A 57,671-nucleotide genomic window follows, 5' to 3' on the forward strand; every position below is an offset into this window, starting at 1 on the left:
ATAAGGATGGTTCACAGCTGCTATTCAGGGTTATATCCGACAGTTACGAAAGTAAAAGCTTGATTCTTACCACAAATCTGGAGTTCTCGAAATGGGGCGGTATCTTTACGGATGACCAGATGGCCGCAGCCATGATCGACCGCCTTGTCCATCATGGACATCTCCTGATATTTGAAGGAAAGAGCTACCGGATGGAACATGCCCTCATGCGCCGGGACGCATAATCAATGCCCGCCGAAAGCAGGGAAATTCCCTTGCTGAAAAAAGGGAATTCTGACGCTTTTTTTAGGGAAAAGTGCTTGACAAAAAACAATCATCAATTGCCTTACACACATCCATCGCCACCTTCTCTCCATGACTTTTCATTATAGCCGCCAGTCTTTTCTGATACTGAATATCTGCTGTAAACATGTGCGGAATACACTCATGTCCTCCATGCTGTGCGGGTTTATCAGATTAATCCTGTAATTGGGTATGAAGTCCTGTATGGCTGCGGCCTCCGCCGGACAGTTGTCAAATCCCAGAATCTGGTGAAGGCCATACAAAAATGAAACTTGCTATTTATATATTCGTATTACTGCTTTATATTTTTATATATTTAATAAAAATATAAAAATATTATTGACTAATATCACCCCCATGCATTATACTTATAACAAAGTTTAAGCCGATATTTTCACATATTTTCACACATGAAAGGAGCGGAACGGTATGAGAATCAAATTAAAAGAGGGTATAATAATGGCAATGGCATTATCCTTGTGCATGCCACTCCATGCAGCTGCCGCACAGGGAGGGTATACCGAATCTTTCCAGTAGGAAAACAAGGATACCGAAGCCATCTGCATCATTGCTATGACAGAAAAAGTCTATAACTCGCTAACAAGAATGCCAAGCGTCGTGGATGGCAAAACACAAGTTATGGCTTTCTCTGTTGAAAACCTCAAGAGCAATTCTTATGTAGATGGTTATGACTATGGAAAATCACTCAATCCCGGTACAAGACAAACATACTATGTGGTTTGCACTGCAAGAAGCTCCGGAACCACTGCTGATGTTGGTTTGGCATACTATAATAGCCAGGGAAAATATATTATCAACAGCAAAACATTCTTAAGTGGATATGATAGCTACGGGACAGTTTCCGCGACACCAACATTTAAAAATTACGGATACGTAAAAAATACTGGCTCTGCTAAGCTTACCGCATCATATGTATACAAGGAAACCCCCTAATAATTATCGGCTTAAATTTTATAAGGGAGCATCTCAACTATGAAATTAAAATGCAGCATTGTTATATTAGTCATCCTGGCATCTTTTCTTTTTTTAGTAAGCTGCCAAAATGATAGTGGAACAGCAGAAAAACAACAAACCAAATTAATTGAATCCTATTTTCAAGACTTGAAAAACGGTAATACAGAAGAGGCTTCTAAAAAGGTCCGATTTACAAAAGCAGAAATAAACGCCGGTTTACCAGATATATTCTGTGATGCCATGCAAGGATATGATTATAAAGAATTAACGATTCATGAAATCAAAAAACTGAATGATTCTATTTATCTTGTAAATGCCACAGTCAATACAAACTTTGACAGCGAGAATAAATCTGAATATATCGATGTTGAATTCAATCCTTTTATTGTATTCTATGATAACGAATATAAAATCGCTTTTGTCAAAGAGCAGGTTCCCCAAAGCTTATATGGAGACTTAAAGGCATTGCCAGATAATTATGATGATAATTTGGACTACATCATATTTGAGGATGGTGATGAAACCTTTAACCTAGAATAGCCCATATACGCCTGGCAGACGATACAATGATAACACAACATTTTCTACAATACTACCTGACAGCTATCATCGTCAAAAGCAGATATATGTTTATATTTTTATTAAGATGTATTAAAATATAAACAGGAGGTTGTAATGTATGGGAAAAAAATTATCACCAATGGAATATAAGTTCATGGAATTTATTTGGAAATTCCCCCAGGGAGTATACAGTAACTTAATATACGACGAATTTCCGCAGGCACAAGGCACAAAAGGGGCTATTTTATTTCATATCAAAGAGAAAGGTTATGTCTCAGTCCAGCAGAAAGGAAAGCAGACCCTATATACCCCGCTGATTAGCAAACTGGAGTATGATAAAATGGCAATTAATATGAGATTGAAGGATAAATTCGGAAGCAGCCGGCTGGAAAATCTGATTGCAACATTATGCGGTAAAAAGAGTTTAACAAAGCAGCAGGTAGATAAATTATATCAATTGATTGAAGAACTGAAAGAGGAGGATAATGATTAATTGGCTTGAACTGATATTTGTTATGTCAGTTGTATCCAGTATAATGTTCGGAGCTGTCCTTTTGATTGAACGCTTTTATAAAACTGAATACATTGAATATGTATATTTTATGATGAAAGTAGTTCTAATTATCTTTCTAATCCCCATGTTTATATTGATAACGAAGATTGTCATGGACAGCATGGGGTATACTATCAATGATATTCATGGGGATGATATAATGAGTGTCATTTGTTTTAATCGTTACAATATTGCCATGCTTCCCCATATTCAGGCTGCTGCAATATGTATTTTCGCCATATGGGGATTGGGGGCTATTGGCATTGTACACTGTATCCATTGGTTCAATCCCATTGTATATCTATATAAAATAATCTTTTTTGATTTCAGCGAATACGCTTGTGATAAACGAACAGCAGCAGCTTTTAACTCCAGACAAAAATCGCAATATGCGGGTCTCATCGTCAGCCTGGCCGCCACAAGACCGGAATATGAACAGACGGTCACATTCGTTGACCGAAATTACAAGGTGATTGAAAGGAGGGTTAAAGAGATTATGAAAAAACCAACAAAGGAAAAAAGCGCATTATTAATCGGAACAATGGCACTTTTTATATTACTATGCCCAATGGCCGCATATGCTGCGGCATCCGGAGTAATGGAAGCTCAATCTATAATGGTAAAGAATGAACTTACGAAAAATATTGAAGAGAGCAATAACTTCCTGAGTCAGGAATCATCCGTAAACATGAGAGCAGATGCAGTAAAGGTCATATTAGTTAATCCCAGAGGAATTAACAATATTGACATGTCTCTCGAAGCAGGCAACACATATATGTTTGACACTCTTTCTTTGAAAAAGGGACAGGAAATAACTCTATCAATCGTATCCGATAAGTCTTCCGACCGTTTCTCAGTCAGTATCACTGATAAATCAGGAAAAGGAAAACTCTTCTCATCCAATAAAGGCATGGTATCCGCTACCTATACCGTCCCTCAGAATGGCGATTATAAGATTTATATGAACGGACCAAATAGCGGCAGCGACGATATCCATATCAGCGGAACGATACGGATTGAATAGTTAACGCAAAGCAGCACCTGAATTTAGATATTTTACTTGTCTGCTTGACAAGGGGCATATCATAATTAACAGGTGCTGCATTTTTTTATCTACAAATAAATGATATTACATAATCCTCACATTCTTAAGCGCCCCGGTCTTAGAAAACTGGGTCCACTCACACACATTTACCGCGTGGTCTCCTATCCGCTCCAGATATTTGGCCACCATCAGCAAATCGATTCCCTGGTCCGCCTGGTCCGGCGAGGATTTGAGCAGATGAATCACGTCATCCTTCACCTGGTTGAACAGCGTATCCACCTCGTCATCCCGTTCAACGATTTCCATGGCAGCGTCTAAATCCTGGTTGATGAATGCTTCTATGGCGTCGTGAACCATTGCGTTGGCGGATGCGGCCATAACCGGAAGGTGTTTAACAATGTGGTATGCGTGCTCGCTTTTTATCCTCAGAATCAGCTCAGCAATATCCGAGGCATGGTCCCCTATCCGCTCCAGGTCCGTCACCACCTTAAGGGCAGTGGATACCTGGCGCAGGTCGCTGGCAACCGGCTGCTGGCGCAGTATCAGGGACAGACATCTGGACTCGATGGCGCGCTCCATGTCATTGACGGTCCTGTCGCCCTTAATCACATCCTCAGCCATCATATAATCCTGGTCCTCAAATGCCGTGAAGGTCTGCTCAATGGCACTCTCCACCATATGGGCCATTTCTTTTAAATCCTGTTTTAATGCTTCTAACTCATGTTCGTACGTAACCCTAACGCTCAATCTGATACCTTCCTTCTGCCATCATCCGAAACGGCCTGTAATATAGTCTTCTGTCCTTTTATCCTTCGGCATGGTGAAAAGTTCGTCCGTAGTCGCATACTCCACTACCTCTCCCACCAGGAAAAATGCAGTGTGGTCCGCTATACGCGTGGCCTGCTGCATGTTATGGGTCACAATGGCCACCGTATATTTGCTCTTAAGATCATCCATCAGATCCTCAATCTTCAGGGTGGATATGGGGTCCAGGGCGGATGTGGGTTCATCCATCAGAAGGACCTCCGGCTCCACGGCCAGGGCCCTGGCGATACAGAGGCGCTGCTGCTGTCCGCCGGACAGTCCCAGAGCTGATTTCTTCAGACGGTCAGAGACCTCATCCCACAGGGCCGCCCCCTTAAGGCTGTTCTCCACAATCTCATCCAGCTGGGCCTTATTCTTAATGCCATGGATTCTGGGTCCATAGGCAATGTTGTCATAGATACTCATGGGAAAAGGATTAGGCTGCTGGAATACCATGCCGATTTTCTTTCTCAGCAGGGTGGTATCCACCTGGGAATCATAAATATCCTCATCATCCAGGAGAACGGTCCCATCTATCTTAACGCCCGGCACCAGGTCGTTCATGCGGTTCAGTGTCTTCAGGTAAGTGGACTTGCCGCAGCCTGACGGCCCTATGAAGGCAGTAATCTTATGTTCATACAAATCAAGGTTTATGTTTTTAAGGGCATGATTCTCCCCGTAGTACAGGTTCAGATTCCGGGTTGAAATCTTTGTTTTGCTTTCCACGCTTATTCTCCTTTGCTAATTGAAATGGTCCGACGCATCCCTATGCCCCGGCTTCCACATTGAACCGGTGGGACATGTATTTTGCCAGACCGTTGATTCCCAGTACAATGACTAAAAGGACCAAGGCCACGCCAAAGGCCTCATTATATTTTGCTTTCTGCATAAACAGATAGAGCTGTATGGTGAGGGTTCCTCCGGATTCAAATATCTTGGAAAGCAGATTCTTTGGAAGATAATAACCGCTTCCCGCCGTAAACAGCAGGGCTGCTGACTCTCCCACAATTCTTCCGATGGCCAGGATTACGCCTGTGAGGATTCCCGGCATGGCGCTGGGAAGAAGGATAGTCCGTATCATATACCATTTTGTGGCTCCGATTCCAAGGGCTCCATGGCGGTAGCTGTCCGGCACGGTCTTAAGCGCTTCCTGGGTGGTTCTGGTTATGAGGGGCAGAATCATAATGGTCAGGGTCAGGGCTCCCGTAAGAATGGAGTATCCCAGTCCCAGAACATTTCCAAAAAACACCATTCCAAACAGGCCGAATATAATAGACGGAATGCCGGACAGGGTTTCTGTGGTAAACTCAATCATCCGCACCACCCTACCCGGCTTTGCGTATTCATTCAGATATACGGCAGAGCCAATGCCCAGGGGCGTGGCGATGAGCAGGGTAATGATTACAATGTACAGTGTGTTTATGATATTTCCCAGGATTCCAAAGGTTCCCTTTGTCGCGCTTGAGGCAGTACTTAAAAACGCCCATGTGACATGCGGGATTCCCCGCACAAATACATAACCCATGATGCCTGCCAGAAGAAGGATGGAGAAGCCTGCACAGGTATATATGATGACTGTAAGGAATACATCCAGGCCGCGTACGCGCCTGCCGTATATGCTGTCCTGCACAACGGAGTCCTTATGAACCCGGACTGCAATATCATTTGTCATTCCTGTTTCCTCCCTTCTTTAAAATCCTGGTAAGGCTTATGTTGATAATCATAATGAATGCAAACAGTACCAGGCCAATGGTGAAAAGCACCTGTCTGTGAAGTCCCGCGGCATACCCCATCTCCGATACAATGGCTGTTGTGAGGAAGCGGACGGAGTTAAAGGGAAGGGGCAGATTTACGGAGCTTCCCGACACAAGACTGATGGCCATGGCTTCGCCGATTGCCCTGCCTGTTCCCAGCACAACGGCTGTTATGATGCCGGATTTGGCCGCAGGCACAATTACCTGGAATATGGTCTGTATCTTTGTGGCGCCCAGAGCCAGGGACGCGCTCTTTAAATGGGCCGGCACGGACCTGAGGGAAGATTCGCTGATGTTTATGACCGTGGGGAGAATCATCAGGGCCAGTACCAGCACGGCTGATATCAGATTGGCTCCGCCGGTAAACTGATGTGTTTCAGACCCCTTAAACAGCATCAGTTCCACTTTGTACATCAAAGGATTAAGAATCAGGATTCCCAGCAGGCCGTATATGACAGAGGGGATTCCGGCCAGAAGCTCTACCGCCGGACGGACCATGTCGCTCAGCCGTTTGGGGGCAACCTCTGCAAGGAATATGGCTGTCATGACGCCGATTGGAACTCCAATCAGGATTGCCAGAAAGGTTCCCACTATGGAGGTCAGGATGACAAACAGTATACCGAAGCTGGGGGATGCGGCTGCCGGCTGCCACACGGTCCCAAACAGGATTTCCAGCAGCCCCACTTTAAACAGTGCAGGCGTACCGCTGATAAGCATGTACAGTGTGATGGAGGCAACAGCCAATACGGCGAAAAAGCCGCAGGCAGTAAAGATGCCCTGTGCAGCTTTTTCGACGGTGGACTTGCTGCCATGACTGGATCGTATGGAAAATGTCTCCGCTCTCATGCAGGAAGTCTCCTTTCTCTATTCCGATTATTTGTCAACTGCAATCAGTCCTACGGACTTCACAATCTCTGTGCCTTCATCTGAGTAGATATAATCGAAGAGGGCTTTTACCAGGTCATTCTGCTCGCTTATTTCTCCCTTGGTAGCCATTACAAACGGACGGCTTAAGAAGTAGGAGCCTGCCTTGATGTTTTCCTCTGTAGGCTCAGCGCCTTCCAGCTTCACAGCCTTTACTGTATCGTCCAGTACATCCAGGGAAACATAGCCAATCGCGCCTGGTGTGGAAGCCACCTTTGCCATCACTGCGCCGGTGCTGTCCAGCTCATTGCTGTATTTGCACATATCCTCCAGCTTTAACAGTTCCTCGAAGGCGCTTCTGGTACCGGAACCTGATTCACGTCCAACCACTACGATGGGAGCGTCATTTCCGCCCGCATCCTTCCAGTTGGTGATTTTTCCTTCGTAGATATCAGACAGCTGCTGTTTGGTCAGGTCCTCCACAGTATTGGCCGCATCAACCACCACTGCGATTCCGTCAATGGCAACAATGTTCTCAGCCACGCCGCCTGCCTTCTCCTCATCCTTTAAAGTCCTGGAAGAATTGCCGATATCAGCCGTTCCATTGCTGACAGCCTCTATGCCCGCGCCGGAGCCAACGAATTCAGCTGTCACCGTCACATTTGGATATTTCTCCATAAAGGACTCGCTGAGAGCATTGGCAAACTTCTCCATAGAAGTGGAGCCCACCATGCTGATGGCGCCGCTCAAATCAGCAGACGGAGCATTTTCCGCCTCTGCCGCAGCCTGGTCTTTTGTCTCTCCGGACGCAGCGGAAGCCTCTGTGGCTGTCTCTGCGGTAGTTGCCGGAGCGGCTGTCCCTGCTGCGGTTGTCTCTGTGGCGCTGCTGCCGCATCCTGCCAGGATGCCCATGGCCAGAACTGCCGTGCCTAACAGTGCTGTTAATTTCTTTCCATTCATTCTCATAATACTTTTCCTCCTGAATCATGTCGTTTATTATCATGTTTTTTCTTATCTCTACTACAGTTTGGAGTATACATAAGATTTACATCCGGAGAAATCATGATATGGTATAGTTTCCGTAAAATGTATGTAAAACCGCAGCCGCCGCCCGGTGCCCCTCCGGCACTACGAAAAAGGCGCCCGCCGCCATGGCAGACACCTTTCTCGTCTTTTTTTATATCTGTCTTATTCCTGCTCAGCCCTTACAGACAGCCTCCACAATACGTTCCATCTCTCCCCACTTCTTTTCCATATCCTCCACCAGTCCGAACTGGGTACGGCAGCGATCCAGATTATGCTTCTCCCTGGCAATCTTAAAATAAGTGTCGCCGGACAGATAATCCGTAAGGAACCGGATTCCGCATTCCAGGGTCATGAGCCTGGCTCCCTGAGGAAGCATTTTAACCTCTGCTTCGGTAAGGCTTCCCGCGCACCCTTCCAGAAATCCTCTGGTATAGATTTCAAAGAGAGGAATGGACAGGGACACCTTGCTTAAATCCGTTTCATCCTCCTCTGCGGTATTGGCGCCAAAGCGGATGGAATCTCCGAAATCAAAGATGGAAAGTCCCGGCATAACGGTATCCAGATCAATGATGCAGATGGCCTGACCGGTCTTGTCATCAATCATAATGTTGTTTAATTTGGTATCATTATGAGTCACTCTCAGAGGAAGCTCCCCCTTAGCCAGCATATCCATGGCCAGACCCGCATCCTGCTCCCTGTCCATGACAAACCGAATCTCGTCCTGTACCTCTGACGCCCTGCCGCAGATATCCTCCTCCACCGCTCTCCTAAAAGCCCTGAATCTTCCCGGAGTGTCATGAAAACCCGGGATGGTCTCTGCCAGCTCTCTGGCAGGATAGCGGGCTAAAAGTCTCTGGAAATGCCCGAAGGCCTTTCCGCTCTGGTAAAAGTCCTCCGGCTTCTCCACCAGGTTATAGCAGGTGGCTCCCTCAATGAATAGGTACATCCTCCAGTAATTCCCCTGACTGTCCACATAGAAGGTGGCTCCCTCCCTGGTCTTTATGAGGTTCAGGGTCTCCCGGTCCGGGTCCCCGTTGTTTTTTATGACCTCCTGCCTCAGGAAGGTGGTGACCCCCTCAATATTGCGCATAAGAGATACCGGATCCTGGAAGATATCAGTATTCATCCTCTGAAGAATATAAGGACGGTTCTCACATATGAGACGGAAGGTATCATTGATGTGGCCGTTTCCATAGCGCTCGCAGCTGATTGCTTCCCCATCCGTGGCAAAAGCTGCGGCCGCCTCCTTAAGTATATGTTTATCCATTTCAGCACTCATTACACCTGTTCCTCCCAAAGTTTCTCCGGGTACAATCCCTTATCCTTAAGGTCCCTAATGGCCTTTACCACTGTCTCCTTATCTTTCTTATAGGTAACTCCATACCAGCGATCCACACTCTTTAGCACAGTCACCTCAGCCAGGTCTGCCTTGAGAAGTTCATCCACCACAAAGGGCAGGAAATATTCGCACTTCATAGGATTTACTGGAAGGTTTTTATCCAGGAAAGCCCCGAATCTGTTCTCCAGTTCACCCAGAATGCTCTTTGTAAACCCCCACATGTTCATGGAAACAATAGTGGACTCCGGAAGCTCTGTCCATGTAGCGCCGTCATCCTCCGTATATTCCGCCTGGTTCCCATGCTTTTCAATCCTGGTCCGCTCGTGGATATCCACCAGGCGGCTGTCTGCATCCGTCCGGCACACGCCCCTTGCCACATACCCATTCTCTGTCAGGGTATTGTACAGTTTGTAGCCCACCATGGTGTACTGGTATCTGCCCGTGTCCTCCACAGAGGACAGCTGGTCATAAATCATGTGAAAGGCTTCTTTTCCATAATAATCATCCGCGTTGATTACAGCAAAAGGCCCGTCAATCAAATCCTTGCAGCAAAGCACTGCATGGCCCGTCCCCCACGGCTTCACCCGGCCCTCCGGCACCCGGTATCCCTCCGGAATCTTATCCAGTTCCTGATAAACATAGGCCACATCCATATATTTACTGATGCGGTTTCCAATACGAATCTTAAAATCTTCCTCAATGGCCTTCTTGATAATGAATATGACCTTTTCAAATCCCGCTTCCCTGGCATCAAATATGGAAAAATCAATGATGATATTCCCATAGGGATCCACGGGGTCAATCTGCTTTAATCCTCCGTAACGGCTTCCCATACCCGCCGCCATGATCACTAGTACTGGTTTCTGAGACATGCTTTCCTTCCTCCTCACATGATTATCCTTATTCCTTCACGATTCCTGTTCCTGCATCCACCTTATCCCTTCACGCCGCCTCCGGTTACGCCTGCTATAATCTTCTCTGACAGGAAGATATACAGGATGAAGGTTGGCAGGAACACAATGACAACAGCAGAGAACATACCGGCCCAGTCGCCTGTATATTTCATGGAGTTTATCATGGAATACAAACCCACTGCCACCGGACGTACCTTGTCGGAATTTCCGAATATCAGGGAGATGAAATACTCGTTCCAGATATTGATAAAGTTAAATATGGTAACGGTCACTATTCCCGGCTGGGCCATGGGAAGCATGATTAGCCAAAAGGTCTTAACAGGCGGACAGCCGTCGATGGCAGCCGCTTCCTCAAACGCCCTGGACAGATTGGCAAAAAAGGTGGTTAGGAAAATGGTGGTGTAGGGCACATTGATTCCGATATACAGGAATATCAGAGTCGCCCGGTTGGCTGACACGTTGTTAAGGATGTTGAGACCTGCCACCACGGCGAACAGCGGAAGCACAATCATGACTACCGGTACTCCCATGGACGCCACCAGGGATGACTGTATTAGTTTATTGCACACAAAGTCAAAACGTGACAGCGCATAGGCGGCAGGCGCGCAAATCAGTATCAGCAGGGTACAGGATACCACTGCATAAAACAGGGAATTGAAGAAAATGGTGGAGACATTGGAATTGACCCATGCCTTCACATAGTTTTCTATATGGAATCCGCTCTCCAGCAGCTTATTGCTGAATATTTCCTTGGTGGTGGAAAAGCTGGCCATCAGGACCCAGCCCAGCAGGGCCAGGGTAAATAGGATCCACAGGGTAAGAATCAGGTATCCGGGGGCAAGCTTTAGTTCCTTCTTCCAGCGGACCGGTTCCCTGTACAGTTTTTCTTTTTTCTGAAATAATCCCGACATATGTTCTCCCCCTTTCCTAGAATTCCAGATCTTTGTCCTGAAGCAGGTGGTTGCAGAGCCAGAACACAATGACCACGCATACGCTTAACATCACGCCAACCGCTGCGCCAATCCCGGAATTGCGCTCCGTTACGCTGTTGCCCGCCCCAAATATCTGCATGTACAGATAAACCATGGGGGTAATGGTCTGGGTATCGGCCGTGACCGTTGAGAACAGCTGGGACCATACGAAAAACCCAACGCTGGTAACGCTCCACATGGTGACATTGGTTCTGAACACTCCTTTTAACAGGGGTAATGTAATATAACGGAACTGGTTGAACTTATTGGCCCCGTCCAGAGTGGCTGCCTCAAAGTAATCGCCGCTGATGCGTTCAATGCCGCTGGCAAATATCAGCATGTGATAGCCCACCATGCCGAAACAGTAGGCCAGAAGCAGAGCCATGAACTTGTGGTTATTATCCAGCCACTGTATCTTTGCCAGGGAATCCAGGCCCAAAGCCTGTAAGAAATTTTTAATCAGTCCGTACTTGGGGCTGTAGACATACTGGAGCCACATGGTCGCCAGGGCCACTGCGCTGACGATGTTAGGCAGATAAATCATTGCCCTGAAAAAGCTTTTGAAGCGGATGCCGCTGGTAATGATTACGGCAAACAGCAGAGCCAGGGACATGACGATGATACCGCCGATAAACCATATCCGGCCCAGGTTCCACATGGAGATGCGGAACAAGGTGGTATTCGCCAGCTTCACATAGTTATCAATACCGCTGAAGGTCCATTTTGACATGGGGTCCGTGATTCCCTCAATCTTGAAAAAGCTCATGAGGATAGTCCTGATAATGGGGTAAAGGAATACCAGGACGAACATCACCACTGCCGGTGTCATGAACACAATTATCATTCCCTTATCTTTTTTCACGCCAGTTCCTCCTAACATAAACCTGTTCCGGATACGCTCCGGAGTCCAAAAAGAGGCGGCAGCGTTATACGATGCCACCTCACTGTTGCATATTCCGTGCAAAATGCTGAATGTGTTAATCTGATTACTTTCCTGCAGCCTGAAGGTTGGATACAAATTCATCCGCTGAAATGGCTCCGCTGCAGAGCTTGGTCATGTTCTCTTTGATGATTGGTGTCATATCCACATTGTCCTCTGCGCCGGCAGCCCATGGATAACGGGTTTTTAAGCTTTCCATTACAGGCTTCACATCAGTAAGCTGTACAGGCCACTCTGAGTTGGTGGTGTCAGCCGGGATTCCCAGGGATTCCTCAGCGAGCTTCTTGTCAAACTCGCCCTTGGTAATATAGGTAATCAGCTTAAATGCATCCTCTGCATTCTGTGAGTTCTTGTTGATAGCCAGAACCTGGCCGCCGTAGTTTGCTGCTTCCGGACCGTCCGTACCGCCTTCCACTGCCGGGTAGCTGAAGCATCCCCACTGGAAGTCGTCGCCCGCCATGTTCTTTACTTCGTTTGGAAGCCAGGAACCATTGAGGTACATGGCTGCTGTTCCCATTGCCAGCTCCTGGTTCTGTCCTGCCGGGAATACGTTGGATGCTATGTTCTCTGAAAAATATCCCTTCTGGGCAAAATCCGCATAAGCCTTGGCTGTCTCCATCACAGACGGGTCGTCCCACTTATTGTTCTTTACGATATCCGATGTCTTGTCATAGCCGTTGAGTCTGGACATATGGTATCCGAAGAGACAAAGTATGTATGCGTCGTCACATGTAATGGGTGTATAGCCTGCGTCCTTGATCTTCTGGCATGCTGCGTCTAATTCTGCCCAGGTGGCAGGAACAGCTGTCACGCCGGCTTCCTCAAAGATTGCCTTATTGTAGAAAAACGCAAATACATTAGGCTGATAGGGAATGGACTTAAGGGTCCCCCCTCCTACCTCGCGGCAGGCTTCCATCAGGCTTGCATTGGCAGTTGCTTCATAATCAGATGCCTTAGCCAGTTCTTCCAGATCCATCAGATAGGCGCCCCATGTAGTATTCACACGGTCAATATCCTCGTCAAACAGATCAATGTTGGTTCCTGCGTCCAGGGCCGGCTGTAATCCCTCGCGGATTCCGGTACGTCCCTTGAACTGTACGTCCACGGCCACTCCTGTGTCTGCCGAAAACTTGTCAACTGCTTCCTTGATTACCTGGCCCTGGGGCTCTGTGGACTCCCACATGGACCAGTATACCAGACCTGTGCCATCTCCAGCCGGTGCCGGTGCGTCCGCTGCTGCAGTGGTATCTGCTGCCGCAGCCGCAGTGGTATCAGCTGCAGCCGCAGCCGTGGTATCCGTGGCGCCGGACCCGCCGCCGCATGCTGTCAGTGAACCAACCATGGCTGCCGCCAGTGCCAATGCTATCCATTTTCTGTTTTTCATAAAATACGTCCTCCTTGAATCTTATTGTGTTTTTGCCGATTCACATTAACTACCGATAATCCAATTATAGTAAATGTGCACATTAAGTTCTTTGCACTATAATTTTATTTATTTGCACAAAAAGCCTTTTCCTATGTATAATCCACAAATATAATTCCTGCCCCGGACTCTTGTAAGTCATTTTGTATACTTATTGAAGATACCCATATATAGTCCCTTCCGGATCAGCCGCCTTATAAGTCAAACCATTTTATTTCACATGGCCGCAGCTCCATGGAAACCCCATGTCCATCCCCGTCATAAACCACCGTGGACTGCGCCCGGCTGGTGTTGTTGACCACCGCGTATTTCCCTGCCTCAGGATATCCGTGTACCTCACAGAACAGATTGTCTGAAAACCATTTATTCATTTCCCTTTCTTTGGAGGCAGCATAGTACATGCTCCTTATGAGAAGCCTGGTGTTCTCATGGCTGTAAGGAAGGCCCGCAAGGTACACGCCCCGCCCCCTTCCATATGGATGGGCGCTGAGATGGACCTCATGGTCTGAGTATTCCCCAATCTCCGTGTCCGCTCCCAAAGCATATACATTCTTCATCCCTTCCCCAAAATCCAGAACCAGCCTTCCTGATTCATCCCTTGGAACGTCCTGTGTGATGAAGTGGCTGTCTGCCTGTTTTGTATCATACTTATCCGTGGACAGGGTAAAACCCTGCTCCTTATCCACCCCCAGCACATCTGCCAGCTGGAAATACCGTCCGCCCCGCTGCACGGCGCTGGGCTCGCCCACTCCCACAAAACCGCCGCCTTCCCAGACAAACCGCCTCACTGCCGTGAGAATCTGCCCGTCCAGCCACTCATCCCCGCCGGACCAGGCCGTACCTGCATCCCCTGCATTAATGATCACATCCACGTCCTCAGGTATGCCTGACCTGCGTATATCATCAAAGCTCATAAATGTCACATCTACGCCTGCCCCGCTCAGTGCCTCCAGAATGCCGAAATAAGTGTAGGTCTGCTTATACCACAGGGCATGGGCCACCATGTAGGGCTGCCAGGAGCGCAGCTTTCCCCAGCAGTTCAACACGGCTGCCTTCAGCCCGCAAAAAGGCCTGCTTCCTCCTATATTGCCGTAGATTTCCCTAAATTCTTCCGCAACCTTCTCAATGTAATCCACAAAGCCCGGAAATTTATAGGCCAGACTCAGATATCCGCCATACCCGATGCGGTCAACAGGTTTGCGCATCAGAGCCCTTCGGGCACAAATCCAGTTCTCCACCGCCTCAGGCACAGGATCATTTCCCTCATAAAATGTATCAGGGAAAAAGTAGGGAAGGAAACGGCCTTCCGTATAGCTCACCACCGGAATATCGGATATAAGGCGCAGCGTTGCCCCGCCTCCCACGCTGCCCACCACGGCGTCCAGACCGATTTCCGGGAAATAAGCGCCGTAAGGCTCGGTTCCAATCCAGTTGTCGCCTAAAAACATCATGGCCTTGCGCCCTGCCTGATGGACCAGCTCCACCAGCTCCCTGGCTTTTCCTGCCACAAAGCGCTGGATGAAGTCCATATAATCCCTGTAATGTCTGGTCGGAACCCGGAAGGAGGAATTATAGTACCCATTGTCCACAATATCCTCAGGTCTGAGGGCGTAGCCGTATTCTGCCTGGAATTCCTCCAGCGCCTTCACGCTGACCGTTGCTCCGTATCCAAACCAGTCCACGAATTTCTCCTTTGCGTCGCTTCCGAATACCAGCGTAAAATGGTAGAAAAACGTGGTAAACCGTACAACATCCGTATCCGGATTATCCTTTAACCACTGTACCAGGTACTCCCTTGCAAACAGACCTGAAGCCTCCTGGCGCACGTCAAAGGGAATCTCATGGGGTTTATCCCCCCAGTTATTGGTTATGTGATTGTACATCTGGGTAGGGTCCCATACCGCGTATACCAGGAAGGATACCGTATATTCGTGGAAGGGCGACGCATGCTCCAGCACCACCCGCATGGGGGCAGAATTGCCTTCTGCTTCTTTGGTTTCCGCGGCGTCCCCGGCTCCCGCGGTTTTCCCGGCTCCCGCGGCTTCCCCGGCTTCCCCGGTTCCTTCAAACACTCCCTTAAACTCCCTGCCGTCGCCAAATCCTTCCGGCATGAACGCTCCTGTCAGCTCCCACTGGGAGGCAGGGACCGCCTGGCCCGTGGTGCGGTCCATGACCTCCCACCATTTCTTAGGGTCATGGTAACAGTCAGGAACCACCTGCTGGCCAAAATACCCTTCCATAAAGTCCATCTCCAGATGGTTCTCCACCGCGGTAAAGCGCCGGGACATGAGATATAACTGCTGGCATTCCTCCATATGCTTAACTGCAAATTCATTGTGGCCTCTTGCCACAAAATAGGTGGTATAAATTTCCGCATCCAGAGATTTGACATCCTTGTCCAGCTTTGTCCCGTCGCTGTCACGGATGGCATCAGCGCCCCAGCGCTCCATAAGCTCCCTTGTCTCATTAAAAAAACCGGATTCACTGGGAAGCGTAACCCTTCCTCTTGTCTTAGACATGTCCGTATCCTCCCTTATATCTTCATATTGGGCTGTTTTCCATGAGCCCATGACTCTTGATTCATTTAAATAAATTATAGCGGATAGCTTTTTCTGTAACAAGACAGAGTACGAATTTTTATTTGCACATTCTATCATTTAATTTGTATGATTGTATTCTGCGGGATTGATTTCTGTGGTATAATTCAGAAGATAAGACAGTTTTAGAAAAAGACAGTGCAGGAGGAAGGATTCCATGGCCTATAAAAGTGTAGTTCTGGAAGACAGCATTACCATCAACCGGATTATTTCCGTCCACTATTTCCAGTATATGAGCGACTTCTCCTTTCCCGGGGAAAGCCACGATTTCTGGGAACTGATATGTGTAGACCGCGGAGAAATTGATGCGGTGGCCGGAGACCGGCGTCTGACCTTAAAGAAGGGAAATATTCTGTTTCACAAGCCCAATGAGTTCCACAATGTACTGACCAACGGAAAGGTTTCTCCAAGCCTGGTAGTCATTGGATTCGAATGCCATTCGCCTGCCATAAAGTCATTCGAGGATCAGCTCATGTCGGTCCAGGATACGGAAAAAAAGCTCCTGGCCCAAATCATCGTGGAAGCCAGAAACACATTCGACGGAAGACTGGATGACCCATACCAGGAGGAGCTTATCTTTAACAGTGAACCCCTGACCTTTGGTTCGGCCCAGCTCATCAGCCATTACCTGGAACAGCTGATTATCCATCTTTACAGGAGGTATTTTTCCTACTCCCTGCCAGTGCGTTCTTCCCGCTTCCTGGCTGAGGCCAGCAGCGGGAATGATACCTACAACCGAATCGTCCGCTATATGGAGGAACATCTGGGCGAACGCATGACCATAGACAGAATCTGCCGGGACAACCTGGTGGGGCGCTCCCAGCTGCAAAAGCTGTTCCGGGACATAAAAGGCTGCGGGGTCATAGAATTCTTTTCCATGATGAAAATTGACACTGCCAAACAGATGATACGTGACAACCAGCTTAATTTCACCCAGATTGCAGACCGCCTGGGGTACAATTCCATCCATTATTTTTCCCGGCAGTTCAAGCAGATTACCTCCATGACGCCTTCTGAGTATGCCACCTCCATACGGCTGTTGTCGGAGAAGCCTTAGGATTCCTCTTTGCCTGTCATTCCTCATCAGCGAAAAACGGCCATCCGGAGTATCATTCCTCCCAAATGACCGTTTTTATCTGACTGTTTAAGGCGGCTCACAATAATAGCCGCCTCAGAGAAATCTATTAGAGATCTCCGCCGAACCGTCAGCTCTTCTTAATAAAATCTGTCCCGCACTTCGGGCAATGAACGCTGACCTTCCCGTGTCCCCTGGGTATACGCACCTTCTGCCCGCATCCTGGGCACTTAAAGATGCGGTATTTCCGCCCCTCTGTGAAACGGAATTTGATTTTCCTGGAATATTCCGTCACATAAAACCGCAGGCGCAGATAAGCCTGATTTTCCTGGTAGCGTTTCCCTACATTTTTTGAAAACATCCGGAAGTACAGGCAGATAAAGCCCGCCAGCTCAAGGATATACAGGAATGAGGACAATATCCTTACCCTGACAACAACGTTCAGGAAAACCAGCACGAGCACGGCATACATAATAAACTGGCCCAGCTGGTCCATACCATATCTTCCTATCATGAAACGCTGGAATTTTTCCCTGATTTTATTCATCTGTAAACTATCCTTTCCCAATTGTCCGGCCTGCTGCCAGATGCATCCCTCAGGCAGCTGCGGATTATTCATCCGAAAGTACTATAACCTAATTTTTATGGTAAAGCAATGTACAGACGGGATTTTAATGATTATTTTATAAATACAGGCGCCGGATGTCACAGACGCCGGACCGCGTCCATGGCAAGCTCTGAGCGCCCGCACTCGCTGGCATTCAGTGTAATCTGCCAGCAGAGCCCGCTTCCCTTCATATGTTCCGATGCATAGCTGAGTCCATTGGTGCGCTCATCCAGAAAAGTCCTGTCTATCTGGTTGGGGTCGCCTAAAAGGATGACTTTTGTCCGGTTTGGCGTCATGTTGTATGCTTTATCCACAGGAATCCCTTTTTTCTTAAACTCCTTCACATCCTCCTCCGGTATGAATACCTCGCAGCGTCCCGTGTACTGCTCATCCCTGTCCGACACCTGTTCCGTGATGAAGTCCTCAGCCCGTATCCCTATAATCTGTGCCTTGATGCGCAGCAGAATATATCTTGACATTACATTTCCCATCCCCTATAATCAAAATCGGTCTGCGGACTGCATTCCACGATATAAGTACAATATGGTAAAGAGAAAGGTGGCTAACTGAAATATGATTATTAGATGAATGAACAGCAGCAGATGATTTACACACTCCCTTTCCTGGCTGTATAAAGCCGGGCGGATTTTGTGTGTCTTTGTCATTTCGTTCAGTCATTCAGGGAATCATATTCCATAGGGCCATATTTTTATATAACAGGATGCATCTGTCTATCCATATGCATCCGCCGCAGCGGACTGGCATGTCCCGGCAGGCGCGCGTAAGCTGCTCCTGCCTGTACATTCCCGCTCCTTTGGCACCCTCACAGGCCAGGTTTATATCCCTTCTGAACGAAGTGCGTTTAGGAGGGACTTTTTTATGTTATTAAATGCACTGAATATTAAAAAAGAATATGGAATCCAGACCGTACTGGATATTGAAAAACTGGAAATCCGGGACGGGGACCGGATTGGACTCATCGGACGCAACGGGGCCGGGAAATCCACCCTTTTAGGCGTTCTTTCCGGAAGGATTGCCTGCGACGAGGGCGTGGTGAAAAAGTATTGTCCCATTGCTGAGATTCTCCAGACCGGGGAAACTGAGGATGAACCCGAGGCCAGGCTTTTAAGCCAATTAAAGCTCCGTGACAGCGCTGTAAAAAGCGGGGGCGAGAAGACCAGACGTGCCATCGGGGCGGCATTTTCCAGCCAGGCCCCGCTGCTCTTTGCCGACGAGCCCACCACCAATTTGGATATGGAAGGCGTGGAGCTGTTGGAGAAAATGGTGAGGGAATACAGGGGAGCCGTCCTGATGATATCCCATGACAGGACTCTTTTAGACCGGGTCTGCAATCAGATATGGGAGCTGGACCGGGGAGCCGTGCGCGTCTTTGACGGCAATTACTCTGACTGGGCCGCTCAGAAGGAACGTGAACGGGGCTTCCAGGAATTTGAATACCAGCAGTACCAGAAAGAAAAAAAGCGGCTGGAGCGTGCTGCCGATGCCATGCAGAGAAAGAGCCGGAAAATGGCAAAGCCGCCCAAACGCATGGGCAGCAGCGAGTGGATGCTCTACAAAGGCGTTGCGGCTGTCCAGCAGGGTCATGTCCAAAGTAATAAATCCTCTGTCATGAGCCGGCTGGAGCACCTGGATAAAAAGGACCGCCCGGACGAGCTGCCCCAGGTGTCCATGAAGCTGCCGGACGCCGGGCGGATACGGGCCAGAAATGCGGCCTCCATCCGGCATCTTACCGTGAGTTACGGGAATCGCACTGTCCTGGACGACGTGAGCCTGGATATAGAGGCAGGGAGGCGGACCTTTATCACCGGCAATAACGGGGCCGGAAAGTCCACTTTAATCAAAGCCCTGATGGACAGGGCCCCCGAAACCTTCATCACCTCCGAAGCAAGGGTCGCCTATTTTTCCCAGGACATGGACACCCTGGACCCGAAAAAAACCGTGCTGGAAAATGTGGCGGAGGATGCCGCCTATCCCCAGCACATCTGCCGGGCCGTCCTGTCCAATCTCTATATGACTAAGGAAGATATGTTTAAACCGGTCAGCGTATTATCCGGAGGAGAAAAGGTCAAGACCGCCCTGGCCAAGGTTCTGGTATCGGGCTGCAACTTCATGATACTGGACGAACCCACCAACCATATGGATGTGTATACCATGGAGGGCCTGGAACATCTGCTGGAAAGCTACGACGGGACGCTGCTGGCCATCAGCCACGACCGTACCTTCATAAGCCATACAGGGGATGTGGTCTGCCGGCTTGAAAAAGGAAACATACACAATATCCAATGACACATATCAATGATGCGCTGTCATTTTACAGCGAATTAAGGTCACGTTTCATGAAGCTGCTGGCAGAGGAAGGGAAAGCATTGCACTGATAGGATACCAGCCTGCCATGCTGGAACAGCTTGCAAAGGTGCCGCCTCTCTTATGGGCCTGCCAAGACTGTGCTTTAAATTTGCGGTCCTTCTTGCAAAATACGTCTGCCTGATGCTATAGTATAGAAAGATTTCATCAGGACGATTATCAATTGAAGGAGGATTACTATGGCATCACTGCCAAGGATTGGCGAAACCATAAGCGGTTTCACTGCCGCCGAACTTGGAACCATACACATGCTGGGCGCCAGGACCGTTCTGTTTAACCATGAATCAAGCGGCGCCCAGCTTTTATATATTCAGAACGACGACCGGGAACTGGGTTTTAACCTGATTTACCGGACGCCGCAGGTGGATGAACGGGATAACTCCCATATATTGGAACATCTCATTCTGTCCTCCTGTAAAAAGTATCCCAGCAGGGATATCTTCTTTGACATGGACAGCAAGAGCTATACTACCTTTATGAACGGCCTTACGGACAATACCTTCACCTGCTATCCGGTGTGCAGCCAGAGCCAGGAACAGCTTTTAAAACTGATGGATGTTTTCCTGTGCTGCATGGAGGAGCCGGATGCCCTGAAGGACAAAAATTTTTATCTGAGGGAGGCCCTACGGTATGAGCTCTCATCCGCCAAAGGCCCCCTTACCATGCAGGGCACGGTGCTCAGCGAGGACTGGGGCCATCTGACCGACATCCTGGAAAATGCAGACAGCGCCATGTCCCATACACTTTACGAGGGCGCACGCACTGCCAACCTGCTGGGGCGGGCTCATCTGCATTACAGGGAGCTGTCCTATGAGCAGGCCAGGGAAACCTTTGAGCGATGCTACAGCTACTCCAACTGCCTGATTACCCTATATGGAAATATGGATTACTGGACCGTACTGAGTTTTCTGGACAGGGAACACCTTTCCAAGGCCGCGTCACAAGGCCGCAGCCTTCTTGGGGAGTTTGAGGAACCGGTGAAACCAGGCTTTCGGACCTGCGCGGCTCAGAGTCCCGCTTATCAGGGCAGCCCCTCGGAACACGCCTCTGTCATAGACTACGGCATAGACCTGTCAGCCTGCACAAAGGAGGAACTCATATACTGGGACCTCTTTGCGGATATCCTGGATAACGATACCTCTCCCTGGCACAGATATGCCAGGGAAATGGGACTCAACCATGTGATGGAAGTCTATCTGGATATTCTGCTGCCCCACCCCTCCCTAAAATTCCGCCTGCGCAACGGGGATTCCTGTCTGAAGGAGGCATTTTTGGACTCCATCAGGAAGGCCCTGGAGGATATCAGCCGTGATGGTCTGTCCCCAAAGCTGTACCGGGCTTCCATGAAGGAAAACCGCCTCTCCGACTCCCTTACCCGGGAAGCCCCCCATCTGGGCTTTAACCTGTCTGAGGAAATCGGACGTTACTGGAGCACCACAGGCCGGACCGATTATTTTCAGCTCTATGAGGAAGCCTTCCGGCGCTTTGAGGAAGATTCCGACCAGGCCATCATAAAGAAGCTGGCTGCCTCTGCCCTTCATCCCTCCGCCAGCGCCCTGGTCGTGACCGAACCTGTTCCTGGTCTGGCTGAGCAGATGGAGGAGGAAAAGGAACAGTACCTTAAGGAAAAGCTGGCATCCATGACTGCGGCTGAGCAAAAACAGCTGATAGAGGAAACAGCTGCCTTCCATGCCTGGAATTCCAGGGAGCGGAGTAATATGGACTTTCTCATACGGCCGGAGGAGCTTCCTGAGCCAGCTGAAGCATGCCCCTTTACAAAAAGACAGTGGGGAACCATCACATGCTACACATCTCCCTCCCCCTCACGGGGCGTGGGCAGTTACCAGCTCTATTTTGACATCAGCCGGATTGAGAAGGACGACCTTAACTACCTTACGCTCTATCAGATGCTTCTCACGGAACTGGATACAAAGCGGTTTACGGTGGAACAGCAGAAGAACCTGGAGCAGGAATACCTTCACGACTGTACCTTTGACGAGCTGTACCCCGGAGGCGAGGCAGGCCCTCTAAACCATCCCATGATGAGCGTATTCTGGTACGGACTGACCGAAGACTTTGAAGCCGGACTGGATTTTCTCCTGGATGTAATGGACGGCGGAGATTACAGTGACACGGATACCATCATACAGGTCCTGGAAAAATATCTGCCTGACTACGACCTGTCCAGGGCGGACAATGCCTCTGCCCTGGCCTTCAGCCTGTCCGAAGGCTATACAAGACAGGAATGCAGGTTCCGCAATATGCTAAACAGCCAGGAGAATTATTATTTCCTGAAGGATGTCCTGAAACGGCTGAAGGAAGAGCCTGATTTTGGGACCGCGGCAGCTGCCAGGCTTGAAACCATTTCCCATACTATATTAAACCGCCGGGGCCTGGTATTCCTGGCAGCCGCTTCACCGGATGTATTAGAAAATCTGGAACAGACTGCCGTGGATATACTTGGGAGACTTCCCGGTTTTAAGGAAGGGCACAGCTCTCCCGCTCCGGCCATCTGGATTCCGGACCAGAAACAAAGACTGGCCGTGTGCGTGGAAGCCTCCTGCCAGGAGACACGGCTCATGGGAGACTTCCATGGAAATCCAGACTTTAAGGGGCGTTATCTGCCCTTTCTCATGGCTGCGGCGGATAAATACCTAAAGCCTGCCATCCGCTACCAGGGCGGCGCCTATGACAGCGGCATTGACTTTTACATTCCTGCCGGCTATTTCTCCCTGTGGAGTACCGCGGATCCGGAAGTCAGGAGTACGCTAAAGCTGTTCCTGGCAACCGGCGCACAGCTCATGGAACTGCCGCTGACCCACGAGGAACTGGACGGCTACATCCTGAACGCCTATGCCCAGGCCCTTCCGCCCTCCGGAACCTTAAGCACCCGCATGCGGCACATGCGCAGGGACATGGTGAACATGGATACCCGCAGAATAAACGAAATGATTTCAGATATCAGGAATGCGGCCCTCTGCCACCAGCAGGACGCGGCCCGGGTCATTGATGAGATTTTGCGGCGTAGCGCCATTGTCACAGTGGGAAATGAGAAATGTATCATGAGGGATAAGGATGTGTTTGATCAGGTTTGGATTTATCATACGGATTATGTGTAAATGGCTGGAATGGGAAAAGGGGCTATCGCACTAAGTTAAAGCGACAGCCCCACCTTGTTTTCGGTTATCTCATTTCATTTTTGATCTCATGACTTCACCAGAAATCCTCCGTCCACAGGGATAACTGCGCCGTTTAAATAGTCGCTGGCGGAAGAAGCCAAAAACAGTATGGGACCCTTTAAGTCCTCGGGTGTGCCCCACCGGCCTGCGGCGATCCGTTTCGTGCACTCGTCCTTGCGCTCCTGGCTCATGCTGGCGCACATCTCCGTGTCCATGTAGCCCGGGGCGATCACATTGCAGCAGATGCTGTGATCCGCGCAGTCGGAGGCAATACTCTTGGAGAGCTGAGTCACAGCTCCTTTGGCCGCAGAGTACGCCGGCACGGTAGTTCCGCCGAAGAAGGAATTCATAGAACCGATATTGATGATCTTCCCCACGGTGTCCTTGTCCCGCATGACCTGAATGGCCCGCTGGCACATAAACCACACATGATTCAAGTCCACGTTAATCACCATGTTCCACATCTCCTCCGGAAACTCCCAGGGCTCATAGCGTCTCTGGATGCCTGCGGCCGGAATCATGACATCCAGCTTTCCCCCCAGCAGCTCCATGGCCTCATCGAACATCCGGTCCAGCTCTGCTTTTTGGGACAAGTCGCCGGCTACGCCGTAGGCCTTATAGCACTTCCCGCAGTATTCCTCCACTGCCTGATGCAGCTTCTCCTTCTGGAGATCCATCAAAACCACCTCGGCACCGTTTTCCAAAAGCCCTTCCGCCATACCTCTGGACAGGCCCTGAGCCCCGCCGGTCACAATGCACTTCTTTCCCTTAACACTGAATTTTTCTTTATAGTCGTAAGCCATTTTCCTTACTCTCCTCGTCAATTATAATCTATATTCTCACGGCGTCTGGAGCGAGCCGTCCCGGTTCCTGGTCTGGGTCCAGGTGGTCACCGTGTTCTCGCAGGGATACTTAGCTGCCTCCCGCTCATTGATGTCCACCCCCAGACCAGGCCTTTCGTTGGGATACACGTAGCCGTCCCTAAATTCCGGAAGCCCAGGAAATACCTCCAAAAGCGCACCTTTCGGCCCCTTTAAATCCTGGATCACAAAGTTGGGCGGCTCAATACCGGACCACTCCTGAACCCCGAAATTCACAGCCGCCAGGTCGATATGGACATTGGCCGCGTGTGCGATGGGTGACATATCCCCCGGACCGTGCCAGGCTGTCCGGACTCCGTACTGCTCCGCGAACATCTGGAGCTTGCGCGCAGGCGTGATGCCTCCGATCTGGCTTATATGCACCCGGACGTAGTCGATCAACCGCCCGCTGATCAAATCCCGCCAGTCAATAGATCGGTTGAACAGCTCCCCCTGGGCGATGGGTACCTCGCTATGGTGCCGGATTTCCCGCAACCACTGGGTCTGCTCCACGCAGACCGGATCCTCCAAAAACAGCAAGTCAAAGGGTTCCAGCTCCCTGGCCAGCTTCACAGCTTCCGGCGGTGTCACCCGCTCATGGACATCGTGAATCAGCTTGACGCCATACCCGATTTTGTCCCGGATTCCCGCAAACAGCTTTACCGTGTCCCGCACATAGCGGGCCCCATCCAGGTAAACGCCGGGCTGAGCCCCTTGGGGGGCGGTTTCAGGAATCACGCCGTAACGTTCCCCTCCGTACCCTCCGCACTGGCAGCGGATATTCTGGATACCCAGTTCCCGGTACCTCTCAATATTTTCGCAGAGCTCCTCCAAATCCCTTCCATCCGCGTGGCGGTAGACAGGCACTCCCTCGCGCACCTTGCCGCCGAACAGCTGATACAGAGGCATATCAGCCAATTTTCCCTTAATATCCCAAAGGGCCATATCGATTCCCGAGATCGCGTTGTTCTCGATGGGACCGCCTCGCCAGTATCCATTCTGATACATGAGCTGCCAGAGTTCCTCTATATTTTCCGCATTCCTTCCCTTTAAAAGCGGCGTCAGATACTCTTCCACCACCAGCTTCACCGCCAGATGGCGGTAGGTAAAGGTTCCGCAGCCCAGGCCGTAAAGGCCTGGCACATTGGTGTCCACCCGCACAGCCAGAAGGTTGATCCCCTCCGGCGCTGTGCAGATGACCCTGATATTCTCGATTGTCACTGCCACTGTGCTTTCTCCTTATGCCTGATAAGTCTCTAACGCCGTGATGGCCTCCCGGATCATCTCCTTTGTTACCGGGTACGGCGTATGCTTTAACTCCTGATTCTCCATCGTCATCTTCAACACATCCTCCAGTGGATCCGAGGGTTCCAGCTCCAGATCTCCCAAGCAGGTAGGCAGCTTAATAGCCTTGCTAAGCCACCAGGCCTTGCTAAGCTTCTCCCAGTCCTGGTCTACCATGAGATTGACCAACATCCCATAAGCGACCACCTCCCCGTGGAGATGCCGCTCCTCGATACACTTGCGGCTGGTCATGCCGTAAAAAAGGGCGTGGGCGATACCGCCGTTGTAGTCCGGATGGGCAGACACAGAAACAATACCTGGAGATATGACGATATTTAAGATCGTCTCCTCCAGCTCCCGGCTGACCACTCCCTTCTTGGCGTCCTCTATGGCCTTCTCCGCCATCTCCAGCATAGGATAGAAGCACATACTGCCCGCTTTGATTCCCAGAGCACTGCCATAATCCAGGGGTTCCCCGGCCTTGGCAGACCAGGCGGACTCCACGTGCTTTGCCATGGCGTCTCCGATGCCTGCCCAGAGGTAGCGCACTGGGGCCGCCAGAGCCAGCTTGGGGTTGATAAAGCAGTGTACAGGAACATTTTTCAGCCTGAGGATCTCTCGGAAGGATCCGTCCTCGTGGTAGAGGATGCTGATCTGCGTGATGGGCGCACAGTTGGAGGCAATGGAGGGGATTGTGTAGACCGGCTTTCTCAGCCTGTCGCCTGCCGCCTTTACCGTGTCGATGCACTTGCCTCCTCCCACGGCCAGAAGTACGTCCGCCTCCCGGACTGCCGGCTCCCTCTCCAGCCGCTTCACATTTTCCACAGTTGCGTCCTTTCCGTAAACCACTGCCCCGGTCAAGATAATCTCTGCCCGCTCCAAGGACGGGAGCACATAATCTTTTGAAGCCGCCCATGCCCGTTCACCGCAGATAACGGCCGCTCTCTTCCCCCTACCTATACGCTCCGGGAAGGTCTCAAAGGCATCCTCGCCCATGGTAAACTGGGGGAGATAAATGGAATGATATTGATTCATGGTCTTTTTCACCTTTCTCTTTTCAGTTCATCTGTTCCCGCCTGGGATCCAATACCGCCAGATCATAACTGCGGCTCTCATGGGAGTGGGCTGCCAGTACCCAATAATAAGCATTCCGTGTCCCCGGGGAAGCCACAGTAGGGTGGTAGCCCCTGGGTGCTAGCACCATGCTTCCGCTCTTCACCGGATGGGCAACGATATTGTCTACGTCCCCCGGGACGATGTAGCTTAGGTGCAGCCCGAAGCGAGGCTCATCCATGTCGAAATAGCAGTAAACCTCCTTAGGTGAGAAACGTACAAAAACATTCTGAAAATACACACAGAAAAAATACTCCCACATAGCCAACCAAAAACGGGATCTCCGCCTTGGCGATTTCCCCCATCTTCAGCTTTGACACCGTCGCCGCCGAGTAGATGTTCACCGCTACCGGAGGCGTCATGGTTCCCACTACATTGGAGATGCACACGATCATTCCAAAGTGTACTACATTGATGCCCATGCTCTGGGCGATAGGCCACAGCACCGGAACCAGCAAAACCGCGATGGCTGTCCCCTCCATAAAGGTCCCGAAGATCAGGAGAATCACCGCTACCACCAGGCAGAACATTGTTGCATTCAGATTCATGCCGATCACCGTATCCACCAGGGCCTGGGAAGCGCCGGAGATCGTGAACACCCATGAGAAGGCTGTGGACGCAGCGATGATGAACAGGATCATGGCAGAACTCTTGGCGGAGTCCTTGATGATTTGGATCGTGTCCGGCAGATTCAGCTCACGGTAGATAAAAGCCCCGGCGATAGCTGCCCACACAACAGCCACCGCCGCGCTCTCCGTGGCGGTCAGCATGCCGGAATAGATTCCCCCCAGGATAATGATGGGCGTCAGCAGCGCTGGAATGGCGTCCAGAAAAACCTTCACAACCTCGCCAGGTGTGCGCTTCACATTCTGTTTAGGCCACTTTTCCTTATGGGCAAACCACAGCACCTCCGCCATGAGCACCAGCATGATCACGATACCGATCATCATGCCCTGCTTGAACATATTCCCAACAGAGGCACCGGTCAGCGTACAATAGATCACCATGATAATAGATGGCGGAATGATGGGCCCAAGCCCGCCGGACACCACTAGAAGTCCTGCAGTCCGCGGCCCTGGATAGGCCTTTTTGATCATATCCCCGTAGAGCATGGTTCCGATGGCAATGACCGTTGCCGGGGCGGATCCAGAAAGAGCCGCGAAGAACGCGCAGGCCAGAACCAGCGCCAGGCTCATGCCTCCTCTCACGTTGCCCACCAGGCAGTCCGCGAAATCCACAATTCGCCTGGAAATTCCACCCTTCGTCATCAGATTGCCCGCCAGCACAAAAAACGCGATGGCCATGATGGAGCTGGACTGCAACCCGCCAAAGATCCTTTGGGCGATAGCCGTGGAGGAGGCCGGAAGACCCCCGAACACCACTGCCGTCAGGGAAGCCACGCTCAGGGAAACGGACACCGGCACCCCGATCACCAGGCAAAGAATAAAAATCAAAAATAAAATCAATCCTGCATTCATGTCCTGTCCCCCTCTTTCTTTCCGAATTCTGTAATCTGCTGTACCAGCGTGATAGTCTGAATGACGAAGATCAGTCCAAAGGCCAGTAACAGCGAGAAATACATCAAAGACATGGGAAGCTTCATCACAGGCGTAGTTTGGCCGGCCTGAAGCTGCTTTAAGACCAGGGCCCCTCCCGCTTTAATCATGATGAAAGCAAATCCCACCAGAATCACCTGCCGGATAAGATCAACAATCTTGCGGACCGCGCCGTGAAGCTTGTCCACCACGGCAGTCACAGCCACCTGGGTACCGTCTCTTAGGCCTACCTCCGTTCCCAGCAGCGCCATATAGGTCATACTGTAGATGGCTGTCTCCTCTGTCCAGGGCATGGAGGCCTGGATATAATTCCGGTTCAGCACGGAAATGAAATAGGAAACGACCATGGCCACAAAAGCAGCGACCATGACTGCGTATTCCGCCGATGTGACGCATGACAGAAGTTTTTTCAAAAATTTCATACGAATCCTCTCCTCTGTTCCTACTGCACTGCCTTCTTGGCCGCGTCCACAGCTGCCACCCATCGCTCGTCGTAGGAAGCGCCGGCCTTCTCCTGGGCTGCCTGATACTCTTCCTTTAACCCCTCGGTATCGATATCGTAGAAGGTCACACCTGCACTCTCCAAATTTTCCACCGCCTCCGCGTTAGCCTCGTTCAGGTAAGTCCACTGAGCCTTGCAGCCCTCCTGCACCGCGTTGACAAAGGACTCTCTCATGTCCTCGGGAATCTTATTCCAGGCGTTGTCGCTCATACAGATCGGGATGTAGACGAAGCAGTGCTTTGTGTTCGTGATAGAATTCACCCCTGCCTCATAATACTTATTGATCCAGCAGTTAGATACTGCGTTCTCACAGGCATCAATGGTTCCCTGCTGCAGCGCTGTGAACTGCTCGGAGGCAGAGATGGCCACGGGGTTGGCCCCAAAAGCAGTGAATGCCGCCAGCTGGCCCTCGTTCTGCATCACCCGAATCTTCACGCCCTTGAAATCTGCCAGGGTCTGAATCGGTTTCTTGGAGAACACATCCCGAAATCCGGACTCCAGATAGCCAATGACGTGAAGGCCATGCCTTACCGCCTCGGCAGAAATCAAATCTCCCAGTTCATTCTGCACCGCGTAATTAGCCTGGTCCGCGCTGTCCCAGAGAAAGGCCTGGTCCAAAATAGACATCTCGGGAATATAGTTGGCCAGGACTGAGTTGGCGCAGGTAGCGATGTCCAGATCCCCCTGGATCGCCATGTCCAGGGTATCCGCCTCCCCACCCAGAACGCCGCCTGCCTGGATGGTGAGCTGGATCTTTCCCTCCGTGGCCTCACTCACCAGCTCGGCAATCTTTTCTGCTCCCTTGTAATAATTCGACTGGGAGTTATCCACCAATGCCATTGTGAAATTCAGAGATTCTTCATTCGCAGCAGCTTCCGCTCCGCTGTTCCCCGATATGCTTACTCTGTCGCTGGTTTGTCCGCTGCCGGACGAGCCGCAGGCTATAAGCCCAAGAGCTGTCAGTGCCGCGATTCCTGATAATAAATACGTTCTTTTCAACATACTGATTTCCCTCCGTTTTCTGAATTGTTCTGTAAACAAAAAATATATCCGATGAATGCAGTGTAGCACATCGGATATATTTTGTCGATATGTTGAATTTTGTTTCTATATATACTGATATTTATTGTGTATATTGTACAATTTTTTCAAAAGTCATTCGATGACTTTTCCTGCCTTCTGCTGTTCAATCTCCTCAATAATTTTTCTTCGGGTACTGTTTAAGTGATCGATCATACTGTAGCGGGCTCCACTGGCATCTCCCCGTTCAATAGATTCTGAAATCATGTGATGGAATTTCACAGTCTGGTTGGCCAGCTCATCATTTGTTACCTTGCAGAACAAAGGGATTCCCTTGACCACAATCTCCATCAATTTGCAGGCAATCTCATTCTTAGCACACTTGGCAATCTGAAGATGGAACGCTATATCCTTCTCGTAATGGGATTCCTGCATCTGGATCTGCCAGCGCACCTCCGCCTCCAGCTCCATCAGTTTCCGGCAGTCCTCATAAGTCGCGTTGGTAGCCGCCAGGGCCGCGATATCCGGTTCCAGCATCAGCCTTACTTCTGAGAACTCCAGCGCTTTGTTGGGCAGCTCTTCCGGCAAAAACGCTCCCAGAAGGTTTGGAGTCTCTTCCCCGCTGGTCTCAATCGGCTTTTGCTTCTGCTTCAAAAGATAGGTGCCGCTGCCATGAACCACCTCCACCAGCCCCTCAAACCGCAGCAGTTTTACCGCGTCCCGGACAGTCCCTCTGCCGACCTCGCAGTATTCCGCCATCTGCAGCTCATTTGGAAGCCTATCCCCCGCCTTCAGCTCATTCTCAATAATATACTGCCGTATCTTCACTGCCACCCGCTCGGAGAGCGTCTCCGTCTTTTGTCTCACTTCGCCACCGCCTTTTTCTGTCAGTATACAATGCCGCCGTTCTGTAGGTGCAGGCACCCAGGATCAATTTCTCCATTTCGCTTTGTCTTATAAATTCAATCAACCAATCCCGCCATACATGATTCCCAGTATGAACACTATCACGGCCAATGGCACATACACATACTTGGCCAAAGGTCCGAAGAACTCTCCCAAGGGCTTTTTCCGCCCCTCTTCCAGTTCCTCCCTGATCTCCCTATAGCCCAGGATATAATAGATGGATACAGCTCCCAGCACTGCGCCAAACGGCACCACAATAATGGTGATGAAATCCATCCATGACCCCACCTTGGGCTCTGATTCCAGGAAAATGCCCACTAGAAGGGCAATGCCGCTGCAAAGGGCCACGGCCGCTTTCCTGGGAAGCTTAAACCGGTTCTGCCATGACTCGCTTACCGCCTCAAACATATTGATTAAGCTGGTGATGCCTGCAAAAGCCACGGACAGGAAGAATATCACTGCGAACAGCCTTCCCATGGGCATCTGCCGGAAAATCTCAGGCAGGGTGATGAACATAAGGGGCGGGCCTGCGTTTGGTTCAATGCCAAATGCAAATACAGCAGGCATGATGGCAAGGGCAGCCATCATGGCAGCCACCGTATCAAAAAATGCGGTGCGGATGGATGCCTTCGGTATATCCTCTGTCTTGGCCAGATAGGTGCCGTACACAATCATTCCCGAACCCGTGATGGACAGTGAAAAAAATGCCTGTCCCATGGCCATGACCCAGGTATCCACCTTTAGCAAATCACTCCAGTCCGGGGCAAAGAGGAATTTATACCCTTCCGCCGCCCCCGGCAGGAAGGCCACACGGATGGCCAGTATTGCAAACAATACAAAGAAGGAAGGCATCAGGACCTTATTAATCTTCTCGATTCCCTTGGTGGCCCCAAACATAAGGATACCGGCCGCTGTCACCACCACCAGGACATGCCATGGAACACTTCCGAACTCGCCTGTGGCCTGGCTGAAATAGGCCGCTGCATCTGCTGTAAGGATGGCCCCTGTTACGGAACCGGCCAGGGCTCTTACCACCCAGCCCACGATGATGGCGTATCCAATGGCAATACCCAGGGAACCCATAAGAGGAATCCAGGCCAGGAAATACCCCAGCTTACCTTTTCCTATTTTTTCCCAGCAATATTCATAAGCTCCCAGGGTTCCGGTCCTGGCCCGGCGCCCAATGGCAAACTCAGCCGACAGCCCTACCAGGCCGAATAATACAATGAATAAAATATAGGGCACCAGAAACGCGCCGCCGCCATATTGCCCTACGCGGTACGGAAACATCCAGATATTGCCCATTCCCACTGCGGACCCCACACAGGCCAGCACAAATCCCAGGCTGCTCCCAAAGCCGCCGTTCTGGTGCACGGCTGCCGGTGAGGAATCCGTTTTTTTCTGCTTGCTCATAACTTCTCCTTTAGATATACATTTAGTCGGCCTGCACTGCACTGCATGAAAGGGAGCAGAACTGCCTGCAAAGCCATCCTTACTATACTACCCCATTAACGCCATTTAGTCAAAGCTTTAAAGCAAAAAAGCGGCGATTTTAAAAAATTTGTAGCACTTCGAAAATAACCGGCTGCTGTTAAAACATATCAACCACGTCATAGCTGCTTCCGTTCCACACAGCCGGACGCACCTGCCTGGTCTTAAGCTGTTCCACGAACTCTTCCAGCCGGTCCACCTTCTCTGGCAGCCAGGTGGCATACTTTCCAATCTGGCCCGTGGTGTGGGCATCGCTGGCCCCTATGGTCTTAAGCCCTAACTCCCGGCAGTACGAGAGTGCCCTGCGGTTGGCTTCCAGGGCCGTACTGCCGTTGAGCACCTCCACCCCGTGGAGCCCTTTGACCACACGGAGGTTTTCCTCCAGACCGCGGTTATTGTTCCGGAAAGGATGGCAGGCGACACAGAAGCCGCCGGCTTTATTGACATGGTTTATAAAATCCTGGGCATCCACCCGGCAGCCGGGATAATCTTCAATCCCCCATGCCGTGATATCCCCCTGAAGGGAAAAGAACTCAATACCCACAAAAATGGGAAAACCGGTCCTGTCTGAATACTCCGCCGCATATTCCCTGAGTCCCATGCTGTCATGGTCCGTGATGCAGACAGCGTCCAGTCCCCTGCTTCGGGCTATGGTTACGATTTCCTCCAGGCTTATTTTGCTGTCCGATGAATAAGTACACTCGTGAAGATGCATGTCAACCAGCATTTAGTTTCCTCCTATCTCTTGATGATTTTAAGCAGCCTGCCGTCCTCTGTCCATACCAGGCTCTCCAGGTCCATGAATTCGGCTACAAACGGGCTGGCCGGCCTCCGGCAGAGGTCCAGGGGCGCGTCATTTTGAACCAGCTCGCCCTGGTCCATGATGGCAATGCGGTCAGCCAGGATAATGGCCTCCTCCTGGTCGTGGGTGACGAACACCATGGTCAGCCCCAGGCTTTTCTGGAGGCGTTTCAGCTCATGGCGCATCTTGGTTCGCAGGGCAGCATCCAGGCTGCAGAAGGGTTCATCCAGAAGGCACAGCTTAGGCTCCACAATCAGCGCCCTGGCAAGGGCCACCCTCTGCTGCTGGCCTCCGCTGATTTCCTGGATATAGGCCGAGGCATAATCTGTAAGCCCTACCATCTCAAGATAATGCATCCCTTTCTGCCGGGCCTGTTCCCGCTTCACTCCCCGGAATTTCAGGCCGTAAATCACATTCTGAAGCACTGTCATGTGGGGAAACAGGCCGTAGGACTGGAATACGGTTGTCACAGGCCGCTGTTCCGGAGGGATACGGGTGATGTCCTCGCCGTCCAGCCGCACGCTGCCGCTGTCCGGAGCCAGGAAGCCTCCTATCATATTGAGGGTCGTAGTTTTCCCGCACCCTGACGCGCCAAGGATGCAGAGAAGCTGGCCCTGTTCCAGGGTAAGGGACAGATCCCGCACCACTTCCCTGCCGTCAAAATGTTTTTTTAAATGGTTAAGTTCAAGATACACGCCGCTTACCTGCCTTCCATGTTATTAAATAAGCCATGCCTTCCACTGCCAGCACCACCAGTATGATGCTGGCGGCAATCAGGGAGGCCAGGGCGTAGTCCCCGGTATAAACCGCGTCAAAAAGTTTAAACACTGCCAGCTTACGGCCCGGATCTATGAGGAACAGAATTGCTCCGGCCGTAGTCATGCTGCTGGAAAAGTTATATACAAAACAGCTGAGAAAAGCCGGCTTAAGACCGGGCAGTATTACGGTCTTCAGCACCGAAAGCTGGCCTCCGCCCAGGTCCCGCACCGCTTTTTCCTGTGCCCTTGGCACCTGGGTCAGGGTGGCGGAACAAATCTTTGTGGCCGTGGGAAGCTGCTTGAACAGCATGTTGGAAATGACAATCAGGGCCGTGCCTGTCAGCTTTAAGGGCGGAGAATTAAAGGCCAGGATATAGCCGATTCCAAAGCAGGTTCCCGGCAGCATATAGGGCAGCGTGACCAGACAGTCAAAGAAATTCCGGCCAGGAATCTGTCTCCGCTCCATGTAATAAGCGAACAGCATTGCAAAAAGGGTTCCGGCCAGGGATACTATGAACGCATATGCCACGCTCCGCCCCATGGTGCCCAGGTCAAAGCGGACCATCTGCTCCAGATACCGGGCGGTAAAGGAATACACTCCCCTGGTGCTTTTGAGGAAGCCGGATATGAATATGCATCCGTACTGCAAAGACATCATAAAAAAGAATATTATGCTTCCCAGGTTTGAGAGAATCCCTGCCGCCCCGCATTTTCCCAGTGAAAGGGCCAGCGGCTCCTGTCTCCCTCTGCTTCCCTCTGTCAGCATATCAGAACGCTTCATCAGTTTCCGGTAAATGAAAAACGCGGCTATGGACGGAAGCATCAGAACCATGTTCATGGCGGAAGCCTTCTCCAGATTGGAGTATCCCACCAGCTGAAGATATATCTCTGACGCAATGGTGCTGAACCGCCCGCCGATGATGACCGGAGTTCCAAAATCCGCCAGGGAACGGACAAAGGAAAGGAGCAGGGACACCCATATCCCCGGCCGTATAAGAGGCAGTACAATGTCTCCCAGAATGGCCTTTGGGCTGGCTCCCAGGTCCCTGGCTGCCCGGATGCTGTCTCCATCCAGCCTGGTCAGAATTCCCCCCAGAAACAGGGCATTTAAGGGTACGAAGGAAAGGCTCTGCATCAGGATGACTCCCCAGCAGTTATAGGGGTCCCAGCTCAGCCCCAGCAGCCGGTAGGTAATCCACCCCCGGCGTCCATAGAGCTGGATATAAGCCAGGGATGACACAAAGGGCGGGGAAACCATGGTAATCAGCAGAAGCGCCATGCAGAGCAGCCTGACGGCTCCCCGTCTTGTGGCCAGGAACAGGGCCGCCGCCGTGGAAAAGGCAGTGCAGAGCAGGGATGCGCATATGCCCACGAACACACTGTTCCAGAGATTTCCCCTGTATTGGTTCCAGACAGAAGCATAGGCGTCATAGCTTATGGATTTCCCGTCCCACAGGCTCCTAATCAGGATGCAGAGCATGGGCCAGAACACAAACAGAAAAACGCTGGCCAGCAGAACTGCCGGCAACAGTTTGTCCGCCCCATATCCCGCAATGCCAAAAAGGACATCTTTCGATGCCCTTTTGCCATACATGTCTCCATGCATGTTTCTGTGTTTATTTGTATTCATGTCTCCATGGGGGCTGTCAAACCTATTCATCTGCTGCCTTATCTCCCATCAGCGCCTCAAAATGCTCCAGGATTTCCGTACGCTTTTCACCGAACAGGGACAGGTCCTCCTTCATCAGCATACCGGTGTCATATCCCAGGTCCAGTCCTTCCAGGGATGGCTTGATGGTCTTTACGCTGTTCTTCTGGTCTATCTCTGCCAGCATCCGGAGATTCTCGTCACTGCCAAACAGCCACTCTATGAAGTACCTGGCTGCATCTGCATTCTCAGCATTCTTAAATGCCGCCACTCCCTCGGGAACCCACGGAATACCGTCCTCCGGGTAAACGATGGACACATCATACTCGTCCAACAGGGACTCGATGGTGCCGTCAATGTATGTGATTCCGATGGCATATTCATCTGTGGTTACCTTATTCTTAGGGTCGGATCCGCGTTTTGCATAGTAAGCTATGTTCTTATTCAGTCCTTCAAAATAGGACCAGCCTTCATCTTCCCCCTTAGCCTGAAGCAGTGCATTGACCACAGCATAGTTGGTACCAGATACAGCCGGGTTGGACATGATGATTTCACCTTCGTATTCTGCCTTTAACAAATCATCCCAGCTGGCGGGAGCCTCTATATTGAGCTCCTCCATGAGGCCGTCATTGAGCAGAAAGCCTACGATGGTGATTCCCTTGGAATACCAGTAGCCCTCCGGATCCTTAAACTCCTCCGCCAGGTCCGCAGAAGCGTCAAATGAAACCTGCTCTAACAGTCCGTCATCCTTTGCGCTCATGAATGCGTCGATACCGCCGCCAAACCATAAATCGGCAGAAGGCGTGCCGCCCTCCGCGCGGAGCTTGGAAAGCACCTCTCCTGAGGACATGGACAGCAGCTCTACCTTAACGCCGGTATCCTCTGTGAATTTGTCAAACAGGGTTACATAATTCTCGCTGGTAGCTACTACCTTCATGGTGCCGGAGAGAGCCGGAGCTTCTGCTTTTGTTTCTGCATTGGTTTCCTCCTGGCTCTGAACTTCAGTCTCCTGGGTGGTTTCCCCGGTCTGAGCTTCGGTAGCGGCCCCGCTGGTATTATTGCCTGTGTAATTGCTGCTGCCGCAGGCTGCCAGGGCCGGTACCATGGACAATACCATTAACAGGGCAATTATTTTCTTTCTCATCTGTGGTCGTATCCTTTCTTTCATAATAGTATTTTGTATCACTATCCTATCCTCTTAAGGACATTAATTACCATTATTGAATTATAATGAGCAGCGGTCCTTAAGTCAATATGGAGACTGCCTGTATATATAAAAACGAACAGGCAGAAAATCAGATTGGAAAATTCTATTCTTTACCAAGGCTACTTTCGCTGTAATATTTTGTAAAAAGGAATGGACGGTGCCAGGTCATTGTGATAGAATAAACTGGGCTATTTTCCCGGTATACGGCCGGAATTTCTAATGGATATAATGGAGGGGTTTTGAAAATGGAACATAAAAGAAGCCAATGGGCCAGCAACATAGGTTTTATACTGGCCGCTGCAGGAAGTGCTGTGGGACTGGGAAATATATGGAAATTTCCTGGAAAGGTGGCCGCCGGAGGAGGCGGGGCGTTTTTAATCTGTTATGCCCTGATTGTCCTGCTGGTAGGATTCCCGGTCATGCTGGCAGAGCTTTCCATCGGGCGCAGCACCCAGAAAAATGTAGTGGGCGCCTTCCGCCAGGTGAACCCGCGCTGGAGTTTTGCCGGAGGCATCGGCGTCCTGACCTTGTTTGTAATCATGTCCTACTACAGTGTGGTGGGAGGATGGGTGATGAAATACATTGCAGTGTACCTTACCGGGGCGGATTTCAGTGCCTTTGGAAATGACAGCAGCAGATTTTCCGCTTATTTTGCAGATTTCATATCACGGCCCGTAGAACCGCTCATATGGGGCGCTGCCTTCCTGCTTCTGTGTATCTACGTGGTTGTGCGGGGCGTGTCAGAAGGAATTGAACGGGTCAGTAAATTTTTAATGCCCGGCCTGTTCGTGCTGTTAACCGGAATTGTCATCTATGCCATAACCCTGGATGGAGCTGCCGAAGGCCTTAAATATATGCTGGCCGTGGACCCCGCAAAATTCAACGGAGGAACCGTGGTGGCCGCCCTGGGCCAGGCCTTCTTCTCCCTCAGCGTGGGAATGGGCATCATGGTGACCTATGGCTCCTATGTGCCAAGGACAGAGAACCTGGGCAAAAGCGCCGGCAGTATCTGTATTTTGGACAGCCTTGTGGCCCTCTTGTCCGGATTTGCCATCGTGCCTGTGGTCTATATCACGGCTGGTCCCGAAGCCATGGGCATGGGAGGCGGGTTTGCCTTCATGGCCCTTCCTGAGGTGTTCAGCCGGCTGCCCGGCGGCGTGTTCTTCGGTTTTGCCTTCTTCCTCCTGCTGTTCGTGGCAGCCCTGACCAGCGCCATCAGCATCCTTGAGAGCTGCATCGCATGGCTTACGGAAGAATTCGGTTTCTCCAGATTGAAAGCAACCCTGCTTCTTGTGATTCCCATGTCTTTCTTAAGCGCAGGCTATTCGTTGTCACAGGGAGCCATGGACATAAAGCTGCCGTGGTTTGATTTTACCAATGGCGTCCAATATCTCCCCATGAATGCTGTCATGGAAAAATTCACTGACAATCTGATGATTCCCCTGGGAGCCCTGTGCTTCTGCCTCTTCGTGGGATGGGTATGGGGAACAGAAAATGCCTCAAAAGAAATTGAAGCCTCAGGCCACAGCATGGCCAGTAAGCGCCTGTGGGCCTTCCTGGTAAAGTTCCTGGCTCCGGTGGTTATTGTGGTCATATTATATTTTACGGTTGGACGCGGACAGGGCCTGTCCTGAAAAATCCATTCTGTAAATGACGGATTCCACGTCCCATTGCAGGGACTTTAAATCCGACTGGGCCACCATGATTCCCACTGTCATCATGGATAAGGGCACTGCCGCGTTTCATACTGTCCACGAAAACAGCTGCCGGCTCCGGCACCCGGATATGAAAAGCAAATATAAGAATTGCCATGATACAGGCGCCCATTCCGATATTGAGCATCTTCTTCCAGGGAAGCCCGGCCCGTTTTGCTGCGCCCTTTCCTGCGTTTCCTATATCATCTCTTGTCCCCATAGCCAAAAGGATGCCATAAGAATAGACCAGAAGATTATAACCAACAATATAAAAAGCCACGAATATCACAGCCTCCTCCCCGTACAGGCTGCGCACCAGCGGAATCCCCATGAACCCCAGATTGGGAAATATCATCATGAGACGGTAGCTGTTCACCTCCCCCGGCTCAAGCCTCATAATCTTTGTGAACAGCCTGCTCAGGAGAATGAGCACCAGGAAAAACACGGCCACCAGAACCAGGTTCTCTGCTACCATGTGAGGACTGTATGTGATTTTCTTATTCAATACTCCGGATATGATGAGACATGGGTTAAAGATATTAATGATAACGGAAGACAGGCTCTCTTATTTTCAATGATAACTCCATAAATTAGGTTGAGCCGGCAAGAAAGGCCCTCTGCCAATCCCACCGGCTTATTATGTATGGTATCTATATTAAAAGCTCTGACTGCTTGTTTATGTTTTATAGTATACCGGCTATTTGTGTCATAAGTTTGACTGATTTCTAAATAGTTTCTAAAGAGGCTTAAGAAAATATAACAGAATCTTTTTAATTTCTTGTGTTGACATACAATACTATATGCTGTATAGTATGACTATATTATATGTTGTATAATATAATGTAACTAATAATATTGTCTTTAGAGCAGAGGGGTGCTTATGATATTTAACACTGGTTCCGCACTTTTAGACGCCATTGTGCTGGCAGTTGTCTCTAAGGATGCGGAAGGGACTTATGGATATAAAATCACCCAGGATGTCCGGCAGGCCATCGATGTTTCTGAATCCACCTTATATCCGGTGCTGAGACGCCTCCAGAAGGAGGACTGCCTGGAAGTATATGACATGGCCATTGACGGCAGGAACCGCAGATATTACAGGCTGACGGAAAAAGGCAGGGTACAGCTGAATTTATACCGGGGGGAATGGGTAACTTATTCACGGAAGATATCCCAGATATTTAAGGAGGCAAAGCTATGACCAGGGATGAGTTTATGAAGGAGCTTGCATATCTTCTGCAGGACATCCAGGATGAAGACAAGGACGATGCCGTCCAATACTATACAGATTACTTTGAAGAGGCCGGCCCTGATAAGGAAGCAGAGGTCATACAGGAATTAGGAAGCCCTGAGCGGATTGCCGCCATCATCCGCGCTGACATAGCCGGACATCTGGAGGACGGCGGCGAATTCACAGAACAGGGATATCAGGATGAGCGGTTCCGGGACCCCGGCTATGCCATGGCAAAGCGTCTGGACCTGCCGGAAGAGCGGGAGAACGGCGGGCAGGGAAACTACAGCAGGAGACAGGGCTTTAACCAGAAGCGGAGCTTTAACCAGAAGCAGAGTTTTGACCAGGAACCAGGGAAGACTTATACAGAAGGGAGCAATGGTACTTCCCAGACGCCTCCGCCCAGGACCAGCAAGGTGATAAAACTCATATTATGGGCTGTCCTCATCATTGTGGCCTTTCCCTTGTTCCTGGGCGTTGGCGGCGGTCTGCTGGGTCTGGCCGCGGGAATCCTGGGCATTCTGGCAGCCATCCTGGTGACCCTTGGAGCCACCACCTTTGCAGTTCTCCTGGGCGGAATCGTTATGTTTCCCTATGGTGTGCTCCACATGTTTTCCCATCCCCTGGACGGACTCATGACCTCCGGCACAGGATTAATCCTTCTGGGCGCCGGTGCCCTGTGCCTGGCCCTTTCCGTACTGTTTTACGGAAGGTTCGTCCCTTTCGTCATACGAAGTATCGTCAATGGGCTTAGCCGCCTGCTTCACCGAGGGAGGTAATAAAAATGAAGAGATTTGTAAAAATATGCGCCGTCACCGGACTGATACTCCTTCTCCTTGGTTTGGGCATCACTGCTGTCTCAGCCGCCATGGGAGGACGATATACAAACAGCCTGCCGTCACGCCTGGTCTCCAGGGTATGGCACAACCACATGCCGCGGCTGGTCCGCTGGGGCAATGACTGGCAAGATGACCGGGATGACTGGGATAATTGGAATGGCCGGGATGACCCGGATGACCCGGATGACACAGACCGCACCCACGGCCCTTCACAGATAAGCATGATATCCGATCCCTCATATGCACGGGCCGGGAAACTGGATGTGGATATAGACAAAGGGGCAATCCGCGTTTCAGAAAAAGAGGGCATTTCCCAAATCCAGGTCAATGTGCAGGATATCTATGACCGCACAAAGTGCTATATGGATGAATCCACCCTGAAGATTAAGAGGGAATCAGGACGCAGCCGGGGGAATGAGGCTCCCCGAATCGAGATTCTGATTCCGGCCGGATATGAGCTTGACAAATTGTCCCTGGATATGGGCGCCGCAGAGTGCACGGTCCTCGGCGTCACCACCTCCAAACTGGAGATTGACACAGGCGTAGGCGCTATTACATTTTCAGGCACTGTCAACGGGGATGTGGAAGTCGAGACAGGGGTGGGAGATGTAACCCTGAACCTGATCGGTTCCCAGACCGGGTACAATTACAAGGTGGAGTGCGGCGTTGGCAGCATTAACCTGGGCGCTGATCACTACACCATGCTTTCCCACGAGACTCACATCAACAATAAGGCTCCCTACACCATGGAACTGGAATGCGGCGTAGGAAACATTGCTGTGAACTTTGACCATACCTTATAGGCACTACAGAAAAGGAGATAGAATTATGGATAAGAAATTATACCGTTCAAATATAAATAAAATGCTCTGCGGAGTATGCGGGGGCATAGGAGAATATTTTAACATTGACCCCACCATCGTCCGCCTCATATGGGCTATCTTTGCCTGCTCCGGCCCGGGAATCATAGCTTATTTTGTGGCCGCCATCATCATTCCCCTGGCGTCAAACTAAGGACGGGACATCCGCCGCTGCATCCCGGCGTCCCCCGATATCCGGCATCCGCCGCCGGTTAACCTTCCGCCTACTCCGGGAGCTGCAGCCATACGGAAGCATAAAACATGCCGGCTTTTTGTTAATGATAAGCCCCCTGTAACAGAGGGCCGACAGGATGCAAAACTGCATATTGAGTCCCGAATGGGGCTGCCCTGCTGGTAATCCTGCGGACCTGGTCCGTTCCCCGCCGGGCCGGACCACATCAAATCATCCTTCTGCCGTGTCCGGCCTCCTTCTTATACATTTTCCTGAAATTAGATGGCGTCATACCCATAACCTTCTTAAACACCCTGTTAAAATGAGTGATGTTGGAGAATCCTGTGTCCCGGCTGATTTCCGTGATATTCTTATCCGTTTCCATGAACATCCTCTGGGCATTCATGACCCGTGTGACGTTCACATACTGGATGATGGTGCTGTTGGTATACCGCTTGAACTCCCTGCACAGGTAGTAGGGACTCACATAGGACATCTGGGCAAGCTGGTCTATGGATATGTCCTCCTGGTAATTCTGATGGATATACCTGATTACATCTGTTATCCGGTTTCGCTTTTCCGGCTTCACCGGTGTCCGAATTTTTCTTGCAATGGTCAGTAATGCCATGTTTAACAGGGTATGGATATAGTCCCCATGATAAGCCTGAGGATCATTCTGTTCCTTAAGCAGGTCATCCAGCATGCGGTGCACCACCTGTTTTTCCCGATGGTCCGGCTTATATACCCCGGTTCCCTGTTCCAGCACCTTTAACAGCTGCTTGGAGTCCACTTCCTCCCTGGAAAAATACACCAGAAGCCGCTTAAAAGGCACATTCTTCTGGCCGTAGGAATGATGCATCACATACGGGGAAAATATAAGGAATTCTCCCGGATGAATGCAGTAGAGACGGTCCTCAATGATGTGGAACCGTTCCCCTTCCTCCAGATAATACAATTCAAAATAATCGTGATAATGGGACTTTGACATATTGTCATTGACCCCCTGTATGCGTTCGCTGGCAATGCTCCTTCCCTGAGCCATCATGATTCCAGCCTGGTCTATCAATCTGTTTCCCCCTTTCTTTGGTACATATATCCAAGTCCCATATTTCTATAGGTATAAAATACACGTAATCATCATAGTGCTTCCAAATTGATACAGCAAGATATGTTTAATTTCCGCCATAACACTGCAAATATTGTCTAGTTTAGGCGGCCTTAATTCTATATGATAATAACATAAAACCGGTTGAAATAAAACAAGGAGGCAACAATTTATGAAGGTTTGTACGAATGCTTACACGGTCACCAAAAAGGAGAGTTACTTTTCAGTGATGACCAACAGTGTGGAAATCCGCATTCTTTTTCTGACAGATTCCATCCTGCGTATCAGGGCCGGGTTTGACGGCGATTTCGCGGAGGAATCCTACAGCCTTGTGATGACTGCATGGGAAGACCGGATGGATGATTTCCTGAAGGGCCGCAGAACGCGGGTGGAAGCGGCGGACGCAGTCCTGTCGGACGGGGGCAGGGAGGCAGTAATTGAGGGACGTATTCTGAAGGTAGTGGTGGAGAAGGACCCGTTTCGCATCTGCGTGTATGACAAAGAGGGCACCCTGCTTCACGCCGATATCGTGGACCTTGCCTATATGGAGGACAGCAACCACCGCCGGATTCACACCAGCGAGATTTCACCGGAAGACTGTTTCTATGGCTTTGGGGAGAAGAGCGGCGACTTCAACAAAGCCCAGAAATTCATGGGTATGAGCCCCAAGGACGCCATGGGATACAACCCCAAGGAAACCGACTCACTTTATAAGCATATCCCTTTTTACATAAAATTAAACCGCGGCACCAGGAAGGCAGTGGGGTATTTCTACCACAACACCTACGAGTGCGATTTTGACATGGGCCGTGAGAAGAGCAACTACTGGAAGCCCCACAGCCGTTACCGGGCAGACGGCGGCGACATCGACCTCTTCCTCATTGCAGGCCCCGCCGTGCGTCAGGTCGTGGAGCGCTATACGGACCTCACCGGCAAATCAGCCATGCTTCCCCGGTATGCCCTTGGATACCTGGGTTCCTCCATGTATTATCCGGAACTGGATGAGGACTGTGACGACGCTATCCTGGATTTTATCGACACCACAAAGGAAGAGAAGATACCGGTTGACAGTTTCCAGCTCTCCTCCGGCTACTGCACCGTGGAAACGGACAAAGGCATCAAGCGCTGCGTCTTTACCTGGAATAAAAAGCGCTTCAAGGATCCTAAGAAATTCTTTGCGCAGATGGATAAGAGAGGCGTATCCGTGTCCCCCAACGTAAAGCCGGGCATCCTTCTGATTCATCCCAAGCTGGACGAGATGAAGGCCAAAGGCATGTTTATAAAAGCCAGCGACAGCGACGAGCCTGGCATCGGAACCTGGTGGGGCGGAAAGGGCGTGTTCGCTGACTTTACCAAACCCTCCGCCCGGGCCTGCTGGAAGGAAATGCTTAAGGAAAATGTCCTGGAATACGGCACCAGCTCTGTGTGGAACGACAACTGCGAATATGACAGCCTAGTGGACAAGGACTGCCGCTGTGATTTTGAGGGCAAGGGCGGTACCATCGGACAGCTGAAATCCGTCATGTCCAACATCATGTGCCATATCACGGATGAAGCTATCCATGAAACCTTTGACAACACCCGCCCATACATCGTGTGCCGTTCCGGCCACTGCGGCATCCAGCGCTATGCGCAGACCTGGGCAGGAGACAACCTGACCTGCTGGGACTCCTTAAAATACAACATTACAACCATCCTGGGCATGAGCCTTTCCGGCGTAGCCAACCAGGGCTGCGACATCGGCGGCTTCTACGGACCGTCGCCGGAAGCAGAGCTTATGGTGCGCTGGATTCAGAACGGTATATTCCAGCCGCGTTTCTCCATCCACTCCACCAACACCGACAACACGGTGACTGAGCCCTGGATGTACGGTGACTGTACGGATTATATCCGGAAGGCTATCGGGCTGCGCTATCAGTTAAGTCCCTACCTCTACTCACTGATGGAGCGGGCCCATGAGACAGGACTTCCCATCATGGAACCCATGTGCAGTGCATTCCAGGAAGATGTGAAGTGTTACGAGGAGGGTGTGGACTTCATGTTCGGAGATTCCCTGCTGGTGGCCAATGTAGTTGAAAAGGGCGCCGCCTCCAGGAAGGTATACCTGCCTGAGGGCGAGACCTTCTACGATTTCCATACAAGGACTGCCTATGAGGGCGGCCGCACCGTCGAGCTTCCTGTGGACCTGGGGTCCATCCCCCTGTTCGTGAGAAGCGGAGCCATCATTCCCATGGCGGAAGACAGGCTTGATAACTTAAAGACCCAGCAGGCAGAGCACATACGAATCCTGTGTGCGGCTGGCAGGGACGGCCGGTTCGATCTTTATGAGGACGACGGCATTTCCATGGACTATGAGAACGGAGGCTATCTGAAGACATCCATAACCATGACGGCAGGAGAACGCACTGTTTTGAATTTCCATCAGGAAGGCCATTATGAGACAGCCGTAAAGACGCTGTATCTGGACATGATACACCGTGAGAAAGCGCCTTACTGGGTCAAGGCGGACGGCGAAACCATTCCTCATTTCCTCCACAGGAGAAAATTCGAGGAGGCGGACTGCGGATGGTATTACAGCCAGAGGCTTAAGTCCGTTCAGATTAAGTACCTTAATCCTAAGAAGGATTATCAGGTGATTGTGTCCTTTGAGCAGTTTGACCTGATTGGTATGTAAAGATAAGCATGCGCTTCCCCTCCCGCTTACAGAGGGGAAGCTGCTACATAGAAAGGGGATACTAAAAATGAAAAAATTTGCAGCAGCAATGGCAGCGGCTTTGAGTCTGGCCGTACTGGGGCTCACCGGATGTGCCCAGAGCGGCGCTAAGACCAGCGCGGAGGCCACCGCGGAAAACCCGATGGTGCTTACTCTGGCTCACGGCCTCAGCGAGACCCATACGGTACATATTGCAATGACAAAATTTGCAGACACGGTGGAGGAACGGACAAACGGAAGAATCCAGGTCCGCATCCTCCCAAACGGCCAGCTGGGTTCCGAGAATGAAAATATGGAGCAGCTGATGGCCGGTGTCATTTCCATGACAAAGGTATCCGCACCTGGCCTTGCCACCTACAATGAATCCTATCACGCCTTTGGCCTTCCCTATATCTTTGACGATACGGAAGACTTTTATCATGTAATGGATTCCGATCAGATGCAGGATTTCTTCCTGTCCTCCTCAGATGACGGATTCGTAACCCTGACCTACTACACCTCCGGCGCCCGTTCCTTCTACACCAAGAACAAGGCAATCCGCACGCCGGCTGACTTAAAGGGTCTGAAGATTCGTGTACAGGACATGAAATCCCAGACTGATATGATGAAGGCCTTAGGCGGCATCCCGGTAGCCATGTCCTACGGCGATGTATATACCTCTCTTCAGACCGGCATCATCGACGGCACTGAGAACAATGAAACAGCCCTTACCACCGGTAAGCACGGTGAAATCTGCAAGGTATACTCCACGGACCAGCACGCCATGATTCCTGATGTAATGGTCATGAGCGCCAGGATATGGAAGACCATCAGCCCGCAAGACCAGCAAATCATCCTGGAAGCCGCCCACGAATCCACCGAAAGCCACAAGATTGCATGGGATACCGCCATTGATGTGGCCATTCAGGAAGCAACGTCCCAGATGGTAGTGGAATTCGTGAATGATGTTGACAAGGATGCGTTCCGCCAGGCCACAAGCGGTATGATTGACGAATACTGCGCACAGTATCCGGGTGTGGAGGAGCTGCTTGACATCATTGATTCGGTAGAATAAAGGGAGGTAATCACATGAATGAAATATTATCTGTCATCAGAAAGTGGATGACCCGTCTTCTGGCCGGCATAGCCACTGCGCTGCTGTCCGTCATGACCCTTCTGGTCCTGTACCAGGTATTTACACGCTACGTGCTCAACAGCCCGGCTGCCTTTACCGAGGAGCTGGTGCGCTACTTACTGATTTGGACCGGTTTCATCGGAGCTGCCTATGCCTTTATCACCAGGGAGCACATGTGCCTGATGCTGGTGCGTGACAGCTTAAGCCCGGCAGGCCGCCGGATTCTGATGACAGTCATCGATGTGCTGATTCTGCTCTTTGCCATCTTTGTCATCACCATAGGCGGATTCAAGCTGGCATTAAGCGCCCGGAAGGTATTCTCCGCGCTGCTGGGGATTCCCAGAAGCCTGGTATATGCCATGGCGCCAATCTCCGGACTGTTCATCATCCTGGCACAGATTATCAATATCTACGAGGATGTAACCGGAATCACCATCGAAGGAGGGAATGAGTAATGAGTATCGGACTTACAACAGTCATTCTGTTTGCGGTATTTGGCATCCTGCTGTTCCTCAGCTGCCCAATCTCCGTCAGCATCGTAATCGCATCCATCGTAACTGCCATCTCCAGCCTGTCCTGGGACCAGATTACATTCATCACCATGCAGAAAATGAACAGCGGCGTGGAGAGTTTCTCCCTGCTTGCCATCCCCCTCTTCATACTGGCCGGCAACATCATGAATAACGGCGGTATCGCCAGACGCCTTGTAAACTTTGCAAAGCTGTTCGTGGGCTGGATTCCAGGTTCCCTGTCCCAGGCCAACATCGTGGGCAACATGCTCTTTGGCGCACTGTCCGGTTCTTCCGTAGCAGCCGCATCTGCCATGGGCGGCTGTATCTACCCCATCCAGAAGGATGAGGGATATGACCCTGCTTTTGCCACGGCAGTCAACATTGCCTCAGCCCCAACCGGACTCCTGATTCCCCCTACCAGCGCATTCATCGTGTACTCCACGGTAGCGGGAGGCGTGTCCATATCCACCCTGTTCATGGCCGGATACATTCCCGGCATCCTGATGGGCGTTGGCTCCATGGTAGTGGCCTTCATTTACGCCAAAAAGCATAAATATCCGGTATCCGGCCGCACGCCCATGAAGGAAGCCGTTAAAGTGACGCTGGAAGCCATCCCCAGCCTGCTGCTCATCATCATTGTTATCGGCGGTATCGTGGGAGGCATCTTCACAGCCACTGAGGGAGCAGGTATCTGCGTGCTTTACTGCCTGATTCTTTCCATCTGCTACAAGAGCCTTACAGTGAAGTCCTTCATGAAAATCCTGGTAAGCAGCGCATGCACCAGCGGCATCATCCTGTTCCTAATATCCGCTTCCTCCGCCATGTCCTTTGTCATGGCATACTCAGGAATCCCGGCAGCCATCAGCGAGGGCATCATGTCCATCTCCACCAACAAATACGTGATTCTGCTGCTGATGAACATAATCCTGATGGTTGTGGGCATGTTCATGGATATCACACCGGCTATCCTGATTTTCACGCCTATCTTCCTTCCTATCGCCCAGAGTTTAGGAATGACTGACATTCAGTTCGGCGTCATGTTAATCTTCAATATGTGCCTGGGCAACATCACGCCTCCTGTTGGTTCCGTACTGTTCGTGGGCTGCGGTATCAGCAAAATCAGTATCGAACAGGTGACCAGAACCCTGCTTCCCTACTTTGCGGTACTGTTCCTCCTGCTTATGGCCGTTACCTATATACCGGCGATTTCACTGGGTATTCCGAGCCTGATGGGATTAATTTAGGAAAATGATAAGACGAATTTTATATGTAACATAACAACAGGCCGCCTGAGCTTTGCGCCCGGGCGGCCTGTTGTTATGTTGAAATTTTCATCCGGCCTTCCTCCCTGGCCTCCTGCAGCTGATACGCCCGTTCTTCCCATTCCTGCATATATTACACATCCAGGCGGATGGAACGCAGCCATGGCGCTGTTCTCAACTCCCGCTCCGACTGAGGCTGTTTTATCAGCTCAATTTCCTTTTCCAAAACAATGGATAACATCAGCTCCAATATTTCCGAATCCTCCATGGCACAGGCAAACAGGAAACGGTCCAGCAGCGTCAGTTCAGCCAATGGTTTCATGATACATTTTGTCTTTGGTTTACTCATGTACTTCTCTTCAATATAAAAATCGAATCAGCAAACGTATCAGCGGAAAACCGCAGGGCATGAATGCCCGCGTTTCCCGCTGTCTGCTTCTATAGTATCTACTATTTTCCGTATCCTCTATCCCGTACTTAGCCACGCTTTCTCTACAGCACCTTCTCCAAAAATCCCCTGGCCCTGTCGCTCTTGGGATTCTTAAAGAACTCATCGGGATTGGCATCCTCCACTATCTGTCCGTCGTCTATAAAGCAGATGCGGTCCGATACCTCCCTGGCAAATCCCATTTCATGGGTTACCAGAGCCATGGTGATTCCTGTATGAGCCAGGTTCTTAATGACCTCCAGAACCTCCTTTACCATCTCAGGATCCAGAGCGCTGGTAGGTTCATCGAACAGCATAATCTGCGGTTCCATGGCCAGGGCCCTGGCGATGGCGATTCTCTGCTTCTGGCCGCCGGACAGCTTTCCCGGATAGGCGTCCGCCTTCTCCACCAGTCCCACCAGTTTAAGAAGCTCCAGGGCATTTTCTGCCGCCTTGTCCTTGGGAATCTTGTTCACCTTCACGGGGGCATAGGTCATATTTTCCATGACCGTCATATGGGGAAACAGGTTAAAGTGCTGGAACACCATGCCGATGTTCTTCCTGACTGCCTGGATATCGGCCTTTGAAACCGTAATATCCGTACCGTCAATGAACACCTGCCCCTTGGTGGGCTTCTCCAGCAGGTTGATGCACCTTAAGATGGTGGACTTGCCGGATCCGGAGGGACCAATCAGCGTAACTACCTGGCCCTTCTCAATATTCAGGTTGATTCCCTTTAATACTTCCAGGTTTCCGAAGCTTTTATGCACATCACGAAACTCTATCACTTCTGTTCACCCACCTTTCCAGACGGCTGGCAACTGCCGACAATATCATGACAAATACGTAGTAAATAACGGCAATGACCAGGTAGGGTTCAAAGAACCTGAAGGTCAGGACCGTAATCTGGTCCGCGGCCCTTAAGAGCTCCACCGCACCGATGTAGGACAGGATGGAAGACTCCTTTAACAGGGCAATGGCCTCATTCACCAGGCTGGGAAGAATGTGTTTCACGGCCTGGGGAATGATGATGTCCTTCATCATGTCCCCGTAGCCAATCCCCAGGGACATGGACGCCTCATACTGTCCCTTGTCCACCCCCATGATTCCTCCCCGGAATATCTCGGAGACATAGGCTGCGGAGTTCAGTGTAAATGTGAGGATTCCGGACTGGGTGGTGGTCAGTGTGAATCCCAGCAGCTGCGGCAGTCCAAAATGGACAATACACAGCTGTACCAGGAGAGGCGTTCCCCTGAAGATGGATGTATAAAACCTTCCGAACCATATGAGAGGTTTATATTTGCTGATTTTAACAAGAGCCAGTACGATGCCCAGCAAAAACCCCAGCACGGCGCAGATTGCCGTAATCTTCAGGGTGAGCAGTGCTCCATGGTATAGGAATGGCCAATATTGCCAAACGCTGGTAAAATCTAATTTCATATGCGCAGCCCCTTTTTACATTTCCTTAATCTAAGATGAACTGTTCGCTTAAATGACTTGCGATGATTTCATCCAGTTCTCCGTTTTCCATCATTTCCTTCAATGTGTTGTTAAATGTCTCATAGTAAGGGGATTCCTTCGGGAAACCGATGGCGAAACAGTCATCATCCACCTTATCCATAAGGCTCAGCTTAAGACCTTCGTTGTTCTTTAAGAACTCTGTTGCGCCTGCGCCGTCAACGATACACGCGTCGGCCCTCTTACTCTTTACTTCCTCGATACATGCAGGGCTGCCCTGGATGCCAACGGTCTCCGCGCCTTCCACACTCTCCGCTACCTGCTGGTAGTTGGTGCCGAATACATAGGCAATCTTCTTACCCTTCAGAAAATCCAAATCCGGGTAATTATCCTCTGCCCTGTACACAATGGCATTTCTTGGATAGAAGAAGATTTCGCTGAAGTCCAGTGTCTTCTCCCTCTCTGCTGTGGGCGCCATACCGCCGCTGCAGAAGTCAATCTGTCCTGCCTGGATAGCAGCCATCAGGCTCTTAAAGGGCATGTCCACAAATTCCACCTGACCGCCGTTCTTCTCCACAGCTGCCTTTACAATATCAATATTCATACCTACATAGGTCTTGCTTCCGTCTGCCGCCATCTCGATGGATTCAAAGGGAACAAAGGTAGCTGAACAGCCCACCTTCACGGTCTTGCCGGAAAATGGATTCCCGGCCGCAGTGTCTGCCGGATTCTCTCCTGCTTCTGACTTATCCTCAGCGCCGGCTGCCGCAGTATCCGCCGCGTCCTTACCTGCCCCACCCTTGTCCGCGGCCTCCTGGGTGGCTGCCTGTGCAGCGGCCGTGGTGGCATCCGCTCCGCCGGAACATGCGGTGAGTGCGCCTGCTGTCAGAACAGCGCACAGCAATAGTGCAATTTTTTTCATAATAATTCTCCTCTCTGTTATATGTATATAAAAATAAAAAGTCTGCTTTCTGCAAACCTTATCCCTTCCCTCTGCCTGACCGGCATTCATACAAGGAAGAACTTGCATAAGCATAGCATAAATATACATCAGATTCAATAGATTCCAGGATTTTTCCAACCCGTTAATCCCCTTAGTTGACTTACCTCCCGTCCATGTTATAATGAAAACCAGAAATGAATAAAAGGAGCAATTTACCATGTCATATGAAATAGACGGCAGGACAAACGGACCTGCCATAACCTGGCCCGGCCGCGCCAGGATTGCTGTCATGGTCACATTTGACTTTGACGCAGAATACCTGCGCATGTCCAGGGCCGCCTCCAAAGGCACCTCCATCGGATTCACGGATTATTCCCGCGGCCAGTACGGCCCCCACGAGGGTCTGAAAAGGTGTCTGGATATGCTGGACACACATGATATCAAGTCCACCTTCTTTGTACCGGGAATCGTTGCGGAAAAATACGCTGCCCAGGTGGAATCCATCCATGCCAGGGGCCATGAAATCGCTTGCCACGGATATATGCATGAATCCGTCCGCGGCATATCCATGGAAGAAGAAACAGAAATACTGGAAAAAAGCGAGACTATACTGAAACGCATCACGGGACGCCGTCCCGTGGGACACAGGGGCCCGGAGAGCATCATCCATCCATTTACCCCTGAGCTGCTGGCACAGCGCGGTTACCTGTACAGTTCTTCCATGAAGGACTGCGACTGGGCATATCTATGGGAAAAGGACGGACAGGTCCTTCCGCTGGTGGAGCTGCCGTGTGACATTACCATGGATGATTTTACCTATTTTTATTTTACCTTCAGCGACCCTGCCGTGCGCTCCATGTATACCAACCGCGAAGTATTCGGAAACTGGAAGGATGAGTTCGACGGCCTTGCGGAAGAGGGAAATAAAATTTTCATCCTAAAACTCCATCCCCAGATGATAGGACGCGCCAGCCGGATTGCCGCCCTGGGAAACTTCATTGCCTATATGAAGCGCCACGGCGCCTGGATTACCACCTGTGAGGAGGCGGCGCGGTATGTACTGGCACAGGCAGAAACCAATCAGGGGAATCCTGCAAAAGGAGGTACCGCCGTATGATGACCTGGCCTGACAACAAGCGTATCGCTGTCATGATGGCATTTGACCTGGACGCAGAGACCATGTGGACCACCAGAGGCGATGGCAACCATGACCATATAACCAACTTATCCCGGGGCGCATACGGTCCCAAACAGGGTGTGCCCAGAATCCTGGACATGCTGGATGTGTATGGGGTGAAGGCAACCTTCTTCATTCCCGGCGTCATAGCCGAACATTATCCCCTGGTAGTAAAGGAAATCAGCCGCAGGGGGCATGAAATCGGATTTCACGGATACCTCCACGAGGAATCCACCTCCACTTCCTATGAGGAGGAGGATGCCACCATGACCCGCTGCGAGACCATTATAAAGGAACTGACCGGACAGACCATTGCAGGACACCGTGGACCGGGAGGTGTGATACATGATTACAGCCTGAGACTGTTCCTGGAGCACGGCTACATATACAGCTCCAATTGGAGAGACTCCGACGGCCCCTTTATCCATACCATAGACGGCCGGCAGGTTCCCCTGGTGGAGCTTCCCAAGGATTCCATCTTTGACGATACCGCATACGATTTTTACACGGATTCTGCCCCGGAACGATATGAACTGAAATCTCCCCGGGAAATGCTCGAAATCTGGAAGGATGAATTCGATTCCCTGGCAGCGGAAGGCAGAATGATTAACTTTGTCCTCCATCCCCAGTTCATAGGCCGCGCCAGCCGGGTAAACATGCTGAGCGAGCTTATAGGCTATATGCTGTCCCATGGGGCCTGGATTGATACCAACCGGGCAGTGGCGGAGTATGTGCTGGAGAACCGGGATTTATTAATGCCTGACAGATAAACCTTATTCAATCCTTAACTGCTCCCTACCCACTTCCATAAAACGAAACAGCAGGCGCCTCCTTTCAGACTCGTGTCAAAAGGAGGCGCCCTCATGTTCAGATAATCAAATCCATATATTCATGCCATATACGGCTCAGAACAAGGTCTGCTGCTCATACTCACAGTCCCTTGCCAGTTGGGGCGGTTCCTGCCCCAGCAGTTCCTTTGTCTTTGCGCTGTCCAGAATCCATTCCCTAACCTGTTCCCTCTCAAGAACCAGAGGCATACGGCTGTGGACAGGGGCCATGGATGCATTGGCCTGGGTGGTAAGTATGACGAAGTGGTCCCCATCCTCATACCTGCCATAAAATCCGGCCAGAAACAGAATCCGGCTACCTTCCTTAGTGAATGTAAATTTCTCTTTATTCTTATTCCACTCATAAAACCATGAAACAGGGACCACAGCCCGGCGCAGGCTCACACTTTCCCGGAACATCCGCTTTTCAAACACAGACTCTGACCTGGCATTAAAAACCAGCCCCTTTCCGCCCGGCCCGGGATATCCCCACTTCTGCCTGCAGACCCGGAGACTCCCGCCCTGGTCCCCGGCTGCCACAATGACCGGCGCCGTGTCGCCCGGATGGATGTCCCGGTCCAGCACTCCCAGTTCCAGTTTCCAGTCCTTCTGCTCTGTTAAGTCCCTTATCTCATCTAATAATTCCGCGCTGAAATGATATCTGCCGCACATGAAATTCCTGCCTGCCCTTTCCTGAGTATTAAGTTCCCGCGGCGGCATTTTATCCGCCTACTGTATTATATACCCAAACCCTAAAAAATCAATGCAGGCATTCAGCAGGGACACAGTCTGAGCGCTCATCACCTTACCGCTTCCAATATCCCCTCGCTGAACGTAGGATGCGGGAAAATAACCTTAGCCATATCCTCCAGCGTCAGCTCATTGGCCATAGCCACCGCAAACTGGCTGATCATATCCGTGGCCCTGGCACACATCATCTGGGCGCCCAGGATTCGGTGTGAACCGCTGTCCGCCACCACCTTTATAAATCCCCTCTCCTGCTGGGACAGAATGGATTTGCCGTTGGCAGACATTATATACTTCTTTGTCACGGCTTCCATTCCCCGGGCCTTGGCCTCATCTGCGCTGATTCCCACGCAGCCGATTTCCGGGTTGGTATACACGCAGGACGGAACGATATCCGTGCGGATTACCATATCCTCTCCTGCCATATGCGCCACCGCGCTTCTGCCCTGGGCAGTGGCTGCATGGGCCAGCTGAATGCCGCCCGTCACATCGCCAACGGCATATATGCCCGGTACGCTGGTTTCGTATTTTTCATCCGTGACTATACGCCCGCGTTCCATGGCCATATCCTTCACTTCCTGACTGCTCTCGTCCGTTATAAGACCGCCCGTATAAGCCCTGCGGCCCGCAGCTATAAGGATGCCGTCCGCCCTGGCCTCGCAGGGTTTGTCCTTTTCCACATAGCGGCATATAAGTCCGGCTCCATCCTCTGTCTGAAGGATTTCCTCCACCTTTGCCCCTGTATGGATATCCACGTTTCTTTTCTTCATAATCATCTTCAGGTTCTGGGCAATTTCCTTATCCATGGTGGGCAGAATGCGGTCCAGGGCCTCGATTACAGTCACTCCATGGCCCAGTGAACTGTACACAGACGCAAATTCCATACCGATTACTCCGCCGCCTATGATAATCAGATGTTCAAACATATCCTTCTTGTCCAGCAGTCCGTCGCTGGTGACCACTCCCGGCAGGGATGAGCCGGGTATGGGCGGGCATGCGGGCACGGAACCCGTGGCAATGAGAATATGGCTGGTTTCCAGGACAACCTGGTCCTGTTTCTGTCCGCCTGATTGTTCCTCTGAATTCCCCCCAGCTTTCCCTTCCGCTTTCTCCTCTGCTTTCTCCTCTGCTTTTTCCTCTGCTTTTTCCCCTGACTTTTCCTCAGCCGACGCCACCTTCACATGCTCCCTGTCCAGTATGGTTCCCGTACCGCAATAGACTGAAATCTTGTTGGTCTTCATAAGGGAGGCAATGCCCTTTCTCAGCTGTTCCAGCACTTCATCCTTTCGTTTCTGGACCATCTCCATGTCAACCACCGGTTCCCGGGCCGTCAGGCCAATGGATGGCCCTGACTGTAATTCATGGTACAGCTCTGCTGTATGGAGTATTGTTTTGGTGGGAATGCATCCCCGGTTCAGGCATGTGCCTCCCAGTTCACGTTTTTCCACCAGGGCGACCTTCATTCCCTTTTGAACCCCTTCGATGGCAGCCTCATATCCGCCCGGTCCCGCGCCAATCACTACCAAATCAAATTTGTCAGCCATATAAACTTAACCTCTCTTCCATTTATGTTCTGCGTTTACAGCGATTCCCTCACAAGGGCCATGATATCCTCTTTTAACTGGCGTGACTGCGGTACATCCGTATAATCCCCTGCCTGAAATGCGTCCGGTCCCACGGCATCCACCGCCCCGCATATATCCTTCTCCGCATAGGCACAGCCCTTCAGCTGTTTTGCCAGCTTCCCAATCATCTCCTGGTCCATGGCGTCTGAGAATACATTCACGTCCTGTATCATGCCCTCATCCACATGAAACTGTATCTGTATATTGCCCCACACAAACCTTTTTTCCATTTCGTACTCAAAGGGAATCTTCCTTCCGTATTTCCACTGCCAGGAAGCAAATTTCTCTGTCAGGGCATCTATCTCCGGCTGAGGCAGTTCCCCTTCCTTCATCCTTACGGCAGGCTGTCCATAAACCTTGGAAAATGCCTCCACCAGCGCCGCTTTCACTTCCTCCAATGTGATATCCGGCTTAAACTCGCATAAATTGGCCACTCTGGATTTTACTGAGGTCACTCCTTTGGAGGCAAGCTTTTCTTTTGATACATTCAGATACCGGGACATATTTTCCTTGTCCGCCCGTATCAGTATGGTCCCATGATGGTAACAGCCGTCCCCTGTTCTGTAAAATGCGTTGCCTGAGAACTTGCGTCCATCCACTGTTATATCATTGCGCCCTGTCTTTTCAGCATGGATTCCCAGGCTCCTTACGGCTTCCAGTATCACATCCAGCTGCCGTGAAACATTGTAATCATCGGCGCCTACAATAAATGTAAAATTCAGATTCCCCAGATCGTGGAACACCGCACCTCCGCCGGAAAGACGGCGCACCAAATATCCGTCCTCCTGTTCTAAGAAGTTCACCCTGCATTCCCTCCAGCAGTTCTGGTTCTTTCCTATCACCACCGTATGGCGGTTCTGCCACAGGTACAGAATACAGGTTCCCTTGGGAACATGAAGGGTCATGTATTCCTCCATGGCCAGATTCCGGTAGGGGTATGTATTATCTGTCTCTATCCACACAAGTCTGTTTATCATGTCAGTCTCCATTCTTATAGAAAGGCTGCCTGGGCAGCCCGTTCCCAGGCCATATACAGATATCGCGGATATCCATGCATAACCAGGGACATGCCGGCTGTCCAGGCAGTCCTATTTCATTTTCATCATTCCCATGTATAGCGCAGTACCGGCTTACGGGCCGCAGTAACCTCATCCGGTCTTCCAATCGGTGTAAGGTGGGGCGCACTGTGAAGTGCCTCAGGGTCTGCCAGAGCCTGCTCGTAAATCCTGTGGAATACCTCGATTGCCTCATCCAGGGTCTCCCTGGACTCTGTCTCTGTAGGCTCCACCATCAGCGCCTCATGTACAATCAGCGGGAAGTACATGGTCGGCGGATGAATGCCGTAGTCCAGAAGTGCCTTGGCAATATCCATGGCATTCACATCCTTGTCGTGTTTCATCTTCTCCAGACTCATGACGAACTCATGCATGCAGGTCTCGTTGTAGGCCATGTCATAGACATCCGACAGCTTCACTCTCATGTAGTTGGCATTCAGCACTGCATTGCGGGCAGCCTCCGGAATGCCCTCCTTTCCAAGGGTCAGGATATAGGACAATGCCTTAACCACCACCAGGAAGTTGCCGTAGAACATCTTCACATCCCCAATGGATTCCTGTGCCTTCACAAAGTGATATGCATCCCCTTCCTTCTCCACACGTACGCCGGGTATAAAGACCTTTAAGAATTCCTTGCAGCCCACAGGACCGCTTCCCGGTCCGCCGCCGCCGTGGGGTGTGGAGAATGTCTTGTGCAGGTTCAGATGGACCACGTCAAATCCCATGTCACCCGGCCGCACAATGCCCATAACCGCGTTCAGATTGGCGCCGTCATAATAGCACAGTCCTCCTGCATCATGTACGATTTTTGTGATTTCCAGTATGTTCTTGTCAAATAATCCCACGGTATTGGGGTTGGTCAGCATCAGACCGGCGGTGTCATCCCCTACCGCTGCCTTTAACTGCTCCAAATCCACGCAGCCGTCCTCCCTGGACGGAATGCTCACCACGTCATATCCGCACATGGCCGCGCTGGCCGGATTGGTTCCGTGGGCAGAGTCAGGAACAATAATTTTGGTACGCCTGGTGTCATTGTGATGGACGTGGTATGCCTTGATCAAAAGCAGTCCCGTAAACTCACCGTGCGCGCCTGCCGCCGGCTGGAATGTCATTGCATCCATGCCCGTGATTTCGCAGAGATATTTCTCTGCCAGATATAATACTTCCATGGAACCCTGCACCGTAGCCTCCGGCTGCAGCGGATGGACTCCCCTAAATCCTTTTAAGGCGGCTGCTTCCTCATTCACCTTGGGATTGTACTTCATGGTACAGGAGCCCAGAGGATAGAAGCCGTCGTTGACACCGTGGGAACGCTTTGCCAGTTCCGTATAATGGCGGCTGATTTCATTTTCCGACATGTGCGGAAGACGGGGCTGTTTCTCACGGATATGTGCTTTCTCAAAAGATACCTGGGGCACGTCACAGGGACTGATTAAATCCAGTTTTCTCCCGGCTGACCCTTTTTCAAA

At 50.9% G+C, this 57,671-nt stretch carries 53 protein-coding genes and 2 pseudogenes (1 of these 55 running past the window's edge); 19 read left to right on the forward strand and 36 right to left on the reverse strand.

Annotation, left to right across the window (positions count from 1 at the left end; genetic code table 11):
* The 5 genes from G614_RS0114465 to G614_RS31750 all read left to right on the forward strand — a co-directional run.
* On the forward strand, window positions 1-224 hold a 224-nt coding region (locus G614_RS0114465; RefSeq protein ID WP_027642516.1), incomplete at its 5' end, for an ATP-binding protein.
* Between the two features lie 631 nt (window positions 225-855).
* Complete coding sequence (locus G614_RS27555) at window positions 856-1,236, forward strand: hypothetical protein (RefSeq protein ID WP_242828097.1); 381 nt, start codon at window positions 856-858, stop codon at window positions 1,234-1,236.
* Between the two features lie 39 nt (window positions 1,237-1,275).
* Window positions 1,276-1,797, forward strand: a complete 522-nt coding sequence (locus G614_RS0114480) for a hypothetical protein (RefSeq protein ID WP_027642518.1) — start codon at window positions 1,276-1,278, stop codon at window positions 1,795-1,797.
* Between the two features lie 139 nt (window positions 1,798-1,936).
* Window positions 1,937-2,311: a BlaI/MecI/CopY family transcriptional regulator gene (locus G614_RS0114485; protein WP_027642519.1), complete on the forward strand. Its 375-nt coding sequence runs from the start codon at window positions 1,937-1,939 to the stop codon at window positions 2,309-2,311.
* Window positions 2,304-3,395 carry a M56 family metallopeptidase gene (locus tag G614_RS31750; RefSeq protein ID WP_162142764.1) on the forward strand — a complete coding sequence of 364 codons (1,092 nt, stop codon included), beginning with the start codon at window positions 2,304-2,306 and terminating at the stop codon, window positions 3,393-3,395. The genes G614_RS0114485 and G614_RS31750 overlap by 8 nt, the downstream gene beginning before the upstream one ends.
* Before the next feature lie 105 nt (window positions 3,396-3,500).
* On the opposite strand, the gene phoU is transcribed toward G614_RS31750, so the two are convergent.
* The 11 genes from phoU to gnpA all read right to left on the reverse strand — a co-directional run bounded on the left by phoU (window position 3,501) and on the right by gnpA (window position 15,970).
* Complete coding sequence (gene phoU / locus G614_RS0114500; protein WP_044917840.1) at window positions 3,501-4,163, reverse strand: phosphate signaling complex protein PhoU; 663 nt, start codon at window positions 4,161-4,163, stop codon at window positions 3,501-3,503.
* 21 nt (window positions 4,164-4,184) lie between these two features.
* Window positions 4,185-4,946 carry a phosphate ABC transporter ATP-binding protein PstB gene (gene pstB / locus G614_RS0114505; RefSeq protein WP_002572986.1) on the reverse strand — a complete coding sequence of 254 codons (762 nt, stop codon included), beginning with the start codon at window positions 4,944-4,946 and terminating at the stop codon, window positions 4,185-4,187.
* A 40-nt stretch (window positions 4,947-4,986) separates the two neighbouring features.
* The gene (gene pstA, locus G614_RS0114510; protein WP_027642522.1) at window positions 4,987-5,892 is read right to left on the reverse strand and encodes a phosphate ABC transporter permease PstA; all 906 of its coding nucleotides are present in this window, start codon (window positions 5,890-5,892) and stop codon (window positions 4,987-4,989) included.
* The gene (gene pstC, locus G614_RS0114515) at window positions 5,882-6,820 is read right to left on the reverse strand and encodes a phosphate ABC transporter permease subunit PstC (protein WP_027642523.1); all 939 of its coding nucleotides are present in this window, start codon (window positions 6,818-6,820) and stop codon (window positions 5,882-5,884) included. The genes pstA and pstC overlap by 11 nt, the downstream gene beginning before the upstream one ends.
* 27 nt (window positions 6,821-6,847) lie before the next feature.
* Window positions 6,848-7,804, reverse strand: coding sequence for a phosphate ABC transporter substrate-binding protein (locus tag G614_RS0114520; RefSeq protein WP_027642524.1), 957 nt, complete (start codon window positions 7,802-7,804; stop codon window positions 6,848-6,850).
* 232 nt (window positions 7,805-8,036) lie between these two features.
* Complete coding sequence (locus G614_RS0114530) at window positions 8,037-9,143, reverse strand: phosphotransferase enzyme family protein (protein ID WP_027642525.1); 1,107 nt, start codon at window positions 9,141-9,143, stop codon at window positions 8,037-8,039.
* Complete coding sequence (locus G614_RS0114535; RefSeq protein ID WP_027642526.1) at window positions 9,143-10,075, reverse strand: sugar phosphate nucleotidyltransferase; 933 nt, start codon at window positions 10,073-10,075, stop codon at window positions 9,143-9,145. The genes G614_RS0114530 and G614_RS0114535 overlap by 1 nt, the downstream gene beginning before the upstream one ends.
* A 62-nt stretch (window positions 10,076-10,137) precedes the next feature.
* A complete protein-coding gene (locus tag G614_RS0114540; protein WP_027642527.1) occupies window positions 10,138-11,028 on the reverse strand; it encodes a carbohydrate ABC transporter permease in 891 nt (296 codons plus the stop codon).
* 16 nt (window positions 11,029-11,044) lie between these two features.
* Complete coding sequence (locus G614_RS0114545; protein ID WP_027642528.1) at window positions 11,045-11,950, reverse strand: carbohydrate ABC transporter permease; 906 nt, start codon at window positions 11,948-11,950, stop codon at window positions 11,045-11,047.
* 124 nt (window positions 11,951-12,074) lie between these two features.
* Complete coding sequence (locus tag G614_RS0114550) at window positions 12,075-13,412, reverse strand: ABC transporter substrate-binding protein (RefSeq protein WP_027642529.1); 1,338 nt, start codon at window positions 13,410-13,412, stop codon at window positions 12,075-12,077.
* A 233-nt stretch (window positions 13,413-13,645) separates the two neighbouring features.
* The gene (gene gnpA / locus G614_RS0114555) at window positions 13,646-15,970 is read right to left on the reverse strand and encodes a 1,3-beta-galactosyl-N-acetylhexosamine phosphorylase (RefSeq protein ID WP_027642530.1); all 2,325 of its coding nucleotides are present in this window, start codon (window positions 15,968-15,970) and stop codon (window positions 13,646-13,648) included.
* A 235-nt stretch (window positions 15,971-16,205) separates the two neighbouring features.
* On the opposite strand from gnpA, the gene G614_RS0114560 reads away from it, so the two are divergent.
* Window positions 16,206-17,105 (forward strand): AraC family transcriptional regulator, encoded by a 900-nt coding sequence (locus G614_RS0114560; protein WP_027642531.1) that lies wholly within the window; start codon window positions 16,206-16,208, stop codon window positions 17,103-17,105.
* 148 nt (window positions 17,106-17,253) lie between these two features.
* Here the strand turns inward: G614_RS0114560 and G614_RS0114565 are convergent, their stop codons facing one another.
* Together G614_RS0114565 and G614_RS34460 are read right to left on the reverse strand one after the other, a co-directional pair.
* Complete coding sequence (locus tag G614_RS0114565; RefSeq protein ID WP_027642532.1) at window positions 17,254-17,670, reverse strand: hypothetical protein; 417 nt, start codon at window positions 17,668-17,670, stop codon at window positions 17,254-17,256.
* Between the two features lie 158 nt (window positions 17,671-17,828).
* Window positions 17,829-18,044 (reverse strand): annotated as a pseudogene (locus G614_RS34460) (PhoH family protein); the annotation flags it as partial.
* Between the two features lie 565 nt (window positions 18,045-18,609).
* On the opposite strand from G614_RS34460, the gene abc-f reads away from it, so the two are divergent.
* A complete protein-coding gene (abc-f, locus tag G614_RS0114580; protein WP_027642534.1) occupies window positions 18,610-20,037 on the forward strand; it encodes a ribosomal protection-like ABC-F family protein in 1,428 nt (475 codons plus the stop codon).
* Window positions 20,038-20,294: 257 nt separating this feature from the next.
* Complete coding sequence (locus G614_RS0114590; protein WP_027642535.1) at window positions 20,295-23,234, forward strand: peptidase M16; 2,940 nt, start codon at window positions 20,295-20,297, stop codon at window positions 23,232-23,234.
* An 86-nt stretch (window positions 23,235-23,320) separates the two neighbouring features.
* On the opposite strand, the gene G614_RS0114595 is transcribed toward G614_RS0114590, so the two are convergent.
* From G614_RS0114595 to G614_RS0114655, 13 genes and pseudogenes are all read right to left on the reverse strand, one after another.
* Window positions 23,321-24,097, reverse strand: coding sequence for an SDR family oxidoreductase (locus G614_RS0114595; RefSeq protein WP_027642536.1), 777 nt, complete (start codon window positions 24,095-24,097; stop codon window positions 23,321-23,323).
* A 36-nt stretch (window positions 24,098-24,133) separates the two neighbouring features.
* The gene (locus tag G614_RS0114600) at window positions 24,134-25,381 is read right to left on the reverse strand and encodes an enolase C-terminal domain-like protein (RefSeq protein WP_027642537.1); all 1,248 of its coding nucleotides are present in this window, start codon (window positions 25,379-25,381) and stop codon (window positions 24,134-24,136) included.
* Between the two features lie 12 nt (window positions 25,382-25,393).
* A complete protein-coding gene (locus tag G614_RS0114605; RefSeq protein WP_027642538.1) occupies window positions 25,394-26,473 on the reverse strand; it encodes an iron-containing alcohol dehydrogenase family protein in 1,080 nt (359 codons plus the stop codon).
* Between the two features lie 22 nt (window positions 26,474-26,495).
* Window positions 26,496-26,756 (reverse strand): annotated as a pseudogene (locus G614_RS0114610) (5-deoxy-glucuronate isomerase); the annotation flags it as partial.
* A complete protein-coding gene (locus G614_RS0114615; protein ID WP_027642540.1) occupies window positions 26,755-28,029 on the reverse strand; it encodes a TRAP transporter large permease in 1,275 nt (424 codons plus the stop codon). The pseudogene G614_RS0114610 and the gene G614_RS0114615, both read right to left, overlap by 2 nt.
* Window positions 28,026-28,529, reverse strand: coding sequence for a TRAP transporter small permease (locus G614_RS0114620; RefSeq protein WP_027642541.1), 504 nt, complete (start codon window positions 28,527-28,529; stop codon window positions 28,026-28,028). The genes G614_RS0114615 and G614_RS0114620 overlap by 4 nt, the downstream gene beginning before the upstream one ends.
* A 20-nt stretch (window positions 28,530-28,549) precedes the next feature.
* Window positions 28,550-29,611, reverse strand: coding sequence for a TRAP transporter substrate-binding protein (locus G614_RS0114625; RefSeq protein WP_027642542.1), 1,062 nt, complete (start codon window positions 29,609-29,611; stop codon window positions 28,550-28,552).
* A 153-nt stretch (window positions 29,612-29,764) separates the two neighbouring features.
* Window positions 29,765-30,496 carry a FadR/GntR family transcriptional regulator gene (locus G614_RS0114630; RefSeq protein ID WP_027642543.1) on the reverse strand — a complete coding sequence of 244 codons (732 nt, stop codon included), beginning with the start codon at window positions 30,494-30,496 and terminating at the stop codon, window positions 29,765-29,767.
* 99 nt (window positions 30,497-30,595) lie between these two features.
* On the reverse strand, window positions 30,596-31,948 hold the full coding sequence (locus G614_RS0114635; protein WP_027642544.1) for a sodium-dependent transporter: 1,353 nt from the start codon (window positions 31,946-31,948) through the stop codon (window positions 30,596-30,598).
* 178 nt (window positions 31,949-32,126) lie between these two features.
* On the reverse strand, window positions 32,127-32,753 hold the full coding sequence (locus G614_RS0114640) for a PHP domain-containing protein (RefSeq protein ID WP_027642545.1): 627 nt from the start codon (window positions 32,751-32,753) through the stop codon (window positions 32,127-32,129).
* A gap of 11 nt (window positions 32,754-32,764) precedes the next feature.
* Complete coding sequence (locus G614_RS0114645) at window positions 32,765-33,523, reverse strand: ABC transporter ATP-binding protein (protein WP_027642546.1); 759 nt, start codon at window positions 33,521-33,523, stop codon at window positions 32,765-32,767.
* Window positions 33,513-35,246 (reverse strand): ABC transporter permease, encoded by a 1,734-nt coding sequence (locus G614_RS0114650; protein WP_027642547.1) that lies wholly within the window; start codon window positions 35,244-35,246, stop codon window positions 33,513-33,515. Before G614_RS0114650 ends, G614_RS0114645 begins: the two co-directional genes overlap by 11 nt.
* Window positions 35,239-36,378, reverse strand: a complete 1,140-nt coding sequence (locus G614_RS0114655) for an ABC transporter substrate-binding protein (RefSeq protein WP_027642548.1) — start codon at window positions 36,376-36,378, stop codon at window positions 35,239-35,241. Before G614_RS0114655 ends, G614_RS0114650 begins: the two co-directional genes overlap by 8 nt.
* A 308-nt stretch (window positions 36,379-36,686) precedes the next feature.
* Between G614_RS0114655 and G614_RS0114660 the strand changes: the two genes are divergently transcribed.
* Entirely contained in the window at window positions 36,687-38,075 is a 1,389-nt protein-coding gene (locus G614_RS0114660) for a sodium-dependent transporter (protein WP_027642549.1), read from the forward strand.
* On the opposite strand, the gene G614_RS27565 is transcribed toward G614_RS0114660, so the two are convergent.
* A complete protein-coding gene (locus G614_RS27565) occupies window positions 38,044-38,640 on the reverse strand; it encodes an AEC family transporter (RefSeq protein WP_242828099.1) in 597 nt (198 codons plus the stop codon). The two genes, G614_RS0114660 and G614_RS27565, sit on opposite strands and share 32 nt — an antisense overlap.
* A 375-nt stretch (window positions 38,641-39,015) precedes the next feature.
* On the opposite strand from G614_RS27565, the gene G614_RS0114670 reads away from it, so the two are divergent.
* Genes G614_RS0114670 through G614_RS0114685 form a run of 4 tightly spaced genes read left to right on the forward strand, consistent with a single transcriptional unit; the run spans window position 39,016 to window position 41,219 of the window.
* Window positions 39,016-39,336, forward strand: a complete 321-nt coding sequence (locus G614_RS0114670; protein ID WP_027642550.1) for a PadR family transcriptional regulator — start codon at window positions 39,016-39,018, stop codon at window positions 39,334-39,336.
* The gene (locus G614_RS0114675) at window positions 39,333-40,145 is read left to right on the forward strand and encodes a DUF1700 domain-containing protein (RefSeq protein WP_027642551.1); all 813 of its coding nucleotides are present in this window, start codon (window positions 39,333-39,335) and stop codon (window positions 40,143-40,145) included. The genes G614_RS0114670 and G614_RS0114675 overlap by 4 nt, the downstream gene beginning before the upstream one ends.
* A 5-nt stretch (window positions 40,146-40,150) precedes the next feature.
* Entirely contained in the window at window positions 40,151-41,008 is an 858-nt protein-coding gene (locus G614_RS0114680; RefSeq protein WP_027642552.1) for a hypothetical protein, read from the forward strand.
* Window positions 41,009-41,033: 25 nt separating this feature from the next.
* Window positions 41,034-41,219: a PspC domain-containing protein gene (locus tag G614_RS0114685; protein WP_027642553.1), complete on the forward strand. Its 186-nt coding sequence runs from the start codon at window positions 41,034-41,036 to the stop codon at window positions 41,217-41,219.
* A 244-nt stretch (window positions 41,220-41,463) separates the two neighbouring features.
* Here the strand turns inward: G614_RS0114685 and G614_RS0114695 are convergent, their stop codons facing one another.
* Window positions 41,464-42,303, reverse strand: coding sequence for an AraC family transcriptional regulator (locus tag G614_RS0114695; RefSeq protein ID WP_027642555.1), 840 nt, complete (start codon window positions 42,301-42,303; stop codon window positions 41,464-41,466).
* Window positions 42,304-42,514: 211 nt separating this feature from the next.
* On the opposite strand from G614_RS0114695, the gene G614_RS0114700 reads away from it, so the two are divergent.
* The 4 genes from G614_RS0114700 to G614_RS0114715 all read left to right on the forward strand — a co-directional run bounded on the left by G614_RS0114700 (window position 42,515) and on the right by G614_RS0114715 (window position 47,925).
* Window positions 42,515-45,016, forward strand: coding sequence for a TIM-barrel domain-containing protein (locus G614_RS0114700; RefSeq protein ID WP_027642556.1), 2,502 nt, complete (start codon window positions 42,515-42,517; stop codon window positions 45,014-45,016).
* Window positions 45,017-45,083: 67 nt separating this feature from the next.
* The gene (locus tag G614_RS0114705; RefSeq protein WP_027642557.1) at window positions 45,084-46,109 is read left to right on the forward strand and encodes a TRAP transporter substrate-binding protein; all 1,026 of its coding nucleotides are present in this window, start codon (window positions 45,084-45,086) and stop codon (window positions 46,107-46,109) included.
* Between the two features lie 14 nt (window positions 46,110-46,123).
* Complete coding sequence (locus G614_RS0114710; RefSeq protein ID WP_027642558.1) at window positions 46,124-46,624, forward strand: TRAP transporter small permease; 501 nt, start codon at window positions 46,124-46,126, stop codon at window positions 46,622-46,624.
* On the forward strand, window positions 46,624-47,925 hold the full coding sequence (locus G614_RS0114715) for a TRAP transporter large permease (RefSeq protein ID WP_027642559.1): 1,302 nt from the start codon (window positions 46,624-46,626) through the stop codon (window positions 47,923-47,925). Before G614_RS0114710 ends, G614_RS0114715 begins: the two co-directional genes overlap by 1 nt.
* Window positions 47,926-48,076: 151 nt before the next feature.
* Here G614_RS0114715 and G614_RS0114725 read toward each other — a convergent pair whose 3' ends face one another.
* The 4 genes from G614_RS0114725 to G614_RS0114740 all read right to left on the reverse strand — a co-directional run bounded on the left by G614_RS0114725 (window position 48,077) and on the right by G614_RS0114740 (window position 50,750).
* The gene (locus G614_RS0114725) at window positions 48,077-48,292 is read right to left on the reverse strand and encodes a hypothetical protein (protein WP_027642560.1); all 216 of its coding nucleotides are present in this window, start codon (window positions 48,290-48,292) and stop codon (window positions 48,077-48,079) included.
* 143 nt (window positions 48,293-48,435) lie between these two features.
* Window positions 48,436-49,158 (reverse strand): amino acid ABC transporter ATP-binding protein, encoded by a 723-nt coding sequence (locus G614_RS0114730; protein ID WP_027642561.1) that lies wholly within the window; start codon window positions 49,156-49,158, stop codon window positions 48,436-48,438.
* Window positions 49,142-49,810, reverse strand: coding sequence for an amino acid ABC transporter permease (locus G614_RS0114735; protein ID WP_002573031.1), 669 nt, complete (start codon window positions 49,808-49,810; stop codon window positions 49,142-49,144). Before G614_RS0114735 ends, G614_RS0114730 begins: the two co-directional genes overlap by 17 nt.
* Window positions 49,811-49,835: 25 nt before the next feature.
* Window positions 49,836-50,750 (reverse strand): substrate-binding periplasmic protein, encoded by a 915-nt coding sequence (locus tag G614_RS0114740; protein ID WP_027642562.1) that lies wholly within the window; start codon window positions 50,748-50,750, stop codon window positions 49,836-49,838.
* Window positions 50,751-50,988: 238 nt separating this feature from the next.
* Here G614_RS0114740 and G614_RS0114745 point away from each other — a divergent pair, with 238 nt between their 5' ends.
* Together G614_RS0114745 and G614_RS0114750 are read left to right on the forward strand one after the other, a co-directional pair.
* The gene (locus G614_RS0114745) at window positions 50,989-51,888 is read left to right on the forward strand and encodes a polysaccharide deacetylase family protein (RefSeq protein WP_027642563.1); all 900 of its coding nucleotides are present in this window, start codon (window positions 50,989-50,991) and stop codon (window positions 51,886-51,888) included.
* Window positions 51,885-52,718 carry a polysaccharide deacetylase family protein gene (locus G614_RS0114750; RefSeq protein WP_027642564.1) on the forward strand — a complete coding sequence of 278 codons (834 nt, stop codon included), beginning with the start codon at window positions 51,885-51,887 and terminating at the stop codon, window positions 52,716-52,718. Before G614_RS0114745 ends, G614_RS0114750 begins: the two co-directional genes overlap by 4 nt.
* 135 nt (window positions 52,719-52,853) lie before the next feature.
* Here the strand turns inward: G614_RS0114750 and G614_RS0114755 are convergent, their stop codons facing one another.
* From G614_RS0114755 to gcvPB, 4 genes are all read right to left on the reverse strand, one after another.
* Complete coding sequence (locus G614_RS0114755; RefSeq protein ID WP_027642565.1) at window positions 52,854-53,447, reverse strand: SOS response-associated peptidase; 594 nt, start codon at window positions 53,445-53,447, stop codon at window positions 52,854-52,856.
* Window positions 53,448-53,575: 128 nt separating this feature from the next.
* Window positions 53,576-55,066, reverse strand: coding sequence for a dihydrolipoyl dehydrogenase family protein (locus G614_RS0114760; protein WP_027642566.1), 1,491 nt, complete (start codon window positions 55,064-55,066; stop codon window positions 53,576-53,578).
* Window positions 55,067-55,101: 35 nt separating this feature from the next.
* A complete protein-coding gene (locus tag G614_RS0114765) occupies window positions 55,102-56,124 on the reverse strand; it encodes a lipoate--protein ligase (RefSeq protein ID WP_027642567.1) in 1,023 nt (340 codons plus the stop codon).
* Window positions 56,125-56,249: 125 nt separating this feature from the next.
* Window positions 56,250-57,671 carry the 3' portion of an aminomethyl-transferring glycine dehydrogenase subunit GcvPB gene (gene gcvPB, locus G614_RS0114770; RefSeq protein ID WP_027642568.1) on the reverse strand. 12 nt of this gene lie beyond the right edge of the window, so only the last 1,422 of its 1,434 coding nucleotides appear in the window; its start codon lies beyond the right edge, outside the window; the stop codon is at window positions 56,250-56,252.

Source organism: [Clostridium] clostridioforme AGR2157, from assembly GCF_000424325.1.
Classification (GTDB): Bacteria; Bacillota; Clostridia; order Lachnospirales; family Lachnospiraceae; genus Enterocloster; species Enterocloster clostridioformis_A.

Coding starts and splice junctions, on each gene's coding strand:
- G614_RS27555 (WP_242828097.1), top strand. CDS start 856: ATGACAGAAAAAGTCTATAACTCGCTAACAAGAATGCCAAGCGTCGTG.
- G614_RS0114480 (WP_027642518.1), top strand. CDS start 1,276: ATGAAATTAAAATGCAGCATTGTTATATTAGTCATCCTGGCATCTTTT.
- G614_RS0114485 (WP_027642519.1), top strand. CDS start 1,937: ATGGGAAAAAAATTATCACCAATGGAATATAAGTTCATGGAATTTATT.
- G614_RS31750 (WP_162142764.1), top strand. CDS start 2,304: ATGATTAATTGGCTTGAACTGATATTTGTTATGTCAGTTGTATCCAGT.
- pstA (WP_027642522.1), bottom strand. CDS start 5,892: ATGACAAATGATATTGCAGTCCGGGTTCATAAGGACTCCGTTGTGCAG.
- pstC (WP_027642523.1), bottom strand. CDS start 6,820: ATGAGAGCGGAGACATTTTCCATACGATCCAGTCATGGCAGCAAGTCC.
- G614_RS0114520 (WP_027642524.1), bottom strand. CDS start 7,804: ATGAGAATGAATGGAAAGAAATTAACAGCACTGTTAGGCACGGCAGTT.
- G614_RS0114530 (WP_027642525.1), bottom strand. CDS start 9,143: ATGAGTGCTGAAATGGATAAACATATACTTAAGGAGGCGGCCGCAGCT.
- G614_RS0114535 (WP_027642526.1), bottom strand. CDS start 10,075: ATGTCTCAGAAACCAGTACTAGTGATCATGGCGGCGGGTATGGGAAGC.
- G614_RS0114540 (WP_027642527.1), bottom strand. CDS start 11,028: ATGTCGGGATTATTTCAGAAAAAAGAAAAACTGTACAGGGAACCGGTC.
- G614_RS0114550 (WP_027642529.1), bottom strand. CDS start 13,412: ATGAAAAACAGAAAATGGATAGCATTGGCACTGGCGGCAGCCATGGTT.
- gnpA (WP_027642530.1), bottom strand. CDS start 15,970: ATGTCTAAGACAAGAGGAAGGGTTACGCTTCCCAGTGAATCCGGTTTT.
- G614_RS0114560 (WP_027642531.1), top strand. CDS start 16,206: ATGGCCTATAAAAGTGTAGTTCTGGAAGACAGCATTACCATCAACCGG.
- G614_RS0114565 (WP_027642532.1), bottom strand. CDS start 17,670: ATGAATAAAATCAGGGAAAAATTCCAGCGTTTCATGATAGGAAGATAT.
- abc-f (WP_027642534.1), top strand. CDS start 18,610: ATGTTATTAAATGCACTGAATATTAAAAAAGAATATGGAATCCAGACC.
- G614_RS0114590 (WP_027642535.1), top strand. CDS start 20,295: ATGGCATCACTGCCAAGGATTGGCGAAACCATAAGCGGTTTCACTGCC.
- G614_RS0114595 (WP_027642536.1), bottom strand. CDS start 24,097: ATGGCTTACGACTATAAAGAAAAATTCAGTGTTAAGGGAAAGAAGTGC.
- G614_RS0114605 (WP_027642538.1), bottom strand. CDS start 26,473: ATGAATCAATATCATTCCATTTATCTCCCCCAGTTTACCATGGGCGAG.
- G614_RS0114615 (WP_027642540.1), bottom strand. CDS start 28,029: ATGAATGCAGGATTGATTTTATTTTTGATTTTTATTCTTTGCCTGGTG.
- G614_RS0114620 (WP_027642541.1), bottom strand. CDS start 28,529: ATGAAATTTTTGAAAAAACTTCTGTCATGCGTCACATCGGCGGAATAC.
- G614_RS0114625 (WP_027642542.1), bottom strand. CDS start 29,611: ATGTTGAAAAGAACGTATTTATTATCAGGAATCGCGGCACTGACAGCT.
- G614_RS0114635 (WP_027642544.1), bottom strand. CDS start 31,948: ATGAGCAAGCAGAAAAAAACGGATTCCTCACCGGCAGCCGTGCACCAG.
- G614_RS0114640 (WP_027642545.1), bottom strand. CDS start 32,753: ATGCTGGTTGACATGCATCTTCACGAGTGTACTTATTCATCGGACAGC.
- G614_RS0114650 (WP_027642547.1), bottom strand. CDS start 35,246: ATGAATAGGTTTGACAGCCCCCATGGAGACATGAATACAAATAAACAC.
- G614_RS0114655 (WP_027642548.1), bottom strand. CDS start 36,378: ATGAGAAAGAAAATAATTGCCCTGTTAATGGTATTGTCCATGGTACCG.
- G614_RS0114660 (WP_027642549.1), top strand. CDS start 36,687: ATGGAACATAAAAGAAGCCAATGGGCCAGCAACATAGGTTTTATACTG.
- G614_RS0114670 (WP_027642550.1), top strand. CDS start 39,016: ATGATATTTAACACTGGTTCCGCACTTTTAGACGCCATTGTGCTGGCA.
- G614_RS0114675 (WP_027642551.1), top strand. CDS start 39,333: ATGACCAGGGATGAGTTTATGAAGGAGCTTGCATATCTTCTGCAGGAC.
- G614_RS0114680 (WP_027642552.1), top strand. CDS start 40,151: ATGAAGAGATTTGTAAAAATATGCGCCGTCACCGGACTGATACTCCTT.
- G614_RS0114685 (WP_027642553.1), top strand. CDS start 41,034: ATGGATAAGAAATTATACCGTTCAAATATAAATAAAATGCTCTGCGGA.
- G614_RS0114700 (WP_027642556.1), top strand. CDS start 42,515: ATGAAGGTTTGTACGAATGCTTACACGGTCACCAAAAAGGAGAGTTAC.
- G614_RS0114705 (WP_027642557.1), top strand. CDS start 45,084: ATGAAAAAATTTGCAGCAGCAATGGCAGCGGCTTTGAGTCTGGCCGTA.
- G614_RS0114710 (WP_027642558.1), top strand. CDS start 46,124: ATGAATGAAATATTATCTGTCATCAGAAAGTGGATGACCCGTCTTCTG.
- G614_RS0114715 (WP_027642559.1), top strand. CDS start 46,624: ATGAGTATCGGACTTACAACAGTCATTCTGTTTGCGGTATTTGGCATC.
- G614_RS0114725 (WP_027642560.1), bottom strand. CDS start 48,292: ATGAGTAAACCAAAGACAAAATGTATCATGAAACCATTGGCTGAACTG.
- G614_RS0114735 (WP_002573031.1), bottom strand. CDS start 49,810: ATGAAATTAGATTTTACCAGCGTTTGGCAATATTGGCCATTCCTATAC.
- G614_RS0114740 (WP_027642562.1), bottom strand. CDS start 50,750: ATGAAAAAAATTGCACTATTGCTGTGCGCTGTTCTGACAGCAGGCGCA.
- G614_RS0114745 (WP_027642563.1), top strand. CDS start 50,989: ATGTCATATGAAATAGACGGCAGGACAAACGGACCTGCCATAACCTGG.
- G614_RS0114750 (WP_027642564.1), top strand. CDS start 51,885: ATGATGACCTGGCCTGACAACAAGCGTATCGCTGTCATGATGGCATTT.
- G614_RS0114755 (WP_027642565.1), bottom strand. CDS start 53,447: ATGTGCGGCAGATATCATTTCAGCGCGGAATTATTAGATGAGATAAGG.
- G614_RS0114760 (WP_027642566.1), bottom strand. CDS start 55,066: ATGGCTGACAAATTTGATTTGGTAGTGATTGGCGCGGGACCGGGCGGA.
- G614_RS0114765 (WP_027642567.1), bottom strand. CDS start 56,124: ATGATAAACAGACTTGTGTGGATAGAGACAGATAATACATACCCCTAC.